This window comes from Paenarthrobacter sp. PH39-S1 (assembly GCF_030063245.1).
GTDB lineage: Bacteria > Actinomycetota > Actinomycetes > Actinomycetales > Micrococcaceae > Arthrobacter_M.
Window position 1 is genome coordinate 57,672 of sequence record NZ_JASISR010000002.1, and the last position, 57,091, is coordinate 114,762.

The 57,091-nt window shown below is 65.1% G+C and carries 50 protein-coding genes, 1 tRNA gene, 2 pseudogenes and 1 riboswitch (2 of these 54 only partly in view); of the genes and pseudogenes, 33 read left to right on the forward strand and 20 right to left on the reverse strand.

Annotated features, from left to right (window positions below):
* The 6 genes from QMG52_RS01485 to QMG52_RS01510 form a co-directional block, all read left to right on the forward strand.
* A protein-coding gene (locus tag QMG52_RS01485; protein WP_283558670.1) for an ROK family protein crosses the window boundary here: on the forward strand, positions 1-878 show its 3' portion. Its footprint begins 61 nt before the window's first position; the window shows 878 of its 939 coding nt (coding positions 62-939); its start codon lies off the left edge, out of view; it ends in the stop codon at positions 876-878.
* A gap of 72 nt (positions 879-950) precedes the next feature.
* Positions 951-1,637: a putative N-acetylmannosamine-6-phosphate 2-epimerase gene (locus QMG52_RS01490; RefSeq protein WP_283558671.1), complete on the forward strand. Its 687-nt coding sequence runs from the start codon at positions 951-953 to the stop codon at positions 1,635-1,637.
* A gap of 119 nt (positions 1,638-1,756) precedes the next feature.
* The gene (locus QMG52_RS01495) at positions 1,757-3,178 is read left to right on the forward strand and encodes a dihydrolipoyl dehydrogenase family protein (RefSeq protein WP_283558672.1); all 1,422 of its coding nucleotides are present in this window, start codon (positions 1,757-1,759) and stop codon (positions 3,176-3,178) included.
* Positions 3,179-3,299: 121 nt separating this feature from the next.
* Positions 3,300-4,091 carry an ABC transporter ATP-binding protein gene (locus QMG52_RS01500; protein ID WP_283558673.1) on the forward strand — a complete coding sequence of 264 codons (792 nt, stop codon included), beginning with the start codon at positions 3,300-3,302 and terminating at the stop codon, positions 4,089-4,091.
* The gene (locus QMG52_RS01505; RefSeq protein ID WP_283558674.1) at positions 4,088-6,136 is read left to right on the forward strand and encodes a YhgE/Pip family protein; all 2,049 of its coding nucleotides are present in this window, start codon (positions 4,088-4,090) and stop codon (positions 6,134-6,136) included. Before QMG52_RS01500 ends, QMG52_RS01505 begins: the two co-directional genes overlap by 4 nt.
* Positions 6,133-6,807 (forward strand): TetR/AcrR family transcriptional regulator, encoded by a 675-nt coding sequence (locus QMG52_RS01510; protein ID WP_283558675.1) that lies wholly within the window; start codon positions 6,133-6,135, stop codon positions 6,805-6,807. Before QMG52_RS01505 ends, QMG52_RS01510 begins: the two co-directional genes overlap by 4 nt.
* 39 nt (positions 6,808-6,846) lie before the next feature.
* Here QMG52_RS01510 and QMG52_RS01515 read toward each other — a convergent pair whose 3' ends face one another.
* Both QMG52_RS01515 and QMG52_RS01520 read right to left on the reverse strand, forming a co-directional pair.
* Positions 6,847-7,374, reverse strand: coding sequence for a SixA phosphatase family protein (locus QMG52_RS01515; protein ID WP_283558676.1), 528 nt, complete (start codon positions 7,372-7,374; stop codon positions 6,847-6,849).
* Between the two features lie 116 nt (positions 7,375-7,490).
* A complete protein-coding gene (locus tag QMG52_RS01520; protein WP_283558677.1) occupies positions 7,491-8,363 on the reverse strand; it encodes a winged helix-turn-helix domain-containing protein in 873 nt (290 codons plus the stop codon).
* Between the two features lie 663 nt (positions 8,364-9,026).
* On the opposite strand from QMG52_RS01520, the gene QMG52_RS01525 reads away from it, so the two are divergent.
* Together QMG52_RS01525 and QMG52_RS01530 are read left to right on the forward strand one after the other, a co-directional pair.
* Positions 9,027-9,770 carry a response regulator transcription factor gene (locus QMG52_RS01525; RefSeq protein WP_283558678.1) on the forward strand — a complete coding sequence of 248 codons (744 nt, stop codon included), beginning with the start codon at positions 9,027-9,029 and terminating at the stop codon, positions 9,768-9,770.
* 110 nt (positions 9,771-9,880) lie between these two features.
* Positions 9,881-11,281, forward strand: a complete 1,401-nt coding sequence (locus QMG52_RS01530) for a sensor histidine kinase (RefSeq protein ID WP_283558854.1) — start codon at positions 9,881-9,883, stop codon at positions 11,279-11,281.
* A gap of 123 nt (positions 11,282-11,404) precedes the next feature.
* Here QMG52_RS01530 and QMG52_RS01535 read toward each other — a convergent pair whose 3' ends face one another.
* Both QMG52_RS01535 and QMG52_RS01540 read right to left on the reverse strand, forming a co-directional pair.
* Positions 11,405-12,670, reverse strand: coding sequence for an MFS transporter (locus QMG52_RS01535; protein ID WP_283558679.1), 1,266 nt, complete (start codon positions 12,668-12,670; stop codon positions 11,405-11,407).
* Complete coding sequence (locus QMG52_RS01540) at positions 12,667-13,158, reverse strand: MarR family winged helix-turn-helix transcriptional regulator (RefSeq protein ID WP_283558680.1); 492 nt, start codon at positions 13,156-13,158, stop codon at positions 12,667-12,669. Before QMG52_RS01540 ends, QMG52_RS01535 begins: the two co-directional genes overlap by 4 nt.
* A gap of 221 nt (positions 13,159-13,379) precedes the next feature.
* A riboswitch (cyclic di-AMP (ydaO/yuaA leader) is annotated at positions 13,380-13,563 on the forward strand.
* Positions 13,564-13,678: 115 nt separating this feature from the next.
* Between QMG52_RS01540 and QMG52_RS01545 the strand changes: the two genes are divergently transcribed.
* Positions 13,679-14,230, forward strand: coding sequence for an aggregation-promoting factor C-terminal-like domain-containing protein (locus QMG52_RS01545; protein ID WP_283558681.1), 552 nt, complete (start codon positions 13,679-13,681; stop codon positions 14,228-14,230).
* Between the two features lie 65 nt (positions 14,231-14,295).
* Here the strand turns inward: QMG52_RS01545 and upp are convergent, their stop codons facing one another.
* Complete coding sequence (upp, locus tag QMG52_RS01550) at positions 14,296-14,931, reverse strand: uracil phosphoribosyltransferase (protein WP_283558682.1); 636 nt, start codon at positions 14,929-14,931, stop codon at positions 14,296-14,298.
* 22 nt (positions 14,932-14,953) lie between these two features.
* Between upp and tadA the strand changes: the two genes are divergently transcribed.
* Together tadA and QMG52_RS01560 are read left to right on the forward strand one after the other, a co-directional pair.
* On the forward strand, positions 14,954-15,466 hold the full coding sequence (tadA, locus tag QMG52_RS01555; RefSeq protein ID WP_283558683.1) for a tRNA adenosine(34) deaminase TadA: 513 nt from the start codon (positions 14,954-14,956) through the stop codon (positions 15,464-15,466).
* A 115-nt stretch (positions 15,467-15,581) separates the two neighbouring features.
* Positions 15,582-15,671 (forward strand) — tRNA-Ser (locus tag QMG52_RS01560).
* A 652-nt stretch (positions 15,672-16,323) separates the two neighbouring features.
* On the opposite strand, the pseudogene QMG52_RS22080 reads toward QMG52_RS01560, so the two are convergent.
* A pseudogene (locus QMG52_RS22080) lies at positions 16,324-17,487 on the reverse strand (recombinase family protein); the annotation flags it as partial.
* Between the two features lie 213 nt (positions 17,488-17,700).
* Here QMG52_RS22080 and QMG52_RS22085 point away from each other — a divergent pair.
* Both QMG52_RS22085 and QMG52_RS01565 read left to right on the forward strand, forming a co-directional pair.
* On the forward strand, positions 17,701-18,084 hold the full coding sequence (locus QMG52_RS22085; protein WP_502920426.1) for a type II secretion system protein: 384 nt from the start codon (positions 17,701-17,703) through the stop codon (positions 18,082-18,084).
* Between the two features lie 695 nt (positions 18,085-18,779).
* Complete coding sequence (locus tag QMG52_RS01565; RefSeq protein ID WP_283558684.1) at positions 18,780-19,448, forward strand: hypothetical protein; 669 nt, start codon at positions 18,780-18,782, stop codon at positions 19,446-19,448.
* A gap of 1,149 nt (positions 19,449-20,597) precedes the next feature.
* Here the strand turns inward: QMG52_RS01565 and QMG52_RS01570 are convergent.
* Positions 20,598-21,377 (reverse strand): type 1 glutamine amidotransferase domain-containing protein, encoded by a 780-nt coding sequence (locus tag QMG52_RS01570; protein WP_283558685.1) that lies wholly within the window; start codon positions 21,375-21,377, stop codon positions 20,598-20,600.
* Positions 21,378-22,569: 1,192 nt separating this feature from the next.
* Here QMG52_RS01570 and QMG52_RS01575 point away from each other — a divergent pair.
* Positions 22,570-23,385, forward strand: coding sequence for an MBL fold metallo-hydrolase (locus tag QMG52_RS01575; protein WP_283558686.1), 816 nt, complete (start codon positions 22,570-22,572; stop codon positions 23,383-23,385).
* Between the two features lie 245 nt (positions 23,386-23,630).
* Here the strand turns inward: QMG52_RS01575 and QMG52_RS01580 are convergent, their stop codons facing one another.
* Positions 23,631-23,966 carry a YnfA family protein gene (locus QMG52_RS01580; protein ID WP_283558687.1) on the reverse strand — a complete coding sequence of 112 codons (336 nt, stop codon included), beginning with the start codon at positions 23,964-23,966 and terminating at the stop codon, positions 23,631-23,633.
* Positions 23,967-24,099: 133 nt separating this feature from the next.
* Between QMG52_RS01580 and QMG52_RS01585 the strand changes: the two genes are divergently transcribed.
* The gene (locus QMG52_RS01585) at positions 24,100-24,744 is read left to right on the forward strand and encodes a hypothetical protein (RefSeq protein ID WP_283558688.1); all 645 of its coding nucleotides are present in this window, start codon (positions 24,100-24,102) and stop codon (positions 24,742-24,744) included.
* An 85-nt stretch (positions 24,745-24,829) separates the two neighbouring features.
* Entirely contained in the window at positions 24,830-25,546 is a 717-nt protein-coding gene (locus QMG52_RS01590; RefSeq protein ID WP_283558689.1) for a YcnI family copper-binding membrane protein, read from the forward strand.
* Between the two features lie 78 nt (positions 25,547-25,624).
* Here QMG52_RS01590 and QMG52_RS01595 read toward each other — a convergent pair whose 3' ends face one another.
* Positions 25,625-25,987 (reverse strand): hypothetical protein, encoded by a 363-nt coding sequence (locus QMG52_RS01595; protein ID WP_283558690.1) that lies wholly within the window; start codon positions 25,985-25,987, stop codon positions 25,625-25,627.
* On the opposite strand from QMG52_RS01595, the gene QMG52_RS01600 reads away from it, so the two are divergent.
* Positions 25,986-26,387 carry a DUF4232 domain-containing protein gene (locus tag QMG52_RS01600; RefSeq protein WP_283558691.1) on the forward strand — a complete coding sequence of 134 codons (402 nt, stop codon included), beginning with the start codon at positions 25,986-25,988 and terminating at the stop codon, positions 26,385-26,387. The two genes, QMG52_RS01595 and QMG52_RS01600, sit on opposite strands and share 2 nt — an antisense overlap.
* Before the next feature lie 63 nt (positions 26,388-26,450).
* Here the strand turns inward: QMG52_RS01600 and QMG52_RS01605 are convergent, their stop codons facing one another.
* On the reverse strand, positions 26,451-26,987 hold the full coding sequence (locus tag QMG52_RS01605) for a hypothetical protein (protein ID WP_283558692.1): 537 nt from the start codon (positions 26,985-26,987) through the stop codon (positions 26,451-26,453).
* A 201-nt stretch (positions 26,988-27,188) separates the two neighbouring features.
* Here QMG52_RS01605 and QMG52_RS01610 point away from each other — a divergent pair, with 201 nt between their 5' ends.
* The 3 genes from QMG52_RS01610 (at position 27,189) to QMG52_RS01620 (ending at position 34,060) form a co-directional block, all read left to right on the forward strand.
* Positions 27,189-32,183, forward strand: a complete 4,995-nt coding sequence (locus tag QMG52_RS01610) for an ATP-dependent helicase (RefSeq protein WP_283558693.1) — start codon at positions 27,189-27,191, stop codon at positions 32,181-32,183.
* Positions 32,176-32,979, forward strand: coding sequence for a DNA-formamidopyrimidine glycosylase family protein (locus QMG52_RS01615; RefSeq protein ID WP_283558694.1), 804 nt, complete (start codon positions 32,176-32,178; stop codon positions 32,977-32,979). The genes QMG52_RS01610 and QMG52_RS01615 overlap by 8 nt, the downstream gene beginning before the upstream one ends.
* A 163-nt stretch (positions 32,980-33,142) precedes the next feature.
* A complete protein-coding gene (locus tag QMG52_RS01620) occupies positions 33,143-34,060 on the forward strand; it encodes an RluA family pseudouridine synthase (protein WP_283558855.1) in 918 nt (305 codons plus the stop codon).
* On the opposite strand, the gene QMG52_RS01625 is transcribed toward QMG52_RS01620, so the two are convergent.
* Entirely contained in the window at positions 34,033-34,572 is a 540-nt protein-coding gene (locus QMG52_RS01625; protein WP_283558695.1) for an O-acetyl-ADP-ribose deacetylase, read from the reverse strand. The genes QMG52_RS01620 and QMG52_RS01625 overlap by 28 nt on opposite strands.
* 149 nt (positions 34,573-34,721) lie before the next feature.
* Between QMG52_RS01625 and QMG52_RS01630 the strand changes: the two genes are divergently transcribed.
* Entirely contained in the window at positions 34,722-35,357 is a 636-nt protein-coding gene (locus QMG52_RS01630) for a DedA family protein (protein WP_283558696.1), read from the forward strand.
* A 41-nt stretch (positions 35,358-35,398) separates the two neighbouring features.
* Here QMG52_RS01630 and QMG52_RS01635 read toward each other — a convergent pair whose 3' ends face one another.
* Positions 35,399-35,707, reverse strand: a complete 309-nt coding sequence (locus tag QMG52_RS01635; RefSeq protein ID WP_283558697.1) for a hypothetical protein — start codon at positions 35,705-35,707, stop codon at positions 35,399-35,401.
* A 263-nt stretch (positions 35,708-35,970) separates the two neighbouring features.
* Here QMG52_RS01635 and QMG52_RS01640 point away from each other — a divergent pair, with 263 nt between their 5' ends.
* A complete protein-coding gene (locus tag QMG52_RS01640; protein ID WP_283558698.1) occupies positions 35,971-36,777 on the forward strand; it encodes a DUF1684 domain-containing protein in 807 nt (268 codons plus the stop codon).
* 71 nt (positions 36,778-36,848) lie between these two features.
* On the opposite strand, the gene QMG52_RS01645 is transcribed toward QMG52_RS01640, so the two are convergent.
* Genes QMG52_RS01645 through QMG52_RS01655 form a run of 3 tightly spaced genes read right to left on the reverse strand, consistent with a single transcriptional unit; the run spans position 36,849 to position 39,076 of the window.
* The gene (locus QMG52_RS01645) at positions 36,849-38,057 is read right to left on the reverse strand and encodes an acyl-CoA dehydrogenase family protein (protein WP_283558699.1); all 1,209 of its coding nucleotides are present in this window, start codon (positions 38,055-38,057) and stop codon (positions 36,849-36,851) included.
* Entirely contained in the window at positions 38,057-38,833 is a 777-nt protein-coding gene (locus QMG52_RS01650) for a 3-hydroxyacyl-CoA dehydrogenase (protein ID WP_283558700.1), read from the reverse strand. The genes QMG52_RS01645 and QMG52_RS01650 overlap by 1 nt, the downstream gene beginning before the upstream one ends.
* Positions 38,834-38,875: 42 nt before the next feature.
* On the reverse strand, positions 38,876-39,076 hold the full coding sequence (locus tag QMG52_RS01655; RefSeq protein ID WP_502920427.1) for an enoyl-CoA hydratase-related protein: 201 nt from the start codon (positions 39,074-39,076) through the stop codon (positions 38,876-38,878).
* 156 nt (positions 39,077-39,232) lie between these two features.
* On the opposite strand from QMG52_RS01655, the gene QMG52_RS01660 reads away from it, so the two are divergent.
* The 4 genes from QMG52_RS01660 to QMG52_RS01675 all read left to right on the forward strand — a co-directional run bounded on the left by QMG52_RS01660 (position 39,233) and on the right by QMG52_RS01675 (position 44,622).
* On the forward strand, positions 39,233-40,474 hold the full coding sequence (locus tag QMG52_RS01660; RefSeq protein WP_283558701.1) for a glycoside hydrolase family 76 protein: 1,242 nt from the start codon (positions 39,233-39,235) through the stop codon (positions 40,472-40,474).
* A gap of 343 nt (positions 40,475-40,817) precedes the next feature.
* Positions 40,818-41,870, forward strand: coding sequence for an iron ABC transporter substrate-binding protein (locus QMG52_RS01665; RefSeq protein WP_283558702.1), 1,053 nt, complete (start codon positions 40,818-40,820; stop codon positions 41,868-41,870).
* A 101-nt stretch (positions 41,871-41,971) separates the two neighbouring features.
* Positions 41,972-43,471, forward strand: a complete 1,500-nt coding sequence (locus QMG52_RS01670; RefSeq protein WP_502920431.1) for an ABC transporter permease — start codon at positions 41,972-41,974, stop codon at positions 43,469-43,471.
* Positions 43,472-43,542: 71 nt separating this feature from the next.
* On the forward strand, positions 43,543-44,622 hold the full coding sequence (locus QMG52_RS01675) for an ABC transporter ATP-binding protein (RefSeq protein ID WP_283558857.1): 1,080 nt from the start codon (positions 43,543-43,545) through the stop codon (positions 44,620-44,622).
* A 100-nt stretch (positions 44,623-44,722) separates the two neighbouring features.
* On the opposite strand, the gene QMG52_RS01680 is transcribed toward QMG52_RS01675, so the two are convergent.
* On the reverse strand, positions 44,723-45,316 hold the full coding sequence (locus QMG52_RS01680; RefSeq protein ID WP_283558704.1) for a YdeI/OmpD-associated family protein: 594 nt from the start codon (positions 45,314-45,316) through the stop codon (positions 44,723-44,725).
* A gap of 148 nt (positions 45,317-45,464) precedes the next feature.
* Here QMG52_RS01680 and QMG52_RS01685 point away from each other — a divergent pair, with 148 nt between their 5' ends.
* The 3 genes from QMG52_RS01685 to QMG52_RS01695 all read left to right on the forward strand — a co-directional run bounded on the left by QMG52_RS01685 (position 45,465) and on the right by QMG52_RS01695 (position 48,015).
* The gene (locus QMG52_RS01685) at positions 45,465-46,004 is read left to right on the forward strand and encodes an NUDIX hydrolase family protein (RefSeq protein ID WP_283558705.1); all 540 of its coding nucleotides are present in this window, start codon (positions 45,465-45,467) and stop codon (positions 46,002-46,004) included.
* A gap of 118 nt (positions 46,005-46,122) precedes the next feature.
* Positions 46,123-47,187, forward strand: a complete 1,065-nt coding sequence (locus QMG52_RS01690) for a DUF6707 family protein (protein ID WP_283558706.1) — start codon at positions 46,123-46,125, stop codon at positions 47,185-47,187.
* Between the two features lie 111 nt (positions 47,188-47,298).
* Positions 47,299-48,015, forward strand: a complete 717-nt coding sequence (locus tag QMG52_RS01695) for an SRPBCC family protein (RefSeq protein WP_283558707.1) — start codon at positions 47,299-47,301, stop codon at positions 48,013-48,015.
* Between the two features lie 64 nt (positions 48,016-48,079).
* Here the strand turns inward: QMG52_RS01695 and mctP are convergent, their stop codons facing one another.
* Both mctP and QMG52_RS01705 read right to left on the reverse strand, forming a co-directional pair.
* Entirely contained in the window at positions 48,080-49,867 is a 1,788-nt protein-coding gene (mctP, locus tag QMG52_RS01700) for a monocarboxylate uptake permease MctP (protein ID WP_283558708.1), read from the reverse strand.
* A complete protein-coding gene (locus QMG52_RS01705) occupies positions 49,864-50,271 on the reverse strand; it encodes a DUF3311 domain-containing protein (RefSeq protein ID WP_283558709.1) in 408 nt (135 codons plus the stop codon). Before QMG52_RS01705 ends, mctP begins: the two co-directional genes overlap by 4 nt.
* 148 nt (positions 50,272-50,419) lie before the next feature.
* Between QMG52_RS01705 and tgt the strand changes: the two genes are divergently transcribed.
* Entirely contained in the window at positions 50,420-51,712 is a 1,293-nt protein-coding gene (tgt, locus tag QMG52_RS01710) for a tRNA guanosine(34) transglycosylase Tgt (protein ID WP_349361639.1), read from the forward strand.
* 51 nt (positions 51,713-51,763) lie between these two features.
* A pseudogene (locus QMG52_RS01715) lies at positions 51,764-52,607 on the forward strand (hydroxymethylpyrimidine/phosphomethylpyrimidine kinase).
* Here the strand turns inward: QMG52_RS01715 and QMG52_RS01720 are convergent.
* Complete coding sequence (locus QMG52_RS01720) at positions 52,604-53,419, reverse strand: queuosine precursor transporter (protein ID WP_283558711.1); 816 nt, start codon at positions 53,417-53,419, stop codon at positions 52,604-52,606. The pseudogene QMG52_RS01715 and the gene QMG52_RS01720 sit on opposite strands and share 4 nt — an antisense overlap.
* Before the next feature lie 223 nt (positions 53,420-53,642).
* Positions 53,643-55,139, reverse strand: coding sequence for a helix-turn-helix domain-containing protein (locus QMG52_RS01725; RefSeq protein WP_283558712.1), 1,497 nt, complete (start codon positions 55,137-55,139; stop codon positions 53,643-53,645).
* 226 nt (positions 55,140-55,365) lie between these two features.
* On the opposite strand from QMG52_RS01725, the gene aceA reads away from it, so the two are divergent.
* Entirely contained in the window at positions 55,366-56,667 is a 1,302-nt protein-coding gene (gene aceA / locus QMG52_RS01730) for an isocitrate lyase (RefSeq protein WP_502920432.1), read from the forward strand.
* 151 nt (positions 56,668-56,818) lie between these two features.
* Positions 56,819-57,091, forward strand: partial view of a malate synthase A gene (gene aceB, locus QMG52_RS01735; protein WP_283558714.1) — the beginning only. 1,392 nt of this gene lie beyond the right edge of the window; only the first 273 of its 1,665 coding nucleotides appear in the window; its start codon is at positions 56,819-56,821; its stop codon lies off the right edge, out of view.

Here is a 57,091-nt window from a genome sequence, read left to right on the forward strand (position 1 = left end):
CTGCCGGAAAGGTCCTGTTCCAGAAGCAGATGGCGACGCTGAACCGGGACGGCGGGGAGGCGATTCTGGACGCCACCGCCGCCCTGGTGTCAGGTCTTCGGAACGAGGCCGCCGCCGTCGGCCTTGAAATTTCCGCCGTCGGAATGGGCTCCGCCGGCGTCATCGACGCGGATCGCGGAGCCGTCATCTCCGCGACTGACGCCATTCTGGGCTGGGCGGGCACGCGGATCGCCGACGGGCTCAGCGCCCGCCTCGGCCTGCCTGGGGGCTGCGTGAAAGTCATCAACGACGTCCATGCGCACGCCATCGGAGAAGACTGGCTCGGCGCCGGGGCCGGTTCGTCCAGCACGCTGATGATGGCCTTCGGCACCGGGGTCGGCGGTTCTTTTGTCGTGGCCGGCCGTCCGCTGCTGGGGCACCGCTTTGTTGGTGGACATGTAGGCCACTTCGCCTCCAGTTATGCCGTGGCCGCGGACGGCAGCCCGTTGGACTGCTCCTGTGGGCACCGCGGGCACGTCGAGGCCATTGCTTCCGGTCCGGCCCTGCATGCCCTTTATCTGCGCAACGGCGGGGATTCCCGTGCAGTCGACACCCGGCAGGTCTTTGCCCGCGCCAGCGCCGGGGATCCGGTGGCACTGGCGTCAGTTCAAACGTCGGCGCGTGCAGCGGGCCAGGCCGTCGGCGGGCTGGGCAATGTACTGGACCCCGAGGTGGTGGTGGTCTCCGGCGGATTGGCCGACGCTGGGGCCCTCTGGTGGGACGAAATGACCGCCGCGGCGGCCGAGGAGCTGATGCCTCCGCTGGCCGGGCTGCGGATTGTCCGCGCTACGCTGGGCAACACCGCGGCCATCGTGGGCGCAGCGACCCTGGTTTTGTAAGCCAAAAAATCACCACGGCATTTCATTGAACACAGCATTCGTAACGCCGAGCCATCACTACGAGGAGTTAAAGTGACCCTGAAACTGACCGACCTGGACGCGCTCAAGGGACAGCTGATTGTCTCGGCCCAGGCCTATCCCGGCGAGCCGATGCGCGATCCGCGGACCACCGGCCAGGTTGCGGCCTCCGCCGTGATCGGCGGTGCCGCGGCCGTTCGCGTGCAAGGCATTGCGGACATCCAGTTCACCCGCGCCGCCGTCGAGGTTCCCGTGATCGGGCTGTGGAAGGACGGCCACAGCGGCGTTTTCATCACACCCACCCTCCGGCATGCGCTGGCGTGCGCGAACGCTGGGTCGCACATCGTGGCCATCGACGGCACCCGCCGCCCCCGACCGGACGGTCTGGCTCTGGCAGCGACCATCGCGGGCATCCACACCGGATCCAATGCGCTGGTCATGGCCGATTGCGGATCGCTGGCCGACGCCGAGGCGGCCATGGCAGCCGGCGCGGATCTGATCGGCACCACGTTGGCAGGCTATTCGGGTGAGCGCGAAAAGACACAGGGGCCGGACCTGGACCTGCTGGCGGAAATCGTCGCTGCGGACTTGGGCCTGCCGCTGATCGCCGAAGGCCGTATCCATACCCCGGCGCAGGCCCGCCAGGCACTGGACGCGGGCGCGTTCGCCGTCGTCGTCGGCACCGCCATCACGCACCCGGCCTCCATCACGGGCTGGTTTAAGGACGCCCTGGACGCCTGATCCGTGGGCCTGGCATCGATTGCACGGCAGGTGCCCGCATCGCATCTGCGCTTGCGTGGGTAATGCCCTGGCCGCGCCCTGGCCGTGCACCAAATGCCCAGCCGACGTAGGCTCGGACCATGAGCGAGCCACGAACGGTCGATGTTGTCATTATCGGTGCCGGCGCGGCGGGCGAAAACGCAGCGGAACGCGTGGTGCAGGGCGGCCTCACCGCGGTGCTGATCGAGGCTGAACTGGTCGGCGGGGAGTGCTCCTACTGGGCGTGCATGCCGTCGAAGGCGCTGCTGCGACCCGGGACTGCACTGCTGGCCGCCCAGTCCGTGGCCGGTTCGCGGGAGGCTGCGACGCAGACACTGGACGCCGCCGCCGTCCTCAAGCGGCGTGACGAGTTCACCTCGCACTGGCAGGACGACGGCCAGGTCGACTGGGTAAAAGGCGCCGGCATTGAGCTGATCCGCGGACACGCGTGGCTCACCGGCGTGCGGACCGTTGAAGTTGCCGGGAACGACGGCGGCAGGCACCTTTTGCACGCCCGGCACGCGGTCGCGCTGGCCACCGGGTCCGTGCCGACCGCTCCCCCGCTGCCCGGGCTGGACGACATCGACTATTGGGGCACCCGCCAGGCCACCTCCGCGCAGAATATCCCGGGTCGGCTGACCGTCTTCGGCGGCGGAGTGTCGGGCACGGAACTGGCCCAGGCCTTTGCCCGGCTCGGTTCCAGCGTGACTCTGGTGGCCCGCGGGAATCTGCTGGCCATGTACCCGGCGGAGGCCCGGGAGCTGGTCAAGGCCGGGCTCCGGGCGGACGGCGTGGATCTGCGTCTACACACCTCCGCGGACAGCGTCCGGCGCAATGCCGACGGCGAGGTGGAACTGATCCTGTCCGACGGCGGCGGGACCGTCACCTCCGATGAGCTGCTGGTTTCCACCGGCCGGCACCCGGCGCTGGAGGGTCTGGGTCTGGAGAGCATCGGACTGGAACCGAAAAAACTCGATACCGACACAACCGGAAGGGTATCCGACAACGACTGGCTCTACGCCGTCGGGGATGCGGCCGGCAAGGTGCTGCTGACTCATCAGGGGAAATATGAGGCCCGTGCCACCGGAGCCGCCATCGTGGCCCGGGCGGCCGGGAAACTCAGCGGCGACCCGGCGCCGTGGAGCAGCTACGCGCAGACCGCCGACGACCATGCCGTGCCGAACGTCGTCTTCACTGACCCGGAAATTGCCTCGGTGGGCCTGAGCATGGAGCAGGCGCGCGACGCCGGAAAGAATGTTTCCGACGTCTCGCTGCCGATCGCCGTGGCAGGGTCATCGCTCTACGCGGACGATTACCAGGGTTGGGCGCAACTGGTGATCGATGACGACAGCAGGACCATACTCGGTGCGACGTTTGCCGGCCCCGACGTCGCCGAGCTGCTGCACTCGGCCACCATCGCCGTCGTCGGGCAGGTTCCGCTGGAACGCTTGTGGCACGCCGTGCCCTCCTACCCGACGGTCAGCGAGGTCTGGCTGCGGCTGCTGGAGAAATGCGGGCTCTAACCCATCGAGCCGACCACCCCGTCCGGACGCCGGGCTCATGAATGCGCTGACCCTCTAGTTGAACTGACCAGTCAGTTTTGATATGGTTTATCCGTTCATATCCCCATCGGAAGGTCATGCTGTGCTGTCGGCTTCGGAGCTCCACGTTGCGGGGCGCCATCGGGACCTCTTGCCGGCCACCAGCCTGGAAGCGCCGCGCGGCGCCGTGCTGCTGGTTCAGGGTGACGGCCGCCAGAGGCGAACCGCGCTGGCCCTGACCCTGACCGGGCGGATGAAGCCGACCTCCGGGACGGTGCACTGGGGACACGAGGCAGACATCACCCATTTGCGCCGGCACAGTGCATTAATCGACGCCCCCGGGGTCAACGAGCCCGAGCAGCATCTGAGCGTGAAGGATCTCGCGGCCGAGGATCTGGCCCTGATCCCGCGCAGATTCCGTGACCGTACCCGCCCCACGGCCTGGCTGGTCAAGCACGGGCACTCGGAGATCGCCGGCAAATGGACGGACGAGCTCGCGCCGGAGCCGCGGCTGCGGTTACTGACGGACCTGGCGCTGGCAAACCCGGATGTCGACGTGCTGGTGGTGGATTCACCCGACCGGCACAGCGATGACGCGCAGGACTGGCTGCCTTTCCTGCAGCGGCTGGCTGCCGGCACCGGCAGGCACGACGGCGGGCACCGCCTAACGGTGATCGCCGTCGTCGCACACTTCCCGCTGGACTGGGACGGCGCGACTGCGCAGGTGGGAGATATCCCCGCCGTCCCCGCGCCGGCTCCCGAAGCGGCCCCCACCGAACCGGCCGTTGAGCCGGCTCCCGAACCGGCTACCGCAGAAATTTCCTCACAGGGTCCACAGGCCCAGCCAGCCGCGGCGAAACCCGCTCACAACGACGAATCGCAGGAAACCCAATGACCGTCCTCCGCCTCGCTCTCTCGGAGCTCAAGCGCATGACCGGCGGTCTGCTGCCCAAGCTGACCATTCTGGCCCTGATCATGGTTCCGCTGCTGTACGGCGCCGTCTACCTCTACGCCAATTGGGATCCCTACGGCAACCTTGAACAGCTGAAGGCCGCCGTCGTCGTCGAGGACCAGGGTGCCACCACGAAGGACGGCCGGCAGCTCCATGTGGGCGACCAGGTGGCCCAGACGCTGATGGTCGGGAAAAAGTTTGACTGGGTGAAGGTCGCCTCGGCCGAGCAGGCGGACGACGGCGTGGCGTCCGGCGAGTACGCCTTTGCCCTGAAAATCCCCAGCGACTTCTCCGCCAGCCTCGCTTCGCCGGAGAACTTTGACTCCGCCCGGCAGGCCATCCTGAGCGTCACCACCAATGACGCCAACAATTACCTGCTCACGTCCATCGTGGACAAGGTGACCACGCAGGTCCACGAATCTGTGGCCAAGGAGGTGGGACAGAGGACGGCGGACGCGCTGCTCACCGGGTACGGCACCATTCACACGCAGCTAGTGAAAGCGGCCGACGGCGCCGGCCAGCTCGCGTCGGGAGCGGCAAGTTTTCGGGACGGTGCGGCACAACTGCACACCGGGACGGGGGCGCTCAGCACCGGCGCGGACACGCTGCTGAACGGCCAGACCCAATTGGTGGCTGGAGCGAATCAGCTCAATAACGGAGCCGTCCAGCTGAGCAACGGACTGGGCCAGCTGCAGTCCCAAACCGCCTTGCTGCCCGCGGACAGCCAGGCCCTCTCCTCCGGGGCAGCCCAGGTCGCGGCGGGAAACGCGGCGCTGAACAGCAAGGTGCAAAGCGCCGTCGGCTCTCTGGATCGGCTGGACTCCGCCGCACAGGGCCTCCTCAACGACAAGGCGAAGCCGGCCCTCGATCCGCTGGTGCAGAATGGGACCATGTCCGCCGCGCAGGAGCAAAAGGTCCTCGACCAGCTGCAGGCGCTGCCGGCAAGCCCGGCCCTGACGGATGCCCGGACCAAACTCCACATCGACGCCGCGGACGTGCAGAAGCTTGCGGACGGCTCGCAGGCGGTTTCCGGTGGGGCCGCGAAATTGGCCGGCGCTGCTCCGACTCTCACGGCCGCCATCTCCGAAGCCAACGGCGGCGCGCGGCAGCTGGCCTCCGGCACGGCGACCCTGGCCGCCACCCAGCAGACCGTGTTCGATGGCGCCAACCAGCTCGCGGCGGGAGCGAAAACGCTCGATGAGGGCGCGGCAGGGCTTGACGACGGTGCGAAGAAGCTGTCCGACGGGGCCACGACGCTCGCGGATTCTCTGGCACAGGGAGCCGGCCGGGTACCCAATCCCAACGATGCCCAGAAGGCCAACGCCGCCAAGGTCATCTCGGACCCGATCGCGGTGAACTCGCTCTCGCAGGCGCAGGCTGCCAATTACGGTTCCGGGCTGGCTCCGTTCTTCCTGGTCCTGGCGCTGTGGATAGGGGCGTTTATGCTGGTGCAGACGATGCGGCCGATCACCCAGCGCGCTCTGGCCTCCAACGCACCCTCGTGGAAGATAGCGGTGGGCGGTTGGCTGCCGTTCTTCGTCGTCTCCACCCTGCAGGCCGTTGCGATGTATCTTGTGGTCTATTTCGGGCTGGGCCTCGACCCCACCCACCCCCTCCTGACCCTGGGCCTGCTGCTGCTGGCCTCGATGGCCTTCACCGCCATCATCCAGGGTGTGGTGGCGCTCTTGGGCAGCGTCGGTAAATTTGTGGTCCTGGTCCTGCTGGTGCTCCAACTGGTGAGCTCGGGCGGCACCTTCCCCTGGCAAACAACCCCGGGACCGTTGCACGTGGTGCATCAGATCATGCCGATGGGGCACGTGGTCGAAGGCATGCGGCACCTTATTTACGGCGCCGATCTGGCACCCCTGGGCGCGATCGTTCTCGGCCTGATCGGCTACACGCTGTTTGGCCTGCTGCTATCGGTCATCGCCGTGCGGAAACACAAGTTCTGGACATTGAAGACCCTGCTGCCGGAGATCGCGGTATGAGGGCCGTCCCAGCCCGCGCCGCGGAAACCCGGCGGCCGGGACGGACCAATGCCACGAGGCAAAAGCTCTTTGATGCGTCCATGCTGCTGATCGGCGAACGTGGACCGGCCAATGTCACCGTGGATGAGATCGCCGCGGCGGCGGGTGTGTCCAAGGGGACGGTCTATTACAACTTCGGCAGCAAATCGGAGATGATCGGGCAACTGCTCGAACACGGCGTCGGGATGCTTGAATCCCGCCTCGTTGTTCGGAACGTGGGCCGAAAGCACGGCCCAGCTGGGGCTGCGGCCGGGGCTGCGGCTGGGGCTGCGGCTGGGGCTAATGATGCCGTGGATGACTTGCAGGAAATGCTCGGGGCCATACTGGATTTCTTCGCCGAATATCCCTCATTCGCGCAGTTGCTGGTCGGCGAGATGTGGCGCACGCCAGGCGAATGGCATGAGACGCTGACGCTGCTGCGCGAGCGGCTGGTCAGCGTCCTCGGCACCGCCGTGGAGCGGGTGTCCCGGGAGCATGCCGTAGATGCCGGCATCCCCCCGGCAAGCGTCGCCGGCGCAATATTCGGCGCGACGTTCGTCATCGGGCTGGACCGCTTGGTTTTCCAGCCGGAACGTTCCCGCGAACAGGCCCTGGCTACGGTCATGACCGTCATCCGCGGCTACCTCCGTTAGCTCGGACAGACTGATCCGGCATTCAGGGACGCAGTGAAGTCAGACCGCCCGGGGGACGGCGAAACTGACAGCCTGGGCGTCCTGGCCGTCCAGTTCGGCCCAGGATCCAGCATGCTCAAAGACCGCCAAGGCGCTTGTGGGATAGCTCATGGCCAGATTAGTGTAGGCGTCCTCGGCCGAATCCCTGGAGGCCAGCCGCAGCCCAAGGTCCTGCAGACCCGGCAGGTGGCTGATGACCAGCAGCGTCCGCACCGTTTCCGGCAGATGATTGATCACCGTCAGCATCTCGGCAGCCGAAGCCGCATAAAGCCGGTCCTCAAGTTTTGGGGTCGGAGCCTTCTCCCCGAGCTGCTGGCAGACCCAGGTACAGCTTTGCCGGGCCCGGAGGGCGCTGGAACAGAGGATGAAATCCGGAATGACGCCATTGTCAACCAGCCATTTGCCCGCCACCACGGCATCCGCATGCCCGCGCTGCGCCAGCGGCCGGTCGTGGTCGGCGACACCCAGCGGATACGCGGCTTTCGAATGTCGCATCAAAACCAGCCGCTTCACGTGGTGATCACTCATGCACTGAGTCTAGTGACAGGTTTCGCTGGTGGCAGGTTTCGGACCCGCCGCAGTGCCAGTTCGTCGGCGGGCGGCACCATCAGATGCGCGGTGTCCGTTCGCCGGCGGCGGCACCATCAGATGGAGTACTCCGGCGCGGCCCACACCACGACTTCGGGATGCTCGTAGAAACGGTAGCCCTCACCACGGACCGTGCGCACCGTGTTCGCCAGTCGGCCCAGCTTGGACCGGAGCCGGCGGATGTGGACGTCGATGGTCCGCTCGTTCGGCACCTCGTCCGCATTGCCCCACAGTCCGTCCAGCAGCTCGTCGCGGCCAACCGTACGCGTGCCGTGCTCGACAAGATAGTTCAGCAGCTCGAATTCCTTGAACGTCAGGTTCAAGGTCTCGCCGTCCAGGTGCACCTCACGACGTGCCAGATCGATCAGCACGCCGGACGGGCGCGATTCCTGTACGGTGCGCAGCCGGGCTGCCTCCTGACGCTGGCGGGCAAGAACCGTCGGATCACCGAACGTCGAGCGGACCACTTCGAGAGCCGTGCCGGGAGTGTCTGCGGGAGCTATCGCCACGGCGGCATAACTCTGTGCCTGCGGCACCAGCGACTGGACATGTGCCCGAATATCCTGTGCCAGCTTGGCCAGAGACGTTCCTGCGGCGGCAGCGGTTTCCTCATCCACGCCGACATACACGACGAACCCACGGGCCACGTTGTCCGCCGCCGAGGCGCGGGCACTTTCAACACCGGAGATGACGGGGGTGGGAGCTGTCAGGGGTGCATCGGCACTGTGGGCGGCGGGTCGGTTCTGGCCGAATCCGGCCGGTCGGGTTTCCTGCTCATGGCCGAACCCGTGCGGAGGAACGGCCGCGAGATAGCCGGCCCGCGCGGCGAACGGAGCGCGGAAACTGTTGGGATTGTTGACGGCATTTACTGCGGCCGGCTTGCCTGCATTGCGGACGGAGATGTGGACGTATCCGGAAGCTACTGACATGGGATTACCTCAATGTGAATGGCCGACGTCGCGGCGCGAATGCTTTTCCTCACCCGGCCGATAAGCCGGTGAAATGCCCATCAGGGGCAGGCCAGATGGGCCGATAATGCCTGAACTCAGGGGTAGCGGGTCAGGCCTGCATTCGACAACAGCACATGATCCTTCCAGTGGTTTCACCGGGGAGGGTCGCTGCGGCTGCAGATGCCATTGAGTGGATGTTCACAATCAGAGTGTGCTACGTAACAAAGCGAACACGCAAGTAACATTGCGCCAAAGTGTCCGCATAATGAGATGGATAACCTCAATGTGTCCAAGGTCACAGGCGGTTCAGATTGTCGCTTATTCAGCTGTTATTCGAAGAACCGGCTGAGTTTCCGGCTGAGAGGCCTGAAAATCATTCGATTCTTCGTTGAACCGAGCAGGCCGGAGCATCATCGGTGACCAGGCCCGGACGCTGAAGGCAATGTCACCAGTGCCCCGCCATGCAACGGACCCGCTCCTGCATAGTTTTCGGCCGTTTAGGCCGTTTAACTGCATCGAGAGCCGACGACGAAAGTCCCGTCTGACTGTTACCCGGGCGCACGGGTGGCTAGTCTGGGGTTCACAGCTAAAACTTTGCCGGCGCCCAGCGCCGGCAAACCCCATTGCCAGAGAGTTATAGCCATGGCATCTTCGCGCTCTTTCACAGAACATCTCCCCCGTCTCACGCATCAGGACGGCTCGCCGATCCGCGCTCTCGTCGTGGACGACGAAGCGAGCCTGGCCGACCTGATGCGGATGGGACTGCGGATGGCCGGGTGGGACGTTGTGGTGGCCCACGATGGAAATCAAGCCATCAAAACCGCGCGTGAATTCCGACCCGACGTGCTGGTGCTGGACGTCATGCTTCCCGGGGTCGACGGCGTCGAACTCCTTGGCAAGATCCGCACCTTTGCACCCGGTGTGCCGGCGCTCTTCCTGACCGCGAAGGATACCGTGGAAGACCGTGTCACCGGGCTCGCCGCCGGCGGCGATGACTATGTCACCAAACCGTTCAGCATGGAAGAAGTCCTGCTCCGGCTGCACCGCATCGTCCAGCGCTCCGGCGTGACGGCAGAGGACGCCGCCGAGCTGGTAGTGGGGGATCTGACCCTGAACCAGGACACTCGGGAGGTGATCCGCGGCGGGGCGCTGATCGCACTCACGGCGACGCAGTATGAACTACTCCGCTACCTGATGGAAAACCCTCGCCGGGTGCTCAGCAAGGCACAGATTCTTGACCGGGTCTGGAACTACGATTTCGGTGGCCAGGCCAACATCGTGGAACTCTATATCTCCTACCTGCGCAAAAAGATCGACGCCGACCGTCCGCCCATGATCCACACCGTGCGGGGTGCTGGTTATGTGCTGAAACCGGCCGCTCCGTGAGCCTGCCCGCTTCCGTCATTTTGCACAGGCCCGGGCGATGGGGCCGCCCCCGACAGCGTTGGTCCCGGTTAGGATCCTGGCATCTTCGGACCAAGCTTGTGCTCGCCACGATGGCGCTGCTGACCGCCATTTGTTTCATAGTGGGTCTGGTCAGCTATGCTGCCGTCCAGGCTTCTCTGACCCATCAGTTGGACGACACCCTGGCCGAGGCGTCACACCGGGCCACGACCTTCAGCGCCGGCCCACCCCCGCAAGGATCCGCCGGTGACCATCCGAATCCGCTGAACGCCCGCGGCACCGGCATCGGCACCCTCAACGCGCGTATCTCCGCCGGTGCGGTGACAAGCGCCGGCCTGCTGTCCAGGGATCAGACCATGCCCGGAATCACCGCCGGAGACGCGGCCACGCTCCTCGGAATTCCGGCCGAAGCTCCCCCGGTGGACCGGACCCTCTCCAACGGCGACTACCGTCTGGTGGCCGCCTCCATGCCGGACGGGGACATCATCGTGACCGGCCTTCCGCTGGCGCCCAACAACGCCACGCTGGCATCCCTGGTGCTCGCCATTGTGCTGATCTCCCTGGGCGGCCTGCTGGCCCTCGGGCTTGCCGGAACCTTCATCATCCGCCGCACCCTCGAGCCGCTTGAGGAACTTTCCGCTGTTGCCACCCGGGTGGCAGGGCTGCCGCTGGACGCCGGGGAGGTCGCCCTGGCGGTGCGGGTGCCGGCCAAGGCGGCAAATCCCGAGACCGAGGTCGGCAACGTCGGGCATGCCCTGAACAAGATGCTGGACAACGTCTTCAGCGCCCTGCAGGCCCGGCAGAAAAGCGAAACAAAGGTGCGCCGGTTTGTCGCCGATGCAAGCCACGAGCTGCGCACCCCGCTCACGGCCATCCGCGGCTACACGGAGCTGCTCCGGATGACCGAGACGCTGAGCCCGGACGGCCGGAATTCTTTGGACCGGGTGGAGTCCCAGTCCAAACGGATGGGAACCCTGGTAGAGGACCTGCTGCTGCTGGCCCGGTTGGATGAGGGCCGCGCCCTGGACCTCAAGGAGCTGGACCTGACCGAGGTGATAGTGGAGAGCGTCAGCGACATCCGCGTCATTGCCCAGGATCATCTATGGAAGATGGACGTGGCAAGTGAGCCGCTGCGCATCCGCGGCGACGAAAACCAGCTCCGCCAGCTGCTCATCAACCTGCTCACGAATGCCTACAAGCACACGGACGCCGGCACCACGGTCTTCACCGCCGTCCACCGGGCAACGGATGGTTCCATCGTACTGACCGTCACCGACAACGGCCCCGGCATCCCAGAGGAATTCCAGGAGCAGGTCTTTGACCGCTTTGCCCGCGCCGACTCCGCCCGTTCCGGCGCTACGGGCACCACGGGTCTGGGGCTGGCCATCGTGCAGGCGATTGCCAATGCGCACGGGGGCCGAATCGAGCTCACCAGCAGACCCGGGCGCACCACGTTCGCCATCCGGCTGCCCGCCGCGCTGGTCATCGCATAGAGCCGACGGCGACGGCAGGCACTGACGGCTGCGGCAGCACTGACGACGGCGGCGGGCACCGTCAACCGCGGCACGCCTGCCGCCGTGCCGCCAACCGCGGCGCCGCCCCACCGTCGTCGCCCGTCAGCTACGGAGCGGACGCCGGAAACTGAACTGCGTGACGCGGTGCATCTGGTCCAGCAACCGGACGTCGTTGCGCCGGTTGAGCAGGATCAGGGCCCACGCACCCGCCACCACGGCCACCACTGCCCCGATCCCCACGGACCAGCGGGCCCCGAACACGGTTCCGATCCAGCCGATCAGCGGCGCCCCGATCGGAGTTCCGCCCTGCAGCACCACCATATACACCGCCAGCACCCGTCCGCGCATGACCGAATCGGTGGAAAGCTGGATGCTGGTATTGCAGGCATTCATGAACGTCAGGGACGCGAGTCCCACCGGTATCAGCGCCACGGCGTACAGCCAGTAGCTGGGCATCAGCGCCGCAATCCCCGCGAACAAGGCAAACGCGAGGACGCCGCCGATCACGTAGCGCATCCGGGTGCCCTGCCGGCGGGCGGCCAGCAGGGCAGCGGCCAGCGTGCCCAGCGCCATCACGGAGCCCAGCAGGCCGTACTCCCCCGGGCCAAGGTGAAACACGCTCGTGGCCATCAGCGCATTGGTGATCTGGAAGTTCATGCCGAACGTCCCGACCACGCCGACCAGCACCATGATCATCATCAGATCGGGGCGCTGGCGGATGTAGCCCAGGCCCTCCCGGATCTGGCCCTTGCCGCGCGGCGCCCGCTCGGATGGATGCAGCTCCTCTGTGCGCATCCGCAGCAGCGAGATCAGCACGGCAATGAAGCTTGCGGCGTTGAGCAGGAATGCGGTCCCGGTGCCGAACCACGCGATCAACAGACCGGCGACGCCGGGACCGGCCAGTCGTGCCAGGTTAAAGGACGCGCTGTTCAGGGCGACGGCGTTGGGAACGTCTTTCTGTTCCACCACCTCCGAGACAAACGCCTGCCGGGACGGCGCGTCGATCGCGCTGGCCACGCCCAGCAGCAGTGCCAGCGTGAAAACCTGCCACAGCTGGACCGTGTTCGTCACGACCAGCAGACCCAGCGTCAGCGCGCAGATGGCCATCGCCGTCTGCGTGCAGAGCAGGATCCTGCGCTTGGACACGCGGTCTCCCAGCAGCCCCGCGTAGGGCCCAATGAAAATGATGGGCAGAAACTGCAGCCCGGTAGTGATGCCCACGGCAGTGCCGGAATTATTGGTCAGGATCGTCAGGACCAGCCAGTCCTGGGCGACCCGCTGCATCCAGGTTCCGATATTGGAGACCAGTGCCCCGCCGACCCATAACCGGTAGTTGTAGACCTTCAGGGCCCGGAACATGTCCTTCATCTGGCGCTCATTCCCTGCAGGATTCGGGCGGCCTCGCGGAGCACTGCGCGCTCCTGGGGTTCCATCGCGGCCAGTCGCTCGGCAAGCCACGCGGTACGGTGACTGCGCGCGTCCGCCAGCACACCCGTCCCAGCGTCCGTGATATTCACTAGGACCTGCCGCCCGTCCGTGGGGTGTTCGCGGCGCGTGACCAGACCGGCCATTTCCAGCGCGTTGACAATCCTGGTCATCGACGGCGCCTGAATATGCTCCCAGTCGGCGAGCTGACGCAGGGTCATCGGAGCATGATGGATGGCTGCAAGGACCGAGTATTGGCCCGGCGAGACGGCCTCGCCGCTGGCCTCCGTGCGCAGCCGCCGCGAGGTGCGCATGACTGCGATGCGCAGATCCACCGCCAGTGGGCCCGCGTCCGGCGCGGAGCCGTCGTCCGGATCCTTTTCACGTGCGGTTCTTGCCTTCGTCGTCGGCTTGGTCGCTGCCACAGTCATCAGCCCGCTCATTAGGTGCATTTCAAGCTACATAGTTACCGTAAGTCATTACCCTTGCTAAGTAAATCCTGAGTTTGGCCGGTCGCCAAAAGATTGCGCAGCAGATGACACAAAAGCTGTCCGTTATCAAAATGTGACACTCGGCGGCGAGTCCGGTATTGTGATGAAGGCGCCAAAATCAGCAAATCATTGCTCCCTGGTGTCCGTGGCCGGTTCGCCGAGCTCTGCCCCCGCCCACGTTCCGTTCGAGAAACGGCAGAGACGGGGGACCCACATCCGGGCTTCCGCAGGAAGCCCTTGGGGTTAAGCCATCCGGTCCGTGCCGCTCCTTGCCGCGCAGATCGGACGGCCGGATGCTCTCATCCGAACCCGACAGCTCACCTCGCAGGCGTCGAGAGAGGTTTGCAGCATGTCCGAAAACGTTCAGCACGGCCGACGCCGCGTCACACCGACCCGTCGAAAGTCAGCAGTCCGGCAGCTATGGGAAGCGGCCCCGAAGCCAGGTCCCGTGGGACAGCGAATGACCGCCATCGCTGTCGCCGGCTTCCTGCTCGTGGGGATGGGCGCGTCCAATGCGGCCCTGAACCACGACGGATCCACGACTGTTGCGCCCACAGCCGACGCACCCGTCTCTGCGCCAGGCAATGTACCAATGGCCTTCACCCGCACGGACGTGAAATCCAGTGCCGCGCCCGCCGCGACGCCCAACGTCAGCGGCGCTGCCTCGGGCGTCCAGGTGCTCGGCGCGAACGGCGGCGCCGTCAACGATCCGGCCGGTGCGCGGGCCTACGCCGCCAGTGTGCTGGCGTCCTTCGGCTGGGGCCAGGATCAGATGACCTGCCTGGTGCCGCTGTGGACCCAGGAATCCGACTGGACGACTACCGCGGAAAACCCGTCCAGCCTGGCCTACGGAATAGCCCAGTCGCTTCCCGCCGAGAAAATGGACAGCACCGGAGCGGACTGGAAGAACAACTACCAGACGCAGATCCAGTGGGGACTCGATTACATTCAGAACCGCTACGGCTCACCGTGCGGTGCCTGGCAGCACGAAACGGCCATGAACTGGTACTAAGCGGCCCTCGACCACGCGCCCCCGCAGGAGCTGCCCTCGACCACGCGCCCCCGCAGGAGCTGCGGTCAGCCCACCACGCCGTAGAGCCGGTCGCCCGCGTCGCCTAGGCCTGGCACGATATAGGAATTCTCGTCCAGTTTTTCGTCAATCGAGGCGAGCACGATCGTGACGTTCCTGCCTTCGAGCTCCTCGCGCAGCTTTGCCAGGCCCTCCGGGGCCGCCAGCAGGCAGATGCAGGTGATGTCATCCGCGCCCCGGGCAAACAAGAACTTGATTGCCTCGCGCAGGGTACCCCCGGTGGCCAGCATGGGATCCAGCACATAGACCTGGCGCCCGGTCAGGTCATCCGGCAAACGCTCGGCGTAGGTGATCGCCTCCAGCGTCTCCTCATTGCGGGCCATTCCCAGAAAGCCGACCTCCGCAGTGGGGAGCAACCGCGTCATCCCCTCCAGCATGCCCAGGCCGGCGCGCAGAATCGGGACTACCAGCGGCGTGGGCTTGCGCAGCCCGGTGCCGACCGTCGTCGTCACCGGGGTTTCGATGTTGACCGGCTCAACCCGGACATCACGCGTTGCCTCGTAGGCCAGCAGCGTGACCAGCTCTTCGGTCAGCAGCCGGAAAATCGGAGAAGTGGTGTTCTTATCCCGGAGAACGGTGAGTTTGTGGGCAACGAGCGGGTGGTCCGCAACAAGTACGCGCATAGGTAAAAGTTACCATTGAGCCGTGACCCCAACAGCGAAGTTCCCCGCGGCTCCCGCACCCGGCGGCGGCCGAGACCGTGCTCAGCACCGCGAATGGATGGGTCTGGCGCTGGAACAGGCCGAGCTGGCCGCAGCCACCGCGGACGTGCCGATCGGCGCCGTCGTCCTGGGTCCCGACGGGTCGGTCCTGGGCGCTGGCTGCAACGAGCGCGTTGCCTTGGAAGATCCGACGGCGCACGCTGAGATGGTCGCGATCCGCGCGGCGGCGCGGGCGCTGGGCTCGTGGCGGCTGGACGGCTGCACGCTCGCGGTCACGCTGGAACCTTGCGCCATGTGTGCTGGAGCCATTGTGCTGGCCAGGCTCCCCCGAGTGGTCTTCGGGGCCTGGGACGAGAAAGCCGGTGCGGCCGGATCCGTTTTCGATATTCTGCGCGAACGACGGCTCAATCACTGGGTGGAGGTGTTCCCCGGCGTCCGGGATGGCGAGTGCGCCGCCCTGCTGCAGGACTTTTTCGCCGGCCGGCGCCTTCCGTAAGTTGTTGCGCCCGAGCCGTTCCCCGCCCACCCGCGACCCTCGACCGGCGCGAACCCGGCCCTGGACAGCGGCGCTTTTGGGAAGCAGGCCGTCCGTCCGGTAAAGTAACTGCGTTGGTGACGTGTCCGAGCGGCCGAAGGTGCAACACTCGAAATGTTGTTTAGGTGAGAGCCTAACGTGGGTTCAAATCCCACCGTCACCGCCAAGTTAGTCACGTTGGAACCCCCGGTAAGCGAAAGCTTGCTGGGGGTTTCGTTTTGCCCGCCTTTGTCCGCCGCTGTGCCGTGAGTTTTCTGCCCGGATGCCTCAGTGGTCATTGAGCTGCTGTTCTGGCCCTGTGTGCGCCCCGTATGGTCAGCTCCAGCCATCAGGACACCGGCGACCACATCACTCTTCGGAGCCTGTTGGACTTTCGGATGGCTGGTGTTCGCTTCAGCGTCCTCGTCGGCATCAATACGCAGCTCTTTGAACATGGCCTCATTCAAATTTTGGCGCTCCGTGTCAGTGGCGTGTTTCGCATAGAGCGTGCGTGCATTGCTCAGTAGTCCGAGTACCACTTCAAGATGGCCGAGTAGGTTGTTGGTCTGTTGCTGCGCGCTTTGGATCAGGCGAGCGGCGTCGGCCAGCTCGACACTAAGTTTCGCCTGGCGGATCTTGAGATCCTCGACAGGTAGCGCGTCAGCCATGTAGGCATCAATTAGCTTTTGCTTCTGCCGCTCCAAGCGAATCAGGCGTCGTCGCTGGTCGGCCACGAGCGCATCAGTTTCATCTTGCTGAGTATCGAATCCGGAAATGATCTCTCGACGTAGCCGTTCAATTTCGGGCTGGCTGAACCGGATATGCTGCCATTCATCTTCGACTAGCTTCTCGATCTTGCCTACGGAGACGTATGGCAATTTGCAGTCAGTGCGTCCAGTGTGACGTCCGAGGCAGAAGAAATAGGCGTAGGTTCCACCTTTGCCACGGGAGTGTCCGTAGCTCATTCGTCCATCGCAGCGATTACAGACCAACGCACCCTTGAGGTAGTGCGTGTGCCGCCAAGCCCGGTCACCCGCGAGGCGCCGGCCGGCCAGCACGTTCTGGACGGTATGCCAGGTCTCGGGCGAAACCAGGGCTTCGTGTTTGCCCTCGTGGAGAACGCCCTTGAACCTGACTTGCCCCATGTAGTACGGATGAGACAAGATGCGGTGGACCTGCGAGTTGTTTAGTGGCGATCCAAGCAGCGTCTTGGTTTTGCGGCTCTTCAATCCACGGGCCTCGAGTTCATCCCGAATGCTCGAGATACTCCACTTCCCTGTGGCGTAGGCATCGAATGCCCAGATAATATGCGGCGCCCGTTCGGGATCCGGGACAATCCCCTTGATCTCTATCCCGTCGACACGGGCAATAGTGTTTAGGTAGCCGAGCGGCGCATAGCCTGGTGTACCGCCACGACGAACCTTCTCGGCCATGCCCTTCTTGGCCTCAGTACTGAGGTTCTTTGAATAGAACTCGGCAATAACGGCCATGATGCCGTGTGTCAGCGTGCCCGCCGGCGTATCGTCGATCTGCTCCGAAACCGACACGAGGACTGCACCGGCTTTGCGGATAGCCAGCAGGATTGCGACGTCGTCCGCCCGGTCACGCGCCAGCCGATCTACTTTGTGAACGATGACGTAGTCGATATCGCCCTCCGCCACGCGGACCAGTAGTGCTTGCAGACCATCTCGGTCGGCCGATCGAGCAGACGCGCCAGCATCTACAAACTCCTCGATTACAACCCCACCGAGCTCGCCAGCCTTTCGGATACAGGCGGCACGCTGGGCCGGAATGGAATACCCCTCCGCCTCACCACCCTTGGTCGCTTGTCGAGCGGTCGACACACGCAGATAGATAATGGCCGACTTCATCGTTGCAGACTCAGGCTCAAACAACGTCAGGCCGCCGTCAGTAGCTGACAGGTGGCTTGTTTCAAGAGAACGATTTGTGGTGGTCTGCGTCCCGGCAATTTTGCCGCCGGGTGAGCTCTTGGGTCTGTGCATGCTCGGACGATAGCTCCGATCCAAAACGTCTTCAAGTGTCCGATCGGGTGCAATTAGAGACGATACGACGAGGGGCGTCGGGGGTCGATCGAGCTATTCACGACGAAAAGAATGTGATGCGGAAATTGCAACAGGCTCGTGCATGCCGCGTTAGCCAGCGTCAATAACCATTATTGACTCGATTCCGCTTATGCCTCATAATCCAACCCAGAAATGTGGACTCATACAAACACACAATTATCTGGACGAGAGAATCGACGAGGCTTTACGATCGTCGAACTTCTGATTGTGATTGTTGTCATTGGTATTTTAGCGGCAATTACGATTGTGGCGTATAACGGCGTACAAGATAGAGCAAAAACAACCAACGCACAGACGACCTCAACCGGTCTCATAAAGAAGATAGAATTGTACAGTGTCGACAAGGGCACTTATCCGACGGCGCTTGCGCAAATGACAGGTGCGGGTGCTGCGTCTCAACCCTATTACGTGACAAACATTACGTTTATACCTCCATTCCCTGTCGCGACATCTACGCCGAACACGCTTACTTATGTCACCTGTGAGTCGGGAACTGGCTACCAGATATTCTACTAGAATTATCAAACAAAGGCGCTGGGCTTCTATACTGGCGGTGCGCAAACTAACTGTGCAGCTGCTCCGTAGTCGCACATCGTTTGCGGTATCTTGAAACTTATATTCGTCGCCCGACGGGAAGTCTGCGGTGATTTACTACTCCCTGCGCGGTAATCAAACTTGCAGCTCGGTTTCTTCTTTGGCTATCACAAGCACAACCTACTAAGCTGACACTACGCAGCGCGTAGGCTCCCTGCCCACTCTTTCGTAGTCGAGGTGTCAATTTCTAGGCTAGAAGATATGTCGCACGTTCCTGACTCCTCCCAACGGGAGGATCAGTCCCCGACCTTAAAGACTAGCCAACCGCGTGAACTCGGGCCAATTCGGAGGTTCTTCAGCGACGCGAACGGACGGACGACAGGACGGGTCACTCCAGAGGCGAAACACTACCCGGCGAGCATTTCTTCGATCCGTTCCCGCAGCTTGTTGTTCCAACCTTGCGTCAGAAGGGCCGCGAAGCGGCAAGGCCCCTGCCTCCCTTATGAACAAAGGGAAGTGGGGGTTTTGCTTTGTCCCGAAATTAGCCCCTCAGTAACGCAGCGGTAACGAACTTCTCGCGATGCCCTGCGCTCAGTACCCCCGGGAGCAGTGCGCAGTCCGCGATCGACTCGCTCACCGAGGCGGCCGAGTCCCTGGTTATGCGAAGGGATAGGCGCATGGCTGCAACGGATCTCGACCCGATTGAGGTCATCGCCCTCGACATGGCACGGGCCGACATGCACTACATAGCTACCTCGTTGATCGGCCTTCCGTCTTCCGCGGCCGCCGCGGAGGTCGCCCTTGTCCAGTACAGAGCCATGGCTGCCTTCGAGGCGCAGCTCCACTTCGAAAAGACCCTTGGCTGGCGCCTGGAGACAAACTGGGACGCTGGCACTGCGAAGGCCGCTCGAATGAGCGGCAAGTTCTTTGCCGACACCAAGCGAAACCTGCAGGGAGTCGTCACTCATTTCGACGAGCTTCTCCGGGCGAACCACGGCGCTTTCTTCCCGCCTAACCGGCGAGGCCGACGCTTCGATTTTCTCCGCGACGACCTGTCGGTTGTCATCCTTGAAGGTAGCCCGTACACGAGCCTTGTCAGCGCGCACTATCTGACGGGGCTCGCGCCTGAGCAGGTCGGCGACCTTTCAACCGTCGGTCCCGCCATAGGGCGACTTAGCATTGGTGTCGGTAACGTCGCTGCTGCTCTTCTGAATGACTCCGGCATTGAGTTGCATCAGCACGGACCCGTCCCGCCTTTTAGGTCTAGCGGCAGCCCTCCTGACCGTCCAGAGCGCTTCCTCGTCCGCGGTGCTGAGCGTGTCCCGATCACTGTGTGCGTGGTGTGAAGCCGCCGCTCGCCAGCATCGATTCGTCGCCCTCTTCCAGTCCCTGACAGCCCTCGAAATTATGCGAAATGATGGTGGCCGGCCCTCTCAATCCGCTGAAATGATGGCATTCCTGGACGACCCTGAGTCGGTGTGGGTTCTGGGGCAGTCAAAACTTAGTAACGGGCTGGTTCATCTCGGGCTTCAGGACATCGCTGCGAGCCTTGGCGCCCGGAGCACAGTCGACGACGCCGTACGTGCCTACACGGGGCAGGACCCCGACGCGGCTGCCGCCCGTGTCGTGAACCACCTGACCCGATTCGTCGACCTTTTGACGAGATGGATGCTGTCGCCAACCCCCGATGGAAACTTGTTCCTTGCGGCTATGCACCCTGCTCCTCTGGAATGATCGCGGGCGCAATCCGAAAACTAGCGGGCGAGATCGACGCACACCTGACTGATCTCGACGAGCGGAGTGTTCAGGGGATCCAATCGTCCAAATCATGACGCGATGGCTGCGCGCGCCCGGTGCACGATGTGTGCCGGGACCTGGTCGATTCGAATTTTCTAGCCGTCAATCACATCTGCCCGAAGAGCACCGGTATCAAGCCGGCGTTCGACCAAAGGCGAACGGCTACCTCAATCACGTCCCGTCCTCCAGCAAGCACGACATGGAACGGAATCGCGGGCCGGTCCCACCATTCGCCGATTTCGACCGGGTGTGCCCATGTGTCTGCCGCAGACTTCAGCGAACGTACAAGCCAGATGGCTCGAACATTTGGCCCGCTGACTCTGATCCAACACATGCGCGACACGCATTGAGTCGGGACGCTCACGCGTCCTGTCTGCGGTGCTTGCAAGCTACCCCTCGGTGAAACTCGTGCCCGTAAGCCACGTAGGCGTACCTCACGACTGGGCTAATTCAAGGCTCTGGGCTAGTTGATGACCAGGTTGCGCGCCGCCATAATAGATGCTGTTTTGGCCGGACCCCAGTAAGCGTGGGCCGTCGTCCGATGCTTGATTTGTTGAGGTGGCCGTAGATCGTGGAGCGCGGAACCTGAAGCAGGTCGGCGATGCGTTGGACAGTGTGGTTGCCGGCGCACGTACTCCGACTGACGGCCGCCCCGTTGTCGGGGCGGCCGTCAGTTTCAGTCCGCTGTTGGTGTTAGGTTAGTGCTCCGCTTCTGCCGCTGCCTTCTTCTTGGCGTTTTTCTCGGCGTCCTTCTCGGCGCGCAGAGCCTCCGTCTCGTGCTGTTCCTCGGCTTTTTCCTGGTGGATGACCTCAGCGAAGAGCTTCTCCATCTCCTTGGCCACGCCGGCGGCTGAGGCCGGGTTCTGGCCGGTCACCAGGCGGTCGTCAACCACGACCTTCTCCTCAAAGACATCAGCGGAGACGTGGGTGGCGCCCTGTTCCTCAAGTCGGTCTGCCAAAAAGAACGGGATCACCTTGTCCTTCCCTGTGGCAACCTCCTCGTCGTTGGTGAAGGCGGCCACCTTCCGGCCCTCGACGAGGCGAAGCCCGTTCTCCAATTCCACTTTCAGCAGGCCGGCCGGTCCGTGGCAGACCGCGCCCACCAAGCCGCCGGCGTTGTAGACGCTGGCCACCAGATTCTGCAAGCCTTCGCTGTCCGGGAAGTCCCACATGGTGCCGTGGCCGCCCACGAGGAAGACGGCGTCGTACTGGTCGGGATCAACGACGTCGACGCGGGCAGTGTTGTAGAGACCGGCGCGCGTGGTCTCGTCCTCCGTGAAGGCGACCTGGATGGGATCTTCTGAGTCCACTTCGTCGCGCGGGGGCTGGCCGCCTTGGATGGACGCAAAGTCGACGAAATGCCCGGAATCCCTGAAGACCTTCCAGGGATGTGCAGCTTCGGCCACGTTGTAGCCGGTCTTCTCTCCGGTATCGCCGATCTCGGAAACGCTGGTCAGTACCATGAGGATTTTCTTCATGAAGTGTTCCTTTCGTCTAACTTCCACCCTACGCCCAGCCCAATTCGGGCCCTCCCTCCCCGTCTGAGACGGTGGTAGTCGTCTGCACCTCGAATCACCCGTACGAGGCCTCCTCGGCCGCAGTCGGATATTTATGTTTAGCCATACAGGCTCATCGAACCGAGGTACCCATCGTTACCACGCGGCGTCGGCTTAGCGTGCAACCGAAGTTCGACATTCGGGAAGATGAGTCCAACGTCAGGCAGCCGGCCAGCTTGCTTGTGATCAACGACTGTCTCGTAGTCATCAATGCTGTAGTAGTCGGTGACCCCGAGGGCTTCAATGCGAGGCTCTGATTCCTCGATGATCCTGAGGTATTCTTCCCATGCGTCGGCACCAAACTGGTTGTTGAGGGCGGTGCCCGGAGCATGGAGGTGCGGATCCCATCGGCGCCACACTGAACCGCGAGGGTCCGCGTGAGAGGAGTCGTCCTACTGCTCTAATTACCACCAGGAAAGGAACCCGATGAAGCGCATCTGGAGTAATTTCTGGCACTGCTCCCGGCTTGGATCCAAGTCGCGGTCGATTCTGTCACCGGAGCCGGAATGACGGTGGCGTGAATGCCCTCCTCGCCCATCATTGGGCAGTCTGTTGCGCCATGTCCAATCTGCCGTGCGTTCTGCGACGACCGCACCGATTGTTTACTTCCCGGCTGCGCGGTCCCGACCACTCGCGCCCTAACGGCGCTACGACTCCGATCAGGACATACGGTGATGGGCAACGCAGGCCGTCGATCTGCGTATTCGCCTCGGTGCAGAAAACATCGAAGAGGATGACGTCGAGGCTGCGATCGGAGCTGACCGCGTTTTCGACCTCGTGAATGTGGCCCTGGCGGTGCTGGCTACCATGACGCAGCCTCTCGGCGACGAGTCCGACGAATGGCTGTTCTTGACTCGAATTTATGAGTACCTTGGAAATCCACAGAGACTAAACGTGAGAGACCGGATGATCGGTCTGGGTATTTACCCGAAGACCCATGGCTCGACGAGACCGGCATGAGGGCGGTCGCTAGCGTGAGTCCGCTGGTAGTCCTTCTCTGCCGACACCTACTCGATCCTCATCGGCGGATCTCACAATCGTAAACACGGTCTCAAAGGAAACTGGAGCATCTCTAATGGGGATGCTCCAAGCACACGGCGGGCAAGGAGAAACAATGACCATCTGGACATGCGCCACGTGCGCCATCGAGCACCCCTGCACCCCGATCCCGCCCCAACTCTGTGAGATCTGCACCGACGAGCGGCAGTATGTGCCTGCGAGCGGCCAGCGCTGGACCACGCGGGAGGAACTCGCCGCTGCCGGCCACCAAATAACTGTGCGAGAACTCGAACCAGATCTGTACGCGGTGGAGTGCGTCCCCGAATTCGGCATCGGCCAGCGCGGCCTGCTCCTGCGCACCGCACACGGGAACCTGCTCTGGGAGCCGCCTGGCTTCATCGACGACGCCGGAATTGCGGCCATCCGTACGCTCGGCGGTATCACCGTCATCACCGCCAGCCACCCGCATCTGACCGGTTCCTCGATTCAGTGGAGCCACGCCTTCGGAAGCGTCCCGGTATACGTAGCCGCCGCCGACAAAACGTGGATCAGACGCCCGGACCCGGTCATCCAACTGTGGGATACGGCCCTTGAGCTCCTCCCCGGCGTCCGGATGATCCCATGCGGCGGGCATTTTGCCGGCAGCAGCATCGTCCATTGGCGGGACGGCGCCGCCGGACAGGGCGCTATCCTGACTGGAGATACCATCGGCATCGGCGCCGATCGGGCTTCGGTGAACGTCATGCGCAGCTACGTCAACAACATCCCCCTTCCCGAACGTGCCGTGCGCAAAATTCTCGATACCGTCATGCCGCTTCCGTTCGATCGGATCTACAGCGCCTTCCGTGCCGTCGGATCCGGCTCCCGCCCCATTGTTGACTGGTCTCTGCAGAGGTATATCAGCTGGATCCGCGGGGAGGTGGAGGAGTAGCTCGGGGCAATGACTGAAGAGAGTGCGGAAGACGGCGGTCATGGGCGAACGGCGTACGGGTCGGTGACCGGTGATGGGCAAAAGTCCGACGACGGCGAAAGGACGTGTCGCTGGAAAGGTCCGACGACGGCGTGGCTCCTGAGGTGATCGCCGCCGAGATCGTGACAGGAGCGGTCAGGACCAAGGAGATTTCGCCGCCAGCATCGCGCCGTAGACGGGACCTAGCGGCCGCAACTGTCGGCTTTTCAGCCGTGGCGCGGCGCGAACATGATCACCCCGACCCCGATCAGGCAGACGGACGCGCCGAGCAGGTCCCAGCGGTCCGGCCGGAATCCGTCCAGCGCCATCGCCCAGAACAGGGAACCGGCGACGAAGACTCCCCCGTAGGCGGCGAGAATACGACCGAAATTCGCATCGGGCTGGAGCGTGGCGACGAATCCGTACAGCCCCAGGGCAATCACGCCCAGCCCGGCCCACCACCAGGCTTTACCTTCCCGGACGGCCTGCCAGATCAGCCATGCCCCGCCGATTTCGGCCAGGGCGGCGAGCGCGAAAAGGACGATTGATCTGATAATTGTCACCCGTCCAGTGTCCTCTGACCGGGCGGGCAATCCCGCCGCGGCGCGGCCGCGAATAGTAGGTAAACTTGGCTGCGTATCCGGCCGCCGGCCGGAGAAGTGATGGAAGTTGCCCGCCGGGAGCCGAAGGAGAGCCATGACCGTCGTTTCCGCGCCGTTCCGCTGGCTGCGCTCCGGAGCCATCGGCGTAACCGTACTGTCGCTCGCGGCGGGTGCGCACACGCTGGCCGGCGGGAGCCTGCCGGCACCGCTCATCCTGGCGGCGCTCACGGCGCTGACCGGGCTCGCATCCGTGACAGCCACCGGCTTCCGCATTCCGCTGCCCCTGATGGCCACTCTGCTCGGCGCCAGCCAGCTGCTGCTGCACGGTGCTTTTGATCTGCTGTCAGCCCCCGGCATGGCCGGTTTCCCTGATCCGGCCATGCACCATCACCTCGTGTCCTCGGCCGCCGGCCCGGTCCCCGTTGCGGCGGCAATGCCCGCCATGGCGGCCGGCCCGGCAGCCCCAACCGCGGCCTTGACCTTGACCTTGGCCATGACGCTCGCCCACATCGGCGCCACGCTCGCCTGCGCCGTCGTGCTGGCCAAGGGCGAAGACGCCCTCTGGCTGCTCGCTGGCTGGCTCCGCCCGCTCGTGCGGCCGGCCGCCCGCTCCGGCGCCGCCGTCGCGCCGTTGGTCCGTGTTCTGACGCCCGAAGTGCCGGTGCGCCCGCAGCCGCGCCGCAATCTGCGCGCGGACAGCCGACGCGGGCCGCCGGCGGCCGCGGTCCCGCTCACTTAGCACCCTTCCGGCGGATCCGGCGGGGTGTCCCTTACCCACCGAACTGCGGCATGCCGTTCACGCATGCCCGTCGAAAGGCCACGTCATGAACTACCGCTTCACCAAAACCAAGTACCGCGCACTGAAAACCACCCTCGTTGCCGGAGCCACCGTCGGCCTGATGACCAGCGGCCTGGCCGCGGCCTCCGCGCACGTGGAAATCACCCCGGACAGCACCGCCGCCGGGTCGTATTCCCTGCTGACGTTCAGCATCGGGCACGGCTGCAACGGCTCCCCCACGGACAAGATCACCATCAATCTCCCGCAGGAAATCAACGACGCCACGGCCACGGTGAACCCGAACTGGACGATCAGCAAGACGACCGAAAAGCTCGCGACGCCGCAGAAGCTCTCCAACGGCAGCTCCGTCACCGAGCGCACCAGTCAGGTCATTTACACCGCCACGACACCGTTGGATGCGCATCAGCGGGACGCCCTGGTGCTCTCCCTGCAGCTGCCGGACACCGCCGGAAAGACGCTGTACTTCCCGACCCTGCAGAACTGCGAAACGGGCGAGACGAACTGGGCGGATGTGGCTGCGGCCGGCCAGGACCCCGAATCGCTCAAGGCCGCGGCTCCGATGGTTGCGGTGACGACGGCCGAGGCCAGCGGAACGGCGACTCCCGCGTCCGCGGTTGAGCCGATGTCCGACGGCGGCAGCCAGACGCCCGGCTGGATCGGGTTGGCAGCGGGCGTCCTGGGTCTGGGCATGGGTGGAGTTGCGCTGGCACGCAGCCGCGGCGGGAAGCACGACGCCAGCTAACCGCCGCACTCCGTGGCAGATTGGGCCCGGCGCTGCTGCAATGGAGCGCCGGTCCCGCCCCGCCGCCGCCGTGAAAGGTCACGATCGGGGAAATAGTCGGCCGGTACCTGCGGCGGAGATTGACTCCGGCAACCGATCCGGCAAGTCTGGTTCAATGATGACTCGGGGACATGCGAAGGCACTGACAGTTCTAACAGCGGCGGCCGCGGTCGCGGGTCTGGCTGGCTGTGGAGGGTCGACGGCGCCGGCGGGACCGTCGTCGACCGGCGCCGGCACGCCGTCGTCCGCGTCGAGCAGCACCAGCAGCGCCAGCAGCACCGCCGACAGCCCGTCCGTCAGCGCTCCGCCGTCGACTATTCCCTCCCCCAGCACCGAACCATCGATCGTTCCCTCTCCCAGCAGCACCGCCGTTGCTGGCCCGGCTCTGTGTACGGCGGCCATGCTGCAGGGCTCCGTTGATGACACCGGCGGCGGGGCGGCGGGCGGCATCTATATGAAACTGATCCTGCAGAACGCCTCTGCCGCGACCTGCATCCTGGACGGCTATCCCGGCGTTTCCCTGGTCGGCGGCGGCAATGGCACCCAGCTCGGCGCGCCGGCCAACCGCAACGCTGAACTTCCCTCCGCCGGCCCGATCACGATGGCACCGGGGTCCCGTGCCGCCGCCGTGCTGCATTATACGCAGGCCGGGAACTACCAGGGCTGCACGCAGGCGCCCGCGGATGGCCTGCGGATTTACCCGCCGAGCGCCACCGACGCGCTGTACATTGCCCACCCGCTCACGGCATGCACCGACACGGCCACGGTGCTGATGACAATCGGAGCCTTTCAGAGCCCCTGACGCCTCGAGGCCCGGCCTCCGTCCCGCGGAGCGGGCGCTCCGGAACGTCCTGGTGGTCACCGGCTAGAAACGGATCAGCGAATCCAAGTCCACTGCCTGCGTCTCCGGGCGCCTGCCATGCTTCATCACGTGCAGCCGGTACGCGGCCAGCACGAACCCCGCGGAGGTCAGGGTCTGCAGCGCACCGCCCCACACCGGGGCCGTGATCACCATGCCCAGCAGCGCGGCCACACAGGCGCCGGCGCCGGCGGTGACAATCACGCGCGTCCGCTCCAGCACGCCATAGGCCAGGACTCCGCCGCCCAGGGCCAGCCACGCCAGGCAGCCCTGCAGGATCCCGGTGGTCCCGCCCAGCAGAACGCCCAGCACCATGCCCCCCGCCGTGTACAGGTAGGGCTTCAGCTCGGCCCGCAGGACCGGCGGATTCCGCAGGAACCACAACGCGGTGGCGCCGGCGTACAGGAATGCGGCGATGAGGTAATAGGACGGCACGGCACCCTTGTCGGAATTGGCCATCAGGGCCATGGCTGCTCCGCCCAAAAAGAGCGCGGCCATGCCTGCCATGGGGAACCAGTTGTTCCCCATATGCCGCGAACCCACGGCCCCCTCCATCTCCGACTTGTTTGCTCTGCCGCTGATGAGGCCCCGGAGTGAGCACAGGGAACGGCAAAGGCAGCATTGCCACTTATACCGTCAGAGTACAGCCCGATGAGCCCTGCGGCGTGCAGGCGCACCCGGGGAGGAAAATGTCGGGGCCGTGAGAGATGATGGAGCCGTGGCGGGAAGCAAATGAGTCCTCGGATGAACACCACGGAACGGTCCACGTCGGAACGTGCCGCGGAGCCAACGATGGATCAGTTCACGGCGGCAACCAGGGAGTGGTTCCTGGGTGCTTTCCCTGCGCCCACGCCAGCCCAGACGGGCGCTTGGCGGTCCATCGCCGCCGGATCACATTCACTGGTCATCGCCCCTACCGGCTCCGGCAAGACGCTCGCTGCCTTCCTCTGGGCGCTCGACCGGCTGATCGCCGTCGAACGCGATCCACAGGGTCCGGCGGGCACCCGCGTGCTGTATATTTCGCCGCTGAAGGCGCTCGGTGTGGACGTGGAGCGGAACCTGCGCGCGCCGCTGATCGGCATTACCCAAACGGCGAAGCGCCTTGAGTTGCCGGCGCCGCACATTTCCGTCGGCGTACGGTCCGGAGATACGACGGCGTCCGAGCGGCGCACGCTGTTGAGCCATCCACCGGACATTCTCATCACCACCCCCGAATCGCTGTTTCTGATGCTCACGTCCAAGGCCCGTGCCACGCTGGCCCAGGTGGAAACGGTCATCCTCGATGAGGTGCACGCCGTCGCAGGGACCAAGCGCGGGGCGCACTTGGCGCTCTCGCTGGAGCGGCTCGACGCCCTGCTGGACCGGCCGGCGCAGCGGATCGGCCTGTCCGCCACCGTGGAGCCGAGGGAAACCGTGGCCCGGTTCCTGGCGGGCTCGGCCCCGGTGGAAATCGTGGCGCCGGTGACGGCCAAGAATTGGAATCTGTCCGTCACGGTGCCGGTGGAGGATATGACGTCGCTGCCTGCCCAGGTGGGAATGGACGCCGGGCAGGGCCCGGGCATGGCCCCGGGACCGGCGCCGAATACCTCGATCTGGCCGCATGTGGAGGAAAAGATCGTGGATCACGTGCTGGCGAACAAGTCCACGATTGTCTTTGCCAATTCCCGGCGGCTGGCGGAACGGCTGACGGCGCGGCTGAACGAGATCTACGCGGGGCGCCTGCTGCTGGACGGATTGGCTGCCGCTGACGGGCAGGGCCCGGCGGCGGCGCAGCGGCCGGCGGACGCGGAGGGCCCGACGCGGGCTGCGGGTCAGGGCCCGACGCGGGCTGCGGAGGAGCAGGCGGCCCGGACCCCGGAACACTCGGCCCGGACGCCGGGGCTGTCACCGCCCGCACAGCTGATGGCGCAGGCGGGTGCGACCAGCGGGGCGGAGCCGGTCCTGGCCAAGGCCCATCACGGCTCTGTCTCCAAGGACCAGCGGGCCTTGATCGAAGATGATCTCAAGTCCGGCCGGCTGCGCTGTGTGGTGGCCACCTCCAGTTTGGAACTGGGCATCGATATGGGCGCTGTGGATCTGGTGATCCAGGTGGAATCTCCGCCCTCGGTGGCGAGTGGGTTGCAGCGGGTGGGCCGGGCAGGGCACCAGGTGGGCGAGGTCTCGCAGGGCATACTTTTCCCGAAACACCGCGCAGATCTTGTGCACTCCGCCGTCACAGTGGAGCGGATGCTGGCGGGCCGGATCGAGTCCTTGTATATTCCGGCGAATCCGCTGGATATTCTGGCCCAGCAGACCGTCGCGGCGACGGCGCTGGGCAGTATCGATGTCGAGGAATGGTTCGATACGGTCCGGCGGTCGGCGCCGTTTGCCACGCTGCCGAGGTCTGCCTTCGATGCGACCCTTGATCTGCTGGCAGGCCGCTACCCCTCCGATGAATTTGCTGAACTCCGCCCCCGCATCATCTGGGACCGGACCGGAGGCACCCTTACGGGGCGCCCCGGAGCCCAGCGGCTGGCCGTGACATCCGGCGGTACCATTCCGGACCGCGGGCTGTTCGGCGTCTACATCGTCGGCTCCGAGCAGGAGGCCGCTCCGGGTGCAAAAGCCAAGGGCGGCCGGCGGGTTGGCGAACTCGACGAGGAGATGGTCTACGAGTCCCGGGTCGGCGACGTCTTTGCCTTAGGCGCCACCAGCTGGCGCATCGAAGACATCACCCATGACCGCGTACTGGTCTCTCCGGCATACGGGCAGCCGGGAAAGCTGCCGTTCTGGAAGGGTGATTCGCTGGGCCGGCCGGTGGAACTGGGCCGCGCATTGGGCGCTTTCATGCGCGAACTGTCCGGAGCGGATCCGGCTGCCGCGCTGCAAAGGTGCCGTGCAACGGGCCTGGACGACTGGGCAGCCGGCAACCTGCTCAGCTACCTCGCGGAGCAAAAGCAGGCCACCGACGTCGTCCCCAATGACACCACCCTGCTGGTGGAGCGCTTCCACGACGAACTCGGCGATTGGCGGGTTGTCCTGCACAGCCCGTATGGAATGCCCGTGCATGCACCGTGGGCGCTGGCCGTGGGGGCCCGGCTGCATGCCCGGTATGGTTTGGACGGATCCGCGATGGCTTCCGACGACGGCATTGTGCTGCGGGTGCCGATGATGGACGACGAGCCGCCCGGCGCCGATCTTTTCCTCTTCGATGCCGATGAGCTGGACAATATCGTCACCGCGGAAGTAGGCGGTTCTGCGCTGTTCGCGTCCCGGTTCCGCGAATGTGCCGCCCGCGCGCTGCTGCTGCCGCGGCAGAATCCGGGCAAACGCTCCCCGCTGTGGCAGCAGCGACAGCGCTCAGCCCAACTGCTCGACGTGGCCCGGAAATATCCCACCTTCCCGATCGTGCTGGAAACCGTGCGCGAATGCCTCCAGGACGTTTATGATTTGCCCGCGTTGAAGGAAATTGCGGCCGGAATCGAACGGCGCGAACTGCGGGTTGTGGAGATCACTACGCAGCAGCCCTCGCCGTTCTCCCGCTCCCTGCTCTTTGGCTATGTGGCTTCCTTCCTCTATGAGGGCGATTCGCCGCTGGCCGAGCGCCGGGCCGCCGCGTTATCGCTGGACCCCACGCTGCTCAATGAACTGTTGGGCCGGGCTGAACTGCGCGAGCTGCTGGACCCAAAGGTCATCGAGCAGACGGAGGCGGAACTCCAGCGGCTGGCCCCGGACCGGAGAGCCAAAGGGATGGAGGGCGTGGCGGATCTGCTGCGCATCCTGGGCCCGTTGAGCGAGGACGAGGTCTCCGCGCGGCTTGAACCTGAACCCGTTCCCGCGCTGCCCGACCAGGCGACCCAGGTCCAGCGGCACCTGACCGCCTTAGTGACGTCCAACCGCGCGCTCAAAATCAAGATGGCCGGCGCCGAACGGTATGCCGCTATCGAGGACTCCGCGAGACTTCGCGATGCCCTGGGTATTCCGCTTCCTATGGGTGTCCCGCTGGTCTTTATCGAACCCGTCGCGGATCCGCTCGGGGATCTGCTGGGCCGCTACGCCCGCACCCACGGGCCCTTTACCGCAGCGGAAGCCGCCGTCCGGCTGGGCCTGGGCGTCGCCGTCGTCCGCACCGGCCTGGCCAGACTCGCTGTGGACGGACGCGTGGCCGAGGGAGAGTTCCGTCCCACCCGCGCCTTACCCACCCAGGTTGGGACCCCTGCGGACGCGACGGACCCTGCGGGCGCGACGGACCCTGCGGGCGTGACGGACCCTGCGGGTGGAACCGGTACCACACCGGCGCCGGCCCTTTCGGAATGGTGCGATGTCGAGGTGCTGCGCAGGCTGCGTCGCCGCTCCCTGGCAGCCCTTCGCGCCGAGGTCGAGCCGGTGGATCCCGCCACGTATGCGCGCTTCCTCCCTGGCTGGCAGCACGTTCGTACGCCCGCCGGTTCCAACCGGGCGTCCCAACCCGCGGAGCTCCGGGGGCTGGACGGTGTCCTGACCGCCGTGGACCAACTGTCCGGGGTACCGGTCCCGGCCTCTGCGTGGGAAACTTTGGTGCTCGCCGGTCGGGTTGGCAACTACGTCCCCGCCATGCTCGACGAGCTCACCGCCACCGGGGAACTCCTATGGTCCGGCGCGGGCTCACTGCCGGGAAATGACGGCTGGATCAGTCTGCATCTGGCCGAATCCGCGCCGCTGACGCTGAATCCGCAGGCGGGGTTCGAACCCAGCGATCTGCAGCGGCGGTTGCTCGCCCACCTTGCCGGCGGTGGATCCTACTTCTTCCACCAGCTGCGCGAAGCGGCCGGGAACGGGGACACCGCCCGCGCGGTGAACGGCAGCCGAACGCGAACAGAACCGGCTCCGGCGGTCGCCGACAGTGAGGTGCTGACCGCGCTGTGGGAACTCGTCTGGGCCGGCCGGATCAGCAACGATACCTTTGCACCCGTCCGGGCGCTGCTCGCGGGTGGCCATACCACCCACCGGCAGCGTCCCACCGCCCCGCGGCTGCGCTCAGCGGGGCGGTACGGGCGGCTCGGGCGCGCCGGGGGGTCGTCTTCCGGCCCGGGGACGATTGCCCGGGGTGCCCCGCCACTGGCGGCGGGACGGTGGAACGTGCTGCCGGACAAAGAAGCGGACACCACGGTCGCCGCTCATGCCATGGCGGAGCTGCTGATGGACAGGTACGGCATCGTCACCCGCGGTTCGGTGATGAATGAGAACATACCCGGCGGCTTCGCCCTGATGTACAAGGTCCTGGCCCGGCTGGAGGAATCCGGACGCACCCGGCGTGGCTACTTCATTGAGCATCTCGGGGCGGCGCAGTTCGCCGTGCCATCAACGGTCGACCGGCTGCGCACGTTTTCCGAAGACGCCGCACTGCGCCAGCCCGCACCGGTGGCACTTGCGCTGGCGGCAACGGATCCGGCTAATCCGTACGGTGCCGCGCTGGCCTGGCCGGCGCTGGACGTGGGTCACCGGCCGGGCCGCAAGGCCGGCGCCTTGGTGGTCATGGTCGACGGCGAACTGGTGCTGTATGTGGAGCGCGGCGGCAAGACGATGCTCGCCTTCACCGACGACCCCGATGCCCTGACCCTGGCCGGACACGCCCTCGCAGCAGTGGTTAAACGCGGGTCCGTCGACAAGCTGGCCATCGAAAAGGTGAACGGACGGGGGATCCTGGACACCCTGCTGGCTGGAGCCTTGGTGGAAGCCGGCGCCTACACCACTCCACGCGGACTGCGGATCCGTGCCTGAGGGCGATACCGTCTGGCGGCAGGCCCGGCAGCTGGATCAGGCGCTCGCCGGTAAAGTCCTCACACGCTGCGACATCCGCGTGCCGGCATTCGCCACGGTGGACTTCACCGGCTCCATCGTTGACGGCGTTGATTCACGCGGCAAACACCTGCTCATCCGGGTAGCCGGCCAGCTGATCCACTCGCATCTGAAGATGGAAGGGAGCTGGCATATTTACCCGGCCGGTCCGGCGCCGAAGTGGCGCCGCCCCGCTTTCACCGCCCGTTGCATCCTTGGCACCGTAGACGTGACCGCCGTCGGATTTTCGCTCGGACTGCTGGAGGTTCTGCCGCAGGACCGCGAACTGGACGCCTTCGGCTATCTGGGCCCTGACCTGCTCGGTCCGGATTGGGACGCCGCGGAGGCACTTCACCGGATCTCGGCCGAGCCCCGGCGCGCCGTCGGGCTGGCGCTGCTGGACCAGCGGAATCTTGCCGGGATCGGCAACGTCTTCCGCTGCGAGCTCTGTTTTTTGGCCGGCGTACACCCTGCCCTCCCGATCAGCGAGGTCGCCGCCCTGCCCAAGCTGATCGAGCAGTCCAAGCGGCTGCTCGAGGCCAACAAGAACCGCTCCTCGCGCAGCACCACGGGCGGTCCCGCCCGGGGTGATGCAGCCGTCTGGGTCTATGGGCGGGAGTCCCGGCCGTGCAAGCGCTGCGGCACCCTGATCAGGCACAGCACTCTCCCGGATCCGCAGTTTCCAGCGCAACGGGCCCGCGACATCTACTACTGCCCCCGCTGCCAGCCCCCGCCCTAAAGTCCCTGAACGGGCCGGCCCCAAAATCGTCACCCCCACCGCAAGATTTCCGTCCACACCCAACCCACCCCGCCCAACCCAACTAGGTCGCACTTGCGGCACCCATTCGAGCGTTTGAGTGCCATAAATGCGACTCAGTTGGGGCCGGTAGGATTAAAGCGTGATGAAATCCCCGCTTCCGGTGCGCAATGGCGTGAACGCGACCCGCCTCCGCCTGCCCCAGGACGGACCCTGGGCCACGGCGATGGAGTACGTGCTGGAGCGGTTCGGACACGTGGATTCCATCGGCATCATGAACCGGTTCGAGCGCGGCGAGGTGCGTGCCCTGAGCGGAACCATCGTCACCCCGGACACCCCGCTGGCCGAACACACGTTCATTTGGTACTACCGCGAGGTGCCGCCGGAGGTGCGGCTGCCCGTGGAGCTGGAGGTGCTGCACCAGGACAGCGATCTGGTGGTGGTGGACAAGCCGCATTTTTTGCCGACCACCCCCGGCGGAGGTTACGTCGCCGAATCAGCGCTGGTCCGGCTGCGCAACCTACTGGATCTGCCGGAGCTGGTGCCGATCCACCGGCTGGACCGGATGACCGCCGGCGTCCTGCTTTTTGCGGCCAACCCGGACACCCGGGGGAAATACCAGCAGCTCTTTGAAAAACGCGCGGTGCGCAAGCGCTATGAGGCCGTGGCTGCGGTGCGCCCGGAGCTGGACCTGCCCCGGGTGGTCAACTCCCGGATGATCAAGTCCCGCACCTATTTGCTGGCCCAGGAGGTCGAGGGCGATGCGAACGCGCAGACCCACGTCGAGCTGCTGCAGACGTCCGACGACGGCGGCGGCACACTGGGTAGATACGGTCTTGAGCCGCACACCGGCAAAACGCACCAGCTGCGCGTCCATATGGCGGCCCTGGGTCTTGGCATCCTGAACGATCCGTTTTATCCCACCCTGCTGCCTCAGGCTGCCGATGATTACGCTAAACCGCTGCAGTTGCTGGCGCGCAGTATCGCCTTCACCGATCCGCTCAGCGGGCGTCAGGTCGAATACCGCAGCGGCCGTCAGCTCAGCGCGTTCCCGCCAGCATAGACCGTACGGAACACATCCGCTGTTGCGCGGCTGAACAGGACGAACTCGACGAGTTCAATGCTGTCCTCCGGTTCTTGGCGTTGATGCTGCCGGACGGCGTCGAAGGCCAGCGCCGCCACCTGCCCGGCGGGCCAGCCATAGATTCCGGCGCTAACGGCGGGAAAAGCCAGCGACCGCGCCCGCAGACGAGCCGCCAGCCTTAAACTCTCGGTGAAGCAGGAGGTCAGCAGCGCGGGATCGTCCTGCCCCGCGTGCAGATTCGGCCCCACCGTATGAATCACCCACTGTGCCGGCAGCCTAAACCCCTTGGTTGCCACGGCAGCCCCTACCGGCAATCCGTCGGGAAGCATCGTCCGTCGAAGCTCCCGGCAGGCGGCGAGCAGCTCAGGACCCGCGGCACGGTGGATGGCTCCATCCACCCCACCGCCGCCCATCAGCGCCGAATCCGCGGCATTGACCACCGCATCCACGGCCCGGCCGGTGATGTCTCCTTCCACGATGCTGATCCTCATGCGGCCAGTCTGCCACTGACCGCCGACCCGGACCACCGGTTCCACCCGGACGGCCAACCGCGAGCACCGGACCACCCGGACCGCCGCTGGCACCACGCCGCCGCAGTCGACCACTACCACTGCGTGCGCGCAGCGGTTAGATTGAATCGGTGGACCTCTTGAGTGCAGGCGACTGGGCCTTCGCGCTCTATCCGATCATGGCCGCGGCGGTGGCACTTGACGCTGCTGTTCCGCCCATCCCCTCTGAGGTCATGGTGGTGACCTCCGGATCGCTCTCAGCCAACGGCCAGGTGATCCTGCCGCTGGCCCTGGCGGCGGCGGTGACCGGCTCGATGCTGGGAGATTTGGTGGTCTACGGCCTTTTTAAGCGCCGGCTGACCCATGTGTTGGACCGCTTCCGCTGGGGCCGATCGGTGCATAAAGGCATCCGCAGGGCCGCAGCCAGGGGCGGCCGCTCCTCCACCGCAGCCGCGATGGTGGCCGGCCGTTTCATCCCCGCCGGGCGCACGGCCACCATGGCCGCGGCCGGGATTGCCAATGTCCCCACAGTCCGCGTTCTGCGCGCGAGCGCTCTCGGCTCCGTGGTCTGGGCCTGCTGGATGGTCGGCCTGGGCTACCTCACCGGCCGCAATACCAGCCTGCCGTTTTGGGCGAACTCGCTGATCGGCGTCGGAGTTGGCATCGGCGTCGGGGTCCTGATGGCCGCCGTCATCGGACTCCGACGACGCCGTGCGGCTTCACACGGTGCAGCCGATCCCGATCCCGGAGATGTTTTTGGCCGGTAGCCGTCCTGGCCGCCGTGATCGGGGCCTTCCGGCCGGTGGCGTCAGGGAACTGGAATCCACTTTCCCCTGATCCGGCGGGTGACCCGGAGCGGTCCGGTCACCGCGACGGATTCCACGGCATGCCGCACGCTCATCCCGGCATTGCGGGCCTGACGGTTCTCGTCGTCGTACTGGCCCGCCTCCACCGTAAAGCGCAGGCTGATCTGCGGCACCCCGCCAACAATATCCAACTGGTTGGCCTCCACCAGGTGAATGGAACCCAGCGCTTCGACGGCGGTGGACATCACGGAATCCGGGGCACTGCCCGGGCGGAGACCGGAGATCTTGAGAATCGCGCGGAAAGAGGGCATAGCTCCCAGCCTACCGAAGACCATCCCGCCTCCCCCACCCTCGATGAGACACTGCCCGCACTAGGACGGCTGGGCCGCACCAGCGGATGGTTGCGGGCAAAAACCGGCAAATTCAAAAAGCGAGGACGGCATGCAGGCCGGGACCTTCCCTTCCCACCAGGGCAACCGGGTCCCCTTGCCCTTGTCCGCCGGGTCTAGAGTTAAAGCATGCGGCCGCGAGGCCGCGGGACGAAGCATGTATCCGCAGCCGGTAAAGGAATTCTGTGTCCAGCAACGAACCCTCCGCCAGCGCCGAATTCCAGAAGTGGAACCGCTTCCGGGACAACCGCGACACCTCGTTGTCGGCCGACCACGGCTGGCTGAGCCTGACGTCGCTGCAGTGGCTTCCTGCCCGCCCGGCCCCGCTGGAGTTGCTGCCCGGTCTGTGGAGCGCCGAGGCCGATGGGGCCGTTTTGACTGCGGAGCCCGGCGACCGCCTGACCCTGCTCGGCCCGGGCACGCCGGTCGCGGGCACACTGACCGCAGCTCTGGCGGATGAGGAATCCCTGCTGTGGGTGCGGTCGGGCAGTATCGTGGCCGAGTTGGCGCGGCGCGGCGGCCGCTATGCGGTCCGGACCAGGGATTCACAGTCGCCCACGCTGCGGGCGTTCGACGGCGTTCCCGCCTTCGCTTACCGGGCAGACCTGGTGCTCCCCGGCAGATTCGAGCCGTACCCGGTGGCGCGGCCGGTTCCCCGTAACACCGCCAATCCCCAGGTCACCGCCACCGCCGCCGTGACGGGTGAGGTGACCTTTGACCTGAACGGCCGGACGCACCGTCTTCTGACCGAAGATGGCGGCGACGGCGCGCTGGAAGTTACATTCCATGACTCCACCAACGGCAGCAGCACGGCCGGCTGGCGCAAGCTCACCATCCCGGTCCCCGCAGCGGACGGAAGCGTGCTGCTGGACTTCAACCGTGCGGTCAACTACCCCAGCGCTTTCACGGCCTTCGGCACCTGTCCGATGCCGGTCCGCGGAAACATCCTTGACACCTCCATCGAAGCCGGTGAAAAGACCCCACCCGCCTAAGCTGGCTTCCGCCGCCGCGAAAATGCAGACGCGCTGAACCGGCCCACTGCGCTCCCGCGGCCCCCACCGGCTCAGATGATCGCGGAAACGCCCGTGATCGCCCGGCCGGTGATCAGCGTGTTGATTTCGTGCGAGCCCTCGTAGGTGTAGATCGCCTCGGCGTCGGCAAAAATCTTGGCCATTCGGTAGTCGGTGACAATTCCGTTGCCGCCCAGCAGCGATCGGCCCATCGCCACCGTTTCACGCATCCTGGCCGTGGTGAAGGCCTTCGCCAGCGCGACCTGCCCCATCCGCGCACCGGCACTTCCGCCCGCATCGGCCGCATCGCGAAGCCCAGCAATCCGCACCATCATGGCCAGGCTCGCCGTCGCATTTCCCAGCATCTGGACCAGCTGCTGCTGGATTAATTGGAAGCGCGCCAGCGGTCGCCCAAACTGTTCGCGTTCGACAGCGTACGCGCGGGCGACGTCGAACGCGGCCAACTGCTGCCCTACCGCCTGCCACGCCACCATCACCCGGGAACCCAGGAGCAGCTGATTGGTATCGGCGAACGCATCGATCCCCGCAAACCGATCCGCCTCCGCAATTGTCACGTTTTCGAGCAGAATATGGGCATTCTGCACCGTCCGCAGCGCAATCTTGTGCTCAATCCTGGTCCGCGTCACGCCGGGCAACTGAGCATCGAGGATGAAACCGCGGGTCTGGCCGGTGCCGGTGTCCTTGGCCCAGAGCAGCATGTAATCGCAGAACGTCCCATTGCCGATCCAGCGTTTGGACCCGTTGACGACCCAGCTGTCCGCGGCTCCGCCGGTCCCGCGGAACCGGGTTGCCGTCGTCGTCATTCCACCCGCCACGTCACTGCCATGATCCGGCTCGGTGAGGGCAAAAGCGCCGGTAATCCGCAGTGCCATCGCATCCGCCAGCAGCCGCGATTTCTGCTCGTCCGAGCCGAACTCCTGCAACGACTGAACGAACAGGTCATGGTGGACCAGGAAGAACGTGGCCAGCGAGGTATCCACCCGGGTCATTTCCGCCACCACGAAACCGGCAAAAAGGTGACTGTACCCCTGCTGTGCAGGTGAGCTCAGACCCAGCCCGGCCAGCTTGGGCAGAATATGGGCCGGGAATTCCGCGGCATTCCACCAATCAGTAGCATAGGGCGCCACCTCTGCGGCCAGGAACTCCCGCAGCTGCGCCATCTTGGCCCGCTCCGCGGCAGAGAGCAGAGCCTCAAAATCGTAGAAATCCGCCGGGGGCAGATCGTCGTGCGGACTCCCCACTATTTGGGCTGCATCCGGATCGCGCCGTCCAGCCGGATCGTCTCGCCGTTCAGCATTTCGTTCGCCACAATATGCTCCACCAAGGCCGCATATTCGGCCGGCTTCCCGAGCCGGGACGGGTGCGGAACCGCAGCTCCCAGCGAATCCTGAGCCGCCTGCGGCAGCCCCGCCATCATGGGTGTTTCGAAAATTCCCGGCGCGATGGTCACCACCCGGATCAGCGAGCGCGCCAGCTCCCGCGCCACCGGGAGCGTCATCGCTGCCACTGCGCCCTTGGATGCTGCGTAGGCGGGCTGGCCGATCTGCCCGTCAAAGGCCGCGACGGACGCGGTATTGATGATGACGCCGCGCTCGGACGTACCGAATCCGCCCTCCAGCGGGTCTGTGGCCGCCATCGCCTGCGCGCCCAGCCGCAGCACATTAAAGGTGCCGATCAGATTAATTTGGATGACCCTGCTGAAGTTCTCCAGCGGCAGCACGCCATCGCGACCCAGCACCTTGCCCGGCGTCGCGACGCCCGCGCAGTTCACCAGCACACGCAGCGGGCCCAAGCGGGTCGCGGCGTCCACGGCGGCCTGCACCTGCTCCTCGTTGCTGACGTCAGCGGCCACAAAAACCGCCCGGTCGCCCAGTTCTGCGGCCAGATCCGCACCGGCAGACTGCTGCAGATCAACCAGCACGACGGCGGCGCCAAGCCCATGCAGGCGTCTGGCCGTTGCGGCGCCCAGGCCGGAGGCTCCTCCGGTAATTAATGCGACGGCATTGCTGATGTCCATAATTCCTCCACGTCGAGGTTGCGATGGTCCGTACTGAAATTGTTAATGAAGCCTAACTGAAATGCCCGTGGGCGGGAACCCGGCGCCGGGGCCGATCATCTGGGGCAATAGAAACGAAACACCGCAGTCCGGGGTCAGTCCAATTCCTGCATCGACGCTCAGAAACGATGCCATGGGCGAGGCAAGCACGAAGTCGGCATTTAGGACCAGTCCGAGACCGGCATTTGCTGCGGCACCAGCCAATCAAACGTGCCGATGTCGGCCGGAGGGGTTCCCGTCTGTGCGAACAACTTCTCCAGCGCGAGCACGGGCGCGTCGGGTTCCGGGGAATCACGAGGTGCCGACTGGTTTCGGTTGGGACCACCAGCACGCTCCGAATGCCACGGTAATGTTACGGCCATGAGAACCGATGCGGCGCAGTGGTCATTGCGGGCCCAGGTGGCCGCGGACGCGATTAACGCCGGATTTGGACATCGGCTTCTCGGGCTGCCGGGCACGTGGCTGGCCCATTCCCGCTGCCCGACCCGTCGCAGCTTCTCGCCGTGGGCCGAATGGAATTACTGGTGGCAGGCGCATTATCTGGATGCCCTGGTGGATTCGGCCTGGCGGCAGAGCACGGAACAGTCGTCACGTACCGGCCGGGCAACGCGTGGGGCGTTCCGTGCCGCGGGCCGACCGACGGATCGAGCAGATCCGTTCCTGCAGGCCCGGCGGCTGCTGCGGACCATTCGCCTGCGGAATTTCCTGCGCCTGACCAACAACTATTACGACGACATGGCGTGGCTGGCGTTGGCGGCAGGTCGAATGGACGCCATGTTCAGCATCGTCCATTCCAGCTCCCACAATCCCGGCGCCCGGGGCACCAACGGCATGCGCTGCGGCCGCCGAGCCGGCAGGGTGCTGGGTACCCAGCTGGCCCGAGCCCACACCAATGATCTGGGCGGGGGCATCTTCTGGTCCCGGAAACGCGACTACAAAAACACACCGGCCAGCGGCCCCTCTGCCCTCTATTTCGCCCGCAACGGCCAGCCCGATCGCGCACAAAGCCTGGTCGATTGGCTCCGGGACACGTTGTACGACCCGGGCCAGGGCCTCTACCTGGACGGAGTCCACCCGCAGGCGGCCGGACCGGAAATCGAACGAACCATCTACAGCTACAACCAGGGTCCCGTGCTCGGCGCGATGCTGGAGCTTGGCGGCGAGCGCAACCTGGCGCATGCTGCTGACTTGATTGACGCCGTCGCCCGTCAGCTGACCGCGAAAACAGTGGAAAACGAGGTACTGGAGAACGACGGCGGCACCCGAAGCCCGCTACGGCTGCACGGCGGAGGCGACGGTGGCCTGTTCACCGGAATTCTCATCCGGTACCTGAGTTTCGCAGCCCGGCATTCGGCCCTGCCCGAACGAACCCGACGGCTGGCTGCAGACCTGGTCCTGGACACGGCCGACGAACTCTGGGCGGGAAGGCGAACCGATCCAAAGCCTGCTTTCAGCAGCGATATCAGTCTTCCGGCGGAAGTAAGCTATCGGGCCGGGCAGCCGGTGGAATTGTCCACCCAGCTCCAGGCGTGGATGACGTTCGAATCCGCCTTCCAGCTCAGCAGACCGCTCGCTGGCAACTGTGTTGGCGTAGTTGGCTAACTTGGCGTACATCGCGGCAAGAACGCTGAGTGGTCCGTGTCGCAGGTTATGAAGAATGGTTGACTGCGAAGACGGCGGCGTCGCTACTGAAGTTGGAGAGCGCAGCTTAACCAGAGGTGCAGGTGACTGCGGATTTCACATAGTCGTCGTTGAAATGGGCACCCCCGCAATGAAATAAGAATTCCGCAACGGAAACGTGCTGTATTTAGCGTGATCCTGATCACAAAAGAAGCCTTTTGCTTGGAAAGTTAGGATTGGCTCACCTAAAGTCGGTTGAGGAAGCCGGGTGACCGCCCTTCCTCCCCTCCACTTCCCTGATCCATAATGGAAAGGCCCTCCTGACGTGAAGTTCCCCCTTTTGGTAGCATCCAAATCTGCGGCCGGCATCGCCGCCGTCACCGTTGCCCTGCTGACGCTGTCTGCCTGCGGGAGCGGCAGTTCCACCGGTTCGGGAAGCAGTGGAGGCGCCGACGGGATCACCGTCTACAACGCCCAGCACGAGACGCTGACCAAGTCCTGGGCCGACGCGTTCACCAAGGAAACCGGCATCAAGGTCACGCTTCGCAGCGGCGACGACTCCGAGCTGGCCGCCCAGCTGACCCAGGAGGGCAAAAACTCGCCGGCGGACGTGTTCCTGACCGAGAACTCCCCTGCCATGACGCAGGTGGAAAACGCGGGCCTGTTCGCGGACATCGACAAGGACACCGTGGCACAGGTTCCTGAGCAGTTCCGCCCCTCCACCAACAAGTGGACCGGCATTGCCGCCCGCAGCACGGTCTTCGCCTACAACAAGACCAAACTCTCCGCGGACCAGCTGCCCAAGTCCATCATGGATCTGGCCGATTCCGCCTGGAAAGGCCGCTGGGCAGCCTCCCCCTCGGGCGCGGATTTCCAGGCCATTGTCTCCGCCATGCTGGAGCTCAAGGGCGAGGACGCCACACTGAGCTGGCTGAAGTCCATGAAGGAAAACTCCAAGGCCTACAAGGGCAACAGCACGGCCATGAAGGCGGTCAACGCCGGAGAGGTGGAAGGGGCGATCATCTACCACTACTACTACTTCGGCGATCAGGCCAAGACCGGTGAGAACAGCAACAACGTGTCCTTGGAATACTTCAAGAACCAGGACCCGGGCGCATTTGTCAGCATCTCCGGCGGCGGTGTCCTGGCGTCCAGCAAGCACCAGACACAGGCCCAGCAGTTCCTGAAGTTCATTACCGGCAAGGGGGGCCAGACGGTCCTGCAGACGGGCACGTCGTTCGAATACCCCGTGGCCAGCGATGTTCCCGCCAATGACAAGCTCACCCCGCTCGCGGACCTTGACGCTCCCAAGATCGATCCTGCCAAGTTGAACTCACAGAAGGTCAACGAGCTCATGACCAGTGCAGGGCTACTCTAGAACCTGTGGAAAAAACGACGGCGGCGCCGCTGACAGCGGATCCGGCCAAGGTACCCGGACCGGCGGGGGGCAGGGGCAACAGCTCCAGCCCCCCGCCAGCCGTGGTGCTGATCTGCGTTCTGATAGCGGCATTTGCGCTGCTGCCGCTGGGCTATGTGGTGGACATGACCATCGGCGCGGGCTGGGATACTATTTCCACCCTGGTCTTCCGTCCGCGGGTGGCCGCGCTGCTGATGAATACCATTGCCCTGGTGGTCATCACCGTGCCGCTGTGCGTGGTCCTCGGTGTCGGCGGCGCCTGGCTGGTGGAGCGCACATCCCTGCGCGGGCACAAGGCCTGGTCGCTCCTGCTGGCGGCCCCGCTGGCCATTCCGGCCTTCGTCAACAGCTATGCCTGGGTCAGCGCGGTGCCGTCGCTGAGTGGGATCTTCGGTGGCGTGCTGATCTCCACGCTCTCCTATTTCCCACTGGTCTATATTCCGGTCGCCGCCACGCTGAGCCGGATGGACCCGGCCCTGGAGCAGTCCGGCGCCTCCCTGGGCCTGGGATCCTGGCGGGTGTTCGCACGCGTCGTGCTGCCGCAGCTGCGGCTTGCGGTCGCTGGCGGCGCGCTGCTGGTGGCCCTGCATCTGCTGGCCGAATACGGCGCGTTTGCGATGATCCGCTTCGACACCTTTACCACAGCCATTTACGAGCAGTACCAATCCACATTCAACGGCGCCGCGGCCAATATGCTCGCCAGCGTGCTGGTCTTTTTTTGTCTGTTGCTGCTGCTCGCGGAGTCCCGAACCCGTGGCAACGCGAGGTATGCGCGAATTGGCTCCGGCGCGCAGGCCGCACCCACCCGACTGGAGTTAGGACGGTACAGGTTCCCCGCACAGCTGGGCCTGCTCGGCCTCACCGCGCTGGCCCTCGGCGTGCCACTTTTTCACGTGGGCCGTTGGCTGATCGCCGGCGGCGCCGGGATCTGGGTGCGCCCGGAGTTGCTGACCTCGCTGCTGCAGACGCTCGGTTACGGTGTGGCCGGGGCCCTGCTCACCACGGTGCTCGCGTTCCCGTTGGCCTATCTCGCCGTCCGGCACCCGGGTTGGCTGAGCAAAACCCTGGAGGCAGTGAACTACATCAGCAGCTCCATGCCGGGCATCGTCGTCGCGCTGGCGTTTGTGACCATAACGGTGCACGGGCTTCCCGTCATCTATCAGACCTCCGCCGTACTGGTCGGCGCCTACGTGCTGCTGTTCATGCCGCGCGCCCTGGTCAATCTGCGCGCCGGGCTGGCGCAGGCGCCCAGGGAGCTGGACGAGGCCGCCCGGGCTCTGGGCAAGACGCCGCTTACCGCCTTCCTGAAGGTGACGCTGCGGCTCAGTGCCCCGGCCGCGGCGGGCGGCGCCGCTCTGGTCTTTCTGGGCATTGTGAACGAGTTGACCGCCACCTTGCTGTTGGCACCGAACGGGACAACGACGCTCGCCACCGAATTCTGGACCCTCAGCAGCGAGATCGACTATACGGGAGCGGCCCCCTATGCGATGCTGATGATCCTGCTGTCGGCCCCGATGACCTATCTCCTCTTCTCGCAATCCAAGAAAGCAGCCGGACAGTGACTGAACCGCACCAGACTCAGCAGCGGCCGCGTCACCCTCGTGGTCCGCGGGCCCGGCGGACGTCCCCGCCGGTGGCCGCCACCACGGATAACCATCTTTTGGTTGAGGGGGTCCGCAAGACGTTCGGCAGCACGGAGGTCCTCAAGGGTGTGGATCTGGCCGTCGCGAAGGGACGGACGACGGCGATCGTGGGACCTTCCGGGTCGGGCAAGACGACGCTCCTGCGCTTGATCGCGGGTTTTGAGGCTCCGGATGCGGGCACTGTTTCGCTCGACGGGCAGGTCGTGGCCGGACCGGCGGACTGGGTGCCCGCGCACCGTCGCAACGTCGGCTACGTGGCGCAGGACGGTGCATTGTTCCCGCACCTGACGGTGGGGCAGAATGTGGCGTTCGGCCTGGCATCCCGGGGGAAGGGCGCGGCGGACCGCGTCGCGCACCTGCTGGAAATGGTTTCGATGGACCCGTCCTACGCCAAGCGCCGTCCCTATCAGCTCTCCGGCGGCCAGCAGCAGCGCGTCGCCCTCGCCCGCGCACTGGCCCGGGAGCCCGAGCTGATGCTGCTCGATGAACCGTTTTCCGCCCTGGATGCCGGCCTGCGGGTGGCAACCCGGCGCGCCGTGGCCCAGACACTCTCCGCGGCCGGGGTCACCACCATCCTGGTCACGCACGACCAGGCGGAGGCGCTCTCCTTCGCGGACCAGGTAGCCGTGATGCGGAACGGCGCGCTGGCGCAGATCGGTAATCCGTTTGTGGTCTACACCCGGCCGGCGGACCGGGCCACCGCGGAATTCCTAGGCGACGCCGTCATTTTGGAGGCCTGGATGGAAGGCTCGCTGGCCACCTGTTCGCTGGGCGGAATACCGGTCCGTCGCCCACCGTCCCAGGGCCGCGTGCTGCTGATGTTGCGGCCGGAACAGATCCGCATTGCCGAGGATGGGCCGATCCACGGAACCGTGGTGGACACGGATTACTTTGGGCCCGAAACCACTGTCCGGCTGCAGCTGGAACCGCTCGCGCCCTCCGGTGATCCGCATCAACCCAAGGGCGGAGAGATCATCAGCATCCGGCATTGGAACGCCATGCTGGCCCGACCCGGTGTGCGGCTGAGCCTGCGCGTTGTGGGCGAGGGAGTGGCATTTCCGTTCGACTGATCGGCCTTGCTCGTGCCCCAATGCGGAACTCCGGCTGGGAGCGTTCCGGTAACTGCCCAGGCACCGGCATCAGCGCAAGCACCGGCACCGGCACCGAACACTAGTTCGGCATCCTCTTCTGTGGAAACGGAGTTTCCCCGCGTGCCAGCATCTGCACAAGTCCGTTGATTTTCCTGGTTCGCGCAGCCTCCGATTTCACCGCGTTCACACGATAGATCAGGGCATACCGGTTGCTGGCCGTCAGCACCTCGAACATGGCCTGCGCCTGCGGCTCCGCGGCAATGGCCGCAGCCAGATCCGCCTGAACCTCCGCCGATCCCTGACCCGCATAGGCTCTTTCCCAACGCCCATCCGCCCTCGCCGCGGCCACAGCGGCCTCCCCCGCAGTGTGCATTCGGCCGTCGGCCTGCAGCCGGGCAACGTTGAGCACATTGTTCTTGGACCAGACGCTACCGCGGCGCCGCGGAGTGAACCGGGTCAGATAGCTGCCCTCGTCCCGGCGCCCGATTACGCCGTCGATCCAGCCGAAGCACAGAGCCTCGTCGAGCGCCGCCGCGTAGGTCAGCGCGGTTACGGTACTACCCTTCTTATGCAGCACCAGCCGGATGCCGGGGCTGGTGCTGTGGTTTTCCGCCAGCCATCGGCGCCAGGCTGCGGCATCGGGCAGGAGTAGTTCGGGCAGTTCTGCAACCATGCGCACACCCTAACGCGCCACCCAATCCCCCGCCACCCCTCACCCAACACCCGCTCTCGCCATCGATGTCGCACTACGCGCCCATCCCGGCCGCGAACATGGGCGCGAAGTGCGTCGCCGATCGCTGTGGATGGGGTAAAACAGAAGGATGAGCGTACGAACACCAGACCCTTATCCAGGCTGGCTTTCCGAGGATGACCTCTTCGAAGCCCGCAACCGGCTGCCGATGGTCTACGTGGAGGCGGTGCCGGTCCGGCTGGACCCGCTGGGCTACGTGAACGAGGTGGGGCTGCTATTGCAGGCGAACGACGACGGCGCCATGGTACGTACGCTGGTTTCCGGCCGCGTGCTGTACCGCGAAACCATCCGCGCGGCGCTGCTGCGGCATCTTGAAAAGGATTTGGGCACCTTCGCGCTGCCCCAGTTGCCCATCAGTCCCGTCCCATGCACCGTCGCCGAGTACTTCCCGGCTCCTTCCCAGACGGGATTCACCGACGAGCGCCAGCATGCCGTCGCCCTGGTGTACGTCATCCCAGTGACAGGCGAATGCAATCCGCGGCAGGACGCCCTGGAACTGAGCTGGATGACCCCGCAGGAGGCACTGAGCCCGATGGTGCAAAGCGAATTCGCAGGCGGACGCGGCGATCTGGTGCGTCAGGCCCTGGCCTTCGCCGGCGTCTGCGGCTGATGAACAACCATCGCCGGCTTCTGCGGCTGACGAACGCGCCAGTTCGGGCTGGCGGTCTTAACCACGCACCGCTTTCCTATACTGGGATAACCACGTGCAACGATTTGAGGGCCATAACATGACGGATTCCGCAGCGCCCGGCACCGGGGAGACCGGTGCCGGGGAGGACTCGAAGACGGTTCCCGTCTCCCTGGTACGACCGGGTCATCTGGTGGCAGCCCCGGATGGGTCCAGCACTAAAATCCTCTCCGTCAGCTGGGAGCAGGACGACTACGGCCAGGCGGCCGTCGCCATCCTCGGCTGCGGCGGCGGAAAAACGATCCGGGTTTCGGCCGCGTCCACGATCCGATTGGCCGGACCGCCGGCCCCGCATGTCTCTCCCGGCGCCCGGACCGGCGGCACAGGGCCGCGTTCCAGCTCCGCTGGCACAGCACCGCGTTCCGGGTCCGCTGGCACAGCACCGCGTCAGCGCGTGGGAACCGCAGCGGTCTCCGGCAACGACGGCACGTCGCGGCCCGGGGCCGGGCGACCCGCGCCGGAAGCCGCACCGAAGATCCCCGCGGATGCCGGAACTCCGGAGGCCGTCGTTGCTGCCGCCGCTGCCGCCCACGGCGGGCACGAGACGGTCCAGCGGCTGGCAGGGAGGCTGGCCAAGGGTCTCAACTACAAGTCCGGGGCGAATCTGCAGGTTGTCCGCGATCTGGTCCAGGTGCTGTTTGTCGAACTGCAGGACGACAGCAACGCCGTCGCCGTCGCCGGCCTTATTGTGGATCTGCCCTACGACGCCAACCCAGGGCGCTGGAATCCGATCGAGCACTGCCTGGCGGTGAGTTATTACCTTGCACGCAGCAACGGCGACGCGCACCGCGCCGAACAGCTGGCCGAGGCGCTGCGGGCACCGGACCGGGCGGAGCTGGATGCGTTCCGGGCGAAAATCAACGCCACCGTGCGGCAGCGCAGCCTCGATGAGCCGAATCTGTACGACAAGGAAATCAACCGCAGCATCGCCAACGGTGAACGCGATCAGGAGCCGCAGTGGCGTGAGCTGCGCCTGAACACGTTGCTGCATCTGCTGGCCCACGGCGGCTCCCGGACGCACGACGACGCAGAGCTGCTGCGCCGGATCAACAACGAACTGACCGAGATCCGAACCCGCACCAGCCGCTCCGAGCACTCCGGCTGAGCCGGTATTGCCGGAAAGGCGCGCATACGCGTCCCTGCCCTCGGACAGCCAGGCACGGCCGCCGCCGCCGGAACCCTAGCCGCCGGGCGCCGCCTCGGGTAGATTCGGGCCATGGGCAATAACGAGCTTTCAGTGCACATCAACGCCGACGCCGAGCAGGTCTGGCGGATGCTCCGGGAGCCGGCCCGAATCGCCCAGTGGCACGGCTGGGAGTCGGATAGCCTGTCGGATGAGATTGCGGAGATCTACTATGCCAAGGTCAGTGAGAGCACCGATCATCTGACGCTACATTTGGAGATGGGCGACGTCTTCACGCTCACGCCGATGGCAGATGGCACCGTTCTGACCATGACCCGCGGCAAGGCCACCGGGCAATGGGCCGCCTACGACAGCGACATCACCGCAGGCTGGGCGATCTTCATCCAGCAGCTCCGTTTTGCGCTTGAGCGGCACCCGCACGGCACCCGTCGCACGATTTTCGCCGACGGCATGACCGCCTCGTCCCGCTCGCTCTGGGAAGCGCTGGGCATCGATACCGGCTGGCTGCCCGAATCCGGGGAGGACTATGAGCTGTCGCTGAGCACCGGAGCCGAGCTCCAAGGCAAGGTCTGGTACCGCTCAGAAACGCAGCTGGGGCTTACCGTACACGGCTACGCCGAACGCGGCGACGGCCTCCTCGTGCTCGCGGAACAGGCACCGCTCGCCGGGATCCGGCCGGCAAAAGGGGCGCAGGTCATCGCTTCCACTTACGACCTCGGCGCCGCCGCCCTCGAGGAAATTTCCGAACAGTGGGACGCTTTCATGGAGCAGAACTTCCCCGAGGGCTGAGGGGCTCACCCCCTTGGGGGTGACGGGGAGTGCGACGGAGAGGTCGACGTGGAGAGGGAGAGTCTCAGGCGATCGGTTCCTTGGGCAGTTCGCGCGCCACCTTCTGCACCTTGGGATCGTCTTCATCCGCACCGTAATCCGAGGCGCGGGTGAGGTCCCGCCCCTCCGCAACCTTCAGCGCCCGCAGGACCAGGGTCAGCACCACCGCCACAATAATGTTCACGGCAAAGGCCATGATGGCGATGTAGACCTGAACGTTTGTCCCCGGAATCGACGCGATGGAGCCGCCGAAGTGCGCCTTCGTCACCGGATTGACCACGCCGTAGGCGGCCACAGTGCCGTAGATAATGCCCGCAGCCCAGCCGGTAAAAAGCGCCCATCGGTGGAACCAGCGCGTGTAGAGACCGGCCACGATGGCGGGGAAGGTCTGCAGAATCCAGATTCCGCCAAGGAGCTGCATATTGATCGCCGCGGACTGATCCATCGCGATCACGAAGATCAGGGCCCCGAACTTCACCACCAGCGAGACGAGCTTGGAGACCTTCGCCTCCTGCCGGGCGGTGGCCTGCGGCCTGAAAACCTCCCGGTATATATTGCGGGTGAACAGGTTAGCCGCCGCGATGGACATGATCGCCGCGGGCACGAGCGCTCCAACGGCGATGGCCCCCAGAGCGATCCCGGCGAACCAGGACGGGAAGTTGTCCAGGAACAGCTGCGGGACCACCAGCTGGGGGTTAATGCTGCCGTTGAGCTCCGTCGGCTTGGTGCCAGCGGCGATGGCGACGTATCCCAGCAGCGCCAGGAAGCCCAGCATGAGTGAGTACAGCGGGAGCAGCGCGGCGTTCTTGCGGATGGTGTTGCGGCTCTTGGAGGCCAGCACTCCGGTGACCGAATGCGGGTACATGAACAACGCCAGGGCCGAGCCGAGGGCCAACGTCCAGTAGGCGGAAAAACTGGAGGCGCCCGGAATCACCGATCCCACAGGCTTGCCGGTGGCAGCGCTCACGGCGCCCAGTTTGGTTTCCGCCGCACCGAAGATGTGCTCCCAGCCGCCGAACTTACCCGGCAGGTAGATGATGGCCACCAGCACGGCAAGGTAAATCAGCACATCCTTGACGACGGCGATCATCGCCGGAGCGCGCAGACCGGAGGTGTAGGTGTAGGCGGCCAGCACCACAAACGCCACAATCAGCGGCAGGTCATTGAGGAACCAGTTCGCACCGCTGCCCACCCCGAGCACCGTCAGCACCGACTTGATGCCAACCAGCTGCAGCGCGATGTACGGCATAGTGGCCACGATGCCGGTCACGGCGATGGCCAGCGTGAGCGTCCTGCTGCCGTACCGTCCGCCCACAAAGTCCGCGGTGGTGACAAAACCGTGCCGGTGCGAGACGGACCAGAGCCTGCTCATCAGCAGGAACACGATCGGATACAGCACCACAGTGTATGGCACGGCAAAGAATCCGCTGACGGCTCCGGTGGCCCACATGGCGGCGGGTACCGCGACAAAGGTGTAGGCCGTGTAGAGGTCCCCGCCGAGCAGGAACCAGGTGATCCAGGAGCCGAATTTCCGGCCGCCCAGACCCCACTCATCGAGGGTATGCAGCCCCTCCTTGCCACCGCCACGCCAGCGGGCCGCATAAAAACCAAGCACCCCGACCAGCAAAAAAAGTACGACGACGACGGTCAGCGCCACGCCGTCGACCGGTTTCACCGCGCCCGCCGCCAGGACCGCGGGCGCAGACAGAGGCGCGGAGAGTGGAGTGGACGCAGGAGAGGACAAAGGAGCAGCCAGGGATGCGGGCAGAGCCCCGGGCAGGAAGCCGGTCGCCACACCCGTCAGCGCGCTCATCGGACTGCGCCGCCGTCGGTTGTACCGCCGCCCGCGCCGCCGTCGGTTGTACCGCCGCCACCGCGGCCGCCACCGCGCCCGCCGCCGTGGGACATCCCGCCGTCGTCTGAACCACCATCTGCACTACCGGCAGCTGGCCGCTTCAGAACTTCCCGGCGCCGACGGTCCTCCCTGCTCGTCAGGGCGTAGCAAATGCCGATCAGCACCGCATCAATGGGAACCCAGAGCATTTGGTACCAGTAAAAAAACGGCAGACCGCCTACCCGGGGCGTGGCCCGGGCATACATCGGCACGATCAGCGGGAAGACGATGGCGATGATCAGCAACACCCCGCTGATCAGGTAAGGGACGGGTTTCGCCGGCCCCCGGGTCGGGATATCCTGCGGAAGTTCCGTGTTGTACATGAACGTCTCCTGGATGAGGGGTGCAGCTGAGGGAGTCCAATGCGTTCTGACATACCCAGCGTACTTATCTTCCGGGGCGCCGCCACCCCTGCGGGGCAGGAATTTTCCGGCGGCGGGCGTGTGTCGGCGATGCTGGCAAAATGGGGAGGTGCCTTCCTCCGCTAAGCAGTCCCAGTTCTCCTTTACCATCGACCAACGCCTGAGCGATTCCTGCAGCCCCACGGCGGGGCAGACCGGCGCCAACGGGGGCCGCTTTCACGGCCGCACCGGCACCATGGTGACGCCGCACGGCGAAATCAAGACCCCCGCGTTCATCGCCGTGGGCACGAAGGCCACCGTAAAAGCCGTGCTGCCCGAGTCGATGCAGGAGCTCGGCGCGCAGGCGCTGCTGGCGAACGCCTACCATTTGTATCTGCAGCCGGGGTCCGATCTGGTGGACGAGGCCGGCGGCTTGGGCAGGTTCATGAACTGGGCCGGCCCCAGCTTCACGGACAGCGGCGGGTTCCAGGTGATGTCGCTGGGCTCGGGCTTCAAGAAAGTCATCACCATGGACACCGCGCAGGCCGGCGGGTCCGGTGCGGACAGCGGTTCGGACGATAGGGTCGCGGCGGGCAAGGAGCGGCTGGCACATATTGACGACGACGGCGTCTGGTTCAAGTCGCATTTAAACGGCGACCGGCACCGCTTCACCCCGGAGGTGAGCATGCGCGTGCAGCACCAGTTGGGTGCGGACGTCATGTTTGCTTTTGACGAACTCACCACGCTGATGAACTCCCGCGGCTACCAGGAGATGTCGCTGGAGCGGACCCGGCTCTGGGCCGAGCGCTGCGTTGACGAACATTTCCGGCTGACCGCCGAGCGGGAGGACAAGCCGTACCAGGCCCTGTTTGGCGTCATCCAGGGTGCCCAGTATGAGGATCTGCGCCGGAAGGCCTCGCGCGATCTTGGCGGCATGAACTTTGACGGCTTCGGCATTGGCGGGGCGCTGGAGAAGGAAAACCTGGGCACTATTGTGCGCTGGTGCAACGAGGAACTTCCGGAGGACAAGCCGCGGCACCTGCTGGGCATTTCGGAACCGGATGACATCTTCACCGCCATTGAAAACGGTGCGGACACCTTCGACTGCGTCTCCCCCACCCGGGTTGCCCGCACCTCCGCTTTCTACACGCCGCGTGGACGCCGCAACCTCTCCAATGCACGCTTCAAACGGGACTTCGGGCCGCTAGTGGACGGCTGCGACTGCTACGCCTGCGCCAACTACAGCCGCGCCTACATCCACCACCTGTTCAAGGCCAAGGAGATGGTCTCGGCGACGCTGGTGTCCATCCATAATGAGCGCTTCGTGGTCAAAATGGTCGACGACGCCCGGCTGGGCATCGAGGACGGCAGCTTCTTCGAATTCAAGGCCCGGACGCTGGCGGATTACTACGCCGTCCGCTGACAGGCGTCCTGTCGGCTTGGACGGAGCCGGTATGCCGGTCCAAGATGGAGGATGTCCTCACACAGCTCTGCCCCAGCGGCCCTGCACCGACCGTCCATCGCACTGACCATTGCCGGCTCGGAAGCCACCGGAGGCGCGGGAGCGCAGGCCGATTTGAAGACGTTTCAGCAGTTGGGCGTATTCGGTATCGCGGCGCTGACCTGCATCGTGTCGTTTAATCCGAAGGACAAGTGGAATCACCGGTTCATGCCCGTGGATGCCGAGGTGATCGCGGATCAGCTGGAGGCCTCCTTCGCCGCCTACGGTCCGGATGACCTGGATACCGTGAAAATCGGCATGCTCGGCACGCCCGCCGCTATCGGTACCGTTGCGCAGGCCCTGCAGGCGCGCCCGTCGAAGAATCTGGTGCTTGATCCGGTGCTGATCTGCAAAGGGTCAGGAGCCGGGAGCTGCGCTGGATACGGACACGGCGCTGAAGAACCAGATCCTTCCGCTGGCCACCTTTGTCACACCCAACCGTTTCGAAGCCCTCTCCCTCTCGGGCATGGAAGCGATCGACGACGTTGAGGACCTCAAGGAAGCGGCGCAGCGCATCTATGCGATCAGCGGAGCCGTGGTGCTGGCCAAGGGCGGCGTCCGGCTGTCCGGACCCGACGCCGTCGACGTTTATTACGACGGAGGGACCCTGGAGGTGCTCAGCTCAGCGAAGGTCGGCGAAGCGGCCGTCAGCGGCGCCGGCTGCTCGCTGGCAGCCGCGGTCGCGGCGGAGCTGGCCAAGGGTGCGGCGACGTTGGACGCGGCAAGGACCGCCAAGGAATTTGTTACGGCGGGGATCAAGGCCCGGGTGTCCTCGCACGCACCCTTCGACGCCCTCTGGCAGGGCGGCGTCCGCTAGAAACTTCCGCCCGGCACCGCGGCGGATCCGTCCTCTAAAACGCTCCCGTCCGGGCGTGCGCCGGAAATTCCATACGTCGGCTCGCGCTTCTTGATCCATTTGATGACGACGGCGGTCAGCGGCACGAAGAGGTACTCGACGAGCGTTTTATAAACGAATCCGACCAGAACATAGTTGGCAAACATCCCGAACCCGGTGATGCCGATAATGGGCGCCGCGATGGAACAGAAAATCAGCGTGTCCACGAATTCGCCCACTCCGCTGGAACCCATCAGCCGCACCCACAGCCGGCGTTCACCCTGGCGGGCCTTCAGCCGGACCATCACCAGGGAGTTGATGGTCTGTCCGGCCACGAATCCCAGAAGGCTGGCCAGCACAATCTGCGGCACCGGTCCCAACGCGCCCTCCAGTGCCGTCTGCTTCGTCTGGCCGAATTCGTCCGTGAACCCCGGCAGGATGATGATGATCCAGTAGGTCAGCGAGGCGAAGACGGAGAGCGCAAAAGTGGTCAGAATGGCCCGGCGCGCGACTTTGAATCCGTACACCTCGCTGATCACATCACCGAGGATGTAGGCGAACGGGAAGAGGAAGAAACCGCCGTCCGTGGTTATTGGCCCGAATTGGACTCCCTTGGCGCCGCCGATGTTGGACAGGATGACGATGACCGCCATGAAGGCCATCATGATGCCGAAGTAGGGGCTGCCGATCGAGGCGAAGCAGGCGGCGGTGGCGGCTGGCTTGTGCCGGGCAGCGCGATGCGCGGCTGACTCGGCCGGGGAATTTTGCAGGGGCTTTTGTTCCGGTGATGGCATGACAAATCTCAATCTGGAATAGTGGTTGGCTGCCTCGACGGTTCGGTAACCGTCCGCGGCGCTGTATTAGCACTGGATCCGTCTGCACCCGGATCGGAATCAATCCTGCCACGCCTTAGTCGTGAATGCCTCCGAGGCTGGCTCTGGCTGGACTGCCGCTGATATGGACGGAGGCCTTGGAAATTTCACCGGCATCTGTCCAAAACGCCGGCATGACGCTCAGCTAAGGGGTGGAGTGCGCCTGCAGGAACCGGTAGACCTCGGTCTCGTCCACCCCAGGGAATGCGCCCTGTGGCATGGCCGCGAGCAGGTGCGAATTGGCGCGCGTGCTGGGCCACGCATTGCCGGCCCAGCACGCGGACAAGCCGGCCGGCGGGCGCCGGCAGCACGACGCGTCCGGGCAGCCGGACTTCGAGCGCTCCGTCGTATCGCGGCCGCGGAACCATTTCACATGCGCATACGGCACGCCAATGCTCAGCGAATATTCCCCCGACGAATGCCGCTCCGTGCGGGCCGTGCACCAGTAGGTTCCGACGGCCGTATCCGTGTATTGATTGAACGCGCGGAACTTGTCCGGGATATCGAACACTGCCCGTGATGTCCAGAACCGGCACACCGCCTGCCCCTCGATGGCGCCGGTGTGATCGGCGGGAAAGTTCACGCCGTCGTTCTCATAGGCCTTATGGATGATCCCGCTCTCATGAACCTTTTGAAAGTGGCAGGTGATGCCCAGATGCTCCGTGGCCAGGTTGGTGAAGCGGTGCGCGGCCGTTTCATACGAGACCGCAAACGCGTCGCGGATATCCTCGATGGCGAGCTCCTTGGCTGCCTTCGCTTCTTTGAGGTACTCCACGGTGGCGTGCTCGGGCATCAGCAGCGACGCCGCAAAATAGTTCGTGTAGACGCGCTGACGCAGGAAGTCCGCATAGTCGACCGGAGTCGTATGACCCAACACGTAGTGACCCACGGCCTGCAACAGCACAGACCGCGGATCATGATCCGAACGCTGGCCCTGGGTGAGATAAATTCGGTGATTCTTCAAATCCGTCACGGACCGGGTGGAATGGGGCAGGTCACCAACATAATGCAGACCGAATCCGAGGTGCTCGGCGATGTCCGCAGCGACATGGTGGGACAGTGGGCCGCGGTCATGACCCACCGCCTGGAGCAGGTTCTGCGCCTCCCGCTCAATATCGGGGTAATAGTTGTTCTGCGCCCGCATCTCGGCCCTCAGTTCGGTGTTGGCCCGGCGCGCCTCCTCCGGTGTCGCGGACTGTTCATCCAGGCGGCGCTCCAACTCGTGCTGCAGACCCACGAGGGATTCCAAAACCTCTGTGGAAAGTCGTGAACTGACGCGGACTTTCGGCAATCCCAGCGACTCGTACAACGGCCCGCGCTGCGCCCGCTCCAACTGGATTTCCAAGGCCGCCCGGCGGCTGGGCGGCTCCGCGCCGAGCAGCTGGTCCATGCCCACGTCCAGCGCCCCGGCGAGGTGCTGGAGCAACGTCAGTTTGGGCTCGCGCTTGCCGTTTTCAATCAGCGAAAGCTGCGACGGCGCTGTCCCCACCTTCGCGCCGAGATCGTCCAATGTCATGGACTTTTTTTTGCGCAAATGCCGCACGCGCCGGCCCAGCGCAATGATGTCGAGTTCGCCTTCCTGCCCGGCGTCAGGGTCCTTGCGGGTGCTCGTCGTGCTTCGATTCCAACCTGCATTGTCCATTTCTTGAGCATAAGCGAAGAACTGCCAATCTTTCCAGTGATTGACACTAGAAAGTCCTTGAAAACCCCGGAATAGTTGTTTTTACGAAGAAGGAACGTGAATCCCGATCCGGAACAGCACTAATCACCAAGTTTGTTCATCCGGGACGGACCACCGCCAGATCGACAGCAGCACCCGGGATTTACCGCAAAGGAGCGAGACCATGACCGCAGAAAACGAATCCGCAATGACGCCTGAGCAGAACAACGAACAAACTGCCGCCGCCCTCGAACTCGAGTGGGCAGCCAACCCCCGCTGGGAAGGCGTGACCCGGGACTACACGGCCGCCGACGTCGTCCGTCTCAGCGGCCGGGTTCGGGAGGAGCAGACGCTCGCCCGCCGCGGCGCCGAGAAACTCTGGGATCAACTGTCGGCGGGACGGGCGGACGGCAGCTACATCCACGCACTGGGCGCGCTGACCGGTAACCAGGCCGTACAGCAGGTCAAGGCCGGCCTCAAGGCTATCTACCTCTCCGGCTGGCAGGTCGCAGCGGACGCCAACACCTCGGGCAACACCTACCCGGACCAGTCGCTGTACCCGGTTAACTCGGTTCCCACGGTGGTCCGCCGGATCAATAACGCACTGCTGCGGGCGGACCAGATCGAATTCGCCGAGGGCATCCAGAGCGTCGAGGACTACCTGGTCCCGATCATTGCCGACGCCGAGGCCGGTTTCGGCGGGCCGCTGAACGCCTACGAGCTGATGAAGTCCATGATCCAGGCCGGCGCCTCGGGCGTGCACTGGGAAGATCAGCTCGCATCGGAAAAGAAGTGCGGCCACCTCGGCGGCAAGGTGCTGATCCCCACCCAGCAGCACGTCCGCACGCTGAACGCGGCCCGCCTCGCCGCGGATGTCTCCGGTACCCCGACGGTGGTCATTGCCAGGACGGATGCGGAAGCGGCCACCCTGATCACCTCCGATGTGGATGAGCGGGATCAGGAATTCATCACGGGCGAGCGTACGGCAGAAGGTTTCTACAAGGTCCGCAACGGAATTGAACCATGCATCGCCAGGGCCAAGGCCTACGCGCCCTACTCCGACCTCATCTGGATGGAGACCGGCACCCCGGATCTTGCCCTGGCCCGGAAATTTGCAGAGTCGGTCAAGTCCGAGTTCCCCGATCAGATGCTCGCGTACAACTGCTCGCCGTCGTTCAACTGGAAGAAGCATCTGGACGACGCCACCATCGCCAAGTTCCAGCACGAACTCGGTGCCATGGGCTTTACGTTCCAGTTCATCACCCTTGCCGGCTTCCATGCCCTCAACTACTCGATGTTCGATCTCGCCCACGGTTACGCCCGCGACGGCATGAGCGCCTACGTCGAACTCCAGGAACGCGAATTTGCGTCCGAAGACCGCGGCTACACCGCAACCAAGCACCAGCGTGAAGTTGGAACCGGCTACTTCGATCAGGTAGCGACGGCTCTGAACCCCTCCGGCAGCACCCTCGCCCTGGCCGGATCAACCGAAGCACAGCAGTTCCACTAACGGGATGGGCGGGCCCTGGCCCGGACGACACCCGCGCCGGGATGGGGGCCGGTCCACCCTCCGCCACCTCATCGACTGTGCACTAGATGTCCCTCTGGCCCTCATTCGGACACCTAGTGCACAGTCGATCCACTCCACAGGAGAAGCTCTCATGAACTCGACCAACAGTCTGAATGGAATCACCTTCAACGGCATCACTTTGACCGCGCAGCCCATCCACCGTCAAGACGAGGTACTCACCCCGGAGGCTTTGGATTTCATTGCCGCCCTGAACCGGGCCACCGCCGGGCGGCGCGAGGAGCTGCTGCAGGCCCGGCAAACACGGCGCACCCGGATCGCCAACGGTGCAGATCCGCGGTTTCTGCCGGAGACTTCCGCCATCCGCGAGGATCCGCATTGGCGCGTTGCTCCCCCGGCCCCGGGC

What these genes read in the sequence shown, in the direction of transcription:
- QMG52_RS01495 (WP_283558672.1), top strand. Translation starts at nt 1,757, where the DNA reads ATGAGCGAGCCACGAACGGTCGATGTTGTCATTATCGGTGCCGGCGCG.
- QMG52_RS01505 (WP_283558674.1), top strand. Translation starts at nt 4,088, where the DNA reads ATGACCGTCCTCCGCCTCGCTCTCTCGGAGCTCAAGCGCATGACCGGC.
- QMG52_RS01510 (WP_283558675.1), top strand. Translation starts at nt 6,133, where the DNA reads ATGAGGGCCGTCCCAGCCCGCGCCGCGGAAACCCGGCGGCCGGGACGG.
- QMG52_RS01515 (WP_283558676.1), bottom strand. Translation starts at nt 7,374, where the DNA reads ATGAGTGATCACCACGTGAAGCGGCTGGTTTTGATGCGACATTCGAAA.
- QMG52_RS01520 (WP_283558677.1), bottom strand. Translation starts at nt 8,363, where the DNA reads ATGTCAGTAGCTTCCGGATACGTCCACATCTCCGTCCGCAATGCAGGC.
- QMG52_RS01525 (WP_283558678.1), top strand. Translation starts at nt 9,027, where the DNA reads ATGGCATCTTCGCGCTCTTTCACAGAACATCTCCCCCGTCTCACGCAT.
- QMG52_RS01530 (WP_283558854.1), top strand. Translation starts at nt 9,881, where the DNA reads ATGGCGCTGCTGACCGCCATTTGTTTCATAGTGGGTCTGGTCAGCTAT.
- QMG52_RS01535 (WP_283558679.1), bottom strand. Translation starts at nt 12,670, where the DNA reads ATGAAGGACATGTTCCGGGCCCTGAAGGTCTACAACTACCGGTTATGG.
- QMG52_RS01540 (WP_283558680.1), bottom strand. Translation starts at nt 13,158, where the DNA reads ATGACTGTGGCAGCGACCAAGCCGACGACGAAGGCAAGAACCGCACGT.
- QMG52_RS01545 (WP_283558681.1), top strand. Translation starts at nt 13,679, where the DNA reads ATGACCGCCATCGCTGTCGCCGGCTTCCTGCTCGTGGGGATGGGCGCG.
- upp (WP_283558682.1), bottom strand. Translation starts at nt 14,931, where the DNA reads ATGCGCGTACTTGTTGCGGACCACCCGCTCGTTGCCCACAAACTCACC.
- QMG52_RS22085 (WP_502920426.1), top strand. Translation starts at nt 17,701, where the DNA reads ATGTGGACTCATACAAACACACAATTATCTGGACGAGAGAATCGACGA.
- QMG52_RS01565 (WP_283558684.1), top strand. Translation starts at nt 18,780, where the DNA reads ATGGCTGCAACGGATCTCGACCCGATTGAGGTCATCGCCCTCGACATG.
- QMG52_RS01570 (WP_283558685.1), bottom strand. Translation starts at nt 21,377, where the DNA reads ATGAAGAAAATCCTCATGGTACTGACCAGCGTTTCCGAGATCGGCGAT.
- QMG52_RS01575 (WP_283558686.1), top strand. Translation starts at nt 22,570, where the DNA reads ATGACCATCTGGACATGCGCCACGTGCGCCATCGAGCACCCCTGCACC.
- QMG52_RS01585 (WP_283558688.1), top strand. Translation starts at nt 24,100, where the DNA reads ATGACCGTCGTTTCCGCGCCGTTCCGCTGGCTGCGCTCCGGAGCCATC.
- QMG52_RS01590 (WP_283558689.1), top strand. Translation starts at nt 24,830, where the DNA reads ATGAACTACCGCTTCACCAAAACCAAGTACCGCGCACTGAAAACCACC.
- QMG52_RS01600 (WP_283558691.1), top strand. Translation starts at nt 25,986, where the DNA reads ATGCTGCAGGGCTCCGTTGATGACACCGGCGGCGGGGCGGCGGGCGGC.
- QMG52_RS01595 (WP_283558690.1), bottom strand. Translation starts at nt 25,987, where the DNA reads ATGGCCGCCGTACACAGAGCCGGGCCAGCAACGGCGGTGCTGCTGGGA.
- QMG52_RS01610 (WP_283558693.1), top strand. Translation starts at nt 27,189, where the DNA reads ATGAACACCACGGAACGGTCCACGTCGGAACGTGCCGCGGAGCCAACG.
- QMG52_RS01620 (WP_283558855.1), top strand. Translation starts at nt 33,143, where the DNA reads ATGAAATCCCCGCTTCCGGTGCGCAATGGCGTGAACGCGACCCGCCTC.
- QMG52_RS01625 (WP_283558695.1), bottom strand. Translation starts at nt 34,572, where the DNA reads ATGAGGATCAGCATCGTGGAAGGAGACATCACCGGCCGGGCCGTGGAT.
- QMG52_RS01635 (WP_283558697.1), bottom strand. Translation starts at nt 35,707, where the DNA reads ATGCCCTCTTTCCGCGCGATTCTCAAGATCTCCGGTCTCCGCCCGGGC.
- QMG52_RS01650 (WP_283558700.1), bottom strand. Translation starts at nt 38,833, where the DNA reads ATGGACATCAGCAATGCCGTCGCATTAATTACCGGAGGAGCCTCCGGC.
- QMG52_RS01660 (WP_283558701.1), top strand. Translation starts at nt 39,233, where the DNA reads ATGAGAACCGATGCGGCGCAGTGGTCATTGCGGGCCCAGGTGGCCGCG.
- QMG52_RS01680 (WP_283558704.1), bottom strand. Translation starts at nt 45,316, where the DNA reads ATGGTTGCAGAACTGCCCGAACTACTCCTGCCCGATGCCGCAGCCTGG.
- QMG52_RS01685 (WP_283558705.1), top strand. Translation starts at nt 45,465, where the DNA reads ATGAGCGTACGAACACCAGACCCTTATCCAGGCTGGCTTTCCGAGGAT.
- QMG52_RS01690 (WP_283558706.1), top strand. Translation starts at nt 46,123, where the DNA reads ATGACGGATTCCGCAGCGCCCGGCACCGGGGAGACCGGTGCCGGGGAG.
- QMG52_RS01695 (WP_283558707.1), top strand. Translation starts at nt 47,299, where the DNA reads ATGGGCAATAACGAGCTTTCAGTGCACATCAACGCCGACGCCGAGCAG.
- mctP (WP_283558708.1), bottom strand. Translation starts at nt 49,867, where the DNA reads ATGAGCGCGCTGACGGGTGTGGCGACCGGCTTCCTGCCCGGGGCTCTG.
- QMG52_RS01705 (WP_283558709.1), bottom strand. Translation starts at nt 50,271, where the DNA reads ATGTACAACACGGAACTTCCGCAGGATATCCCGACCCGGGGGCCGGCG.
- QMG52_RS01720 (WP_283558711.1), bottom strand. Translation starts at nt 53,419, where the DNA reads ATGCCATCACCGGAACAAAAGCCCCTGCAAAATTCCCCGGCCGAGTCA.
- QMG52_RS01725 (WP_283558712.1), bottom strand. Translation starts at nt 55,139, where the DNA reads ATGGACAATGCAGGTTGGAATCGAAGCACGACGAGCACCCGCAAGGAC.
- aceA (WP_502920432.1), top strand. Translation starts at nt 55,366, where the DNA reads ATGACGCCTGAGCAGAACAACGAACAAACTGCCGCCGCCCTCGAACTC.